A 56,641-nucleotide genomic window follows, 5' to 3' on the forward strand; every position below is an offset into this window, starting at 1 on the left:
AGCCTGGTGACAGCTCGCTCGGCTTGACCATCGACTTTGTACTAAGTAGTGCACCACGAGGCCAGAGGCTTGATGTGTTGTCCAAATTTCCGACGCTGATGGGTAAGGTCAACGGCGGTGTGGACCAACTCTTCATCCCGCATCTGCCCGTTGTAAAAGACACCCAGGAAGGAGATGGAACGGCCGCATCGCTTTACGCGGTGGATGTGCCGAAACATGGCAGCGCCAGGCATTTGTATCGCTATACCGTACCGGCATCGCCAAGCAACACCCGGTATTTCGTCCAGGTACCCTTCCAGAGCAACGAACCCGTTGAGCCTGACGCCACTTCACTTTGTTTCGAGCCTCACCAACTTCCGTCGGACAGATTGGGTATAGATAGGAGCAAGCAAGCTCTCTCTTGGGTTGAGCTGGCAGGCACATGCGCAACCTCATCTGAGCCCATCACACACAAGGCTGCACGCTTGTTCGAGGCACTTCGGGCCATGCATAGGAAAGCCTCACCTGAGACCGACGGAGGCGTCTACGTTCCTTTTAAGCCGCAGTTGTTCAAGGCTGTCGATGGTGACCGAGAGATCTTGTATTTGGTGGCCGAGCCCGTCGACCGGGAGCTTCTGGGCGTAAACGCGTGGTTTCACAACCACGATGATCGAGTCAAATCTGTGATCGTTCCGAAAGATCAGGCGGACCTCTGGCGCGTGGGCTGGGCCGTTGCTGATGTTCTGGGAGTAGCAGCCGACATGGGAGGGGAAACTGGACACCGCGATGAGGAGTTAATAGATGAAGCGGTCGATCCTGAGGAGCAAGACGAAGTCAGGTCGGCTAGCCAACGAAACCAATTAGAGCAGTACATTCTGCGCCAGCAGCTACGCAAGCTGCAGGGTGCCTACGTTTCCGAGGGGCGGATCGGTACCGAACCAACAGATAAGGCTGCGCTACCTGGTACGGTGAAGCGCGCCTTGAAGATGTTGCGCGGCTTTCCGGCTGACTCTACGCTTGACCAGCAGGTCAAGCATTTGCTTTTGGTCGAGGCGGAAACTCGCGCCATGGCGTTGCGCTTACGAATGCGCTCCAACGACAACTTGCGTCTGGAGCTTCATCACGTATTCCCGGCGGTGCTAGACCGATTGCCATTATGGGCGTTGCAAGGGCTGGAACTTCAACACTCTTCAACTGACATTGCAGGACTGAGGCCAGAGCTTGGTTTGATGCTGGCGCTATACCGGGCAATGAATCAGGCTTTGTTACCCGAAGTGCGGGATGCAGCGGACGAGACGAAAGCGCCACCGCTACGTATTGCATTGTCCTTGGCCACTACTGGCATCGGACTGCGCGGTAGTGTGGCCGCGCTGTGGGGTCTGACTGCGCAACGGGGCCCGCGTCGCATGTCCGAGCAGTTAAATCTTCCTGATACTTGGACCATGCCCAACATGGCGCGCCTGGATCCGCAGTTCGATTACAGCGCCATACGCAAGTGGCTATTTGAAGCGAGTTGGCCCGACCTGTGCCGTGCGAGCCCTTGGCATTGGATGCTTGCCCTGATTGGCTTGCTCGATACCAGCTTTCCGCAGGCGTTCGACTTGCCGGAACTGAAAGAGGTGTATTCAACATTGAGCGCCTGGCAAAGTGAAGCTGGTGAGCCGGAAGCAGACGATCAATCCGACACCACATGGCCCTTTGATGCGTTGCCGAGGTTCACGCTTAAGAACTGTGATGCACTGGCCACGGCTCTACCTGCTGCCTTGCGCAAATTAGATCAGAACTTGGGTCTGCGGCTGATTCAGCAACAGGCTCAGACATTTGGGCGCAGCCTGCATAGCGACGAGTTCACCGATGCTCGCAACGCCAGTTGGCAAATCGCCAAACCACAGTTCACAGGTCTGGGACGGGAGCGTGTAGAGCGGCGGCTTGTGGGTACACGGAGACTGTCGGTTTGGACGGAGACGCGCCGCAACAGTGACGACGAACTGTTAGCAGTGCATACGCTAGACCACAAACTTGGGCAGTGGTTGCCTTCTGGGTTGGCGGATAGAGCGCAAGATCACGAAGCCGCGCGGACGCCGGCATCCGAACCAGAAGCCGCTCGCCACGAGTCGGCCACCGTAGCAGGTAGCTCGCCAGTTGATCAAGCTGTGGAGCCGAGTTCCGACGATAGAGTCGAACGGCCAGCGATTGCTGAAGGTGTGAGTGATCCAAACACGAACGTCATGTATCAAGGCCTGGCTGGCAAGCTGGGCGCCCTACAATCCACATCCCGCAAGATGCGCACCCAGGTAGTCACTAGCGATCACGATGAGGAGCGCGCCAGCAGCCACTTTCGTGTTGCCCTCTTTCAATGGAGAGCAGACGATACTTACTCCCATCCCATTAGTGAAGTAGGGTTGAAAAGCTTCCCAATCAGTAACGCCTCCCTGGAGACGTTGCGCGGGAAGCTCGACAAGACTGGTGACCTGTATTCGATAGATGGGGCTGCAAAAAGGAGCTCGGAATTCAAATGGAATACGGGTGTCAGTGTCCTTTCGTGGCCTGAGCACCGACGACGGGCCTTGCTTAGTGAAGCGCTGAAGGCTTGCCGTGAATTGAAGGTGGAGTTATTGGTATTGCCTGAGGTGTCAGTTCGGCACGAGACGATTGAATGGTTGAAAGAGGAGCTTCGCCAACACTGCCCTGGATTGGCAGTGTTGGCAGGTACGTACCGTCACTTTGGCGTGAGCTCCGACGAGGTAGGCCATTTACAGGAAAAATTGACGCTGCTGTGGCAACCTGACCGGGCCCTCGCCGAGAACTTCGGGCTTGAGCGCGACACGGCAACCCTGGAATTCCAGCGAGGCAAAAAATATCGGGCCGTGGCTGCTCACGAGTTTTTCCGACCAGATCTAGGCAAGCTGGCGCCGCTATACGGTGAAGAGAAGGTGCTCAAGAAGTTGCAGGATCTGCGTGCTCTATCGCGCAAAGGTGAGTGGTCCAGCACACAACTCGCAGCGATGGTAAGAGCATTGATACACGAGGCGCCGAAACTGCGCTACTGCATGGAGCTGATCTGCTCCGAGCTATTCCTACTGACTAGCCCAGCGAATCGGCTGCCGCTCCAGCGGGATTTGGCGAGTGTTTTAAAGAGCTTTAATTTGAATTCGGCTGAAGCCGAAAGTCTAGTGCGTGGGGACATCGACGCAATTGGCGAGTTCTTGACGGTCGCGCAGTCGAATCGCGAGCGTCGCTCAGTACTGCTGGTGCCCGCATTCACAAGTCGCAGTAATGACTACTGGCATGCTGGTCAGGCCAGCGTGCTGGCATCTGGAACCGCCACTGTCTTTTGCAATGCGGCAAACAAGCTAAGCGTCGGCGGAAGCTGCTTTATTGGTATCGACTCAGTGACTCCCTCATCTGATACGGCTGGCGTCGTGCATTTCCTGACGCCTTATCACGGTTGGTCGAAGGGCATACTGCAAAATAACGGTACAGGGGCATTATCCAAGGCTGACCAAGCCTTGGTGGTCGTGGACTTAGATCCAGTCCACGTTGTTAGCGGTAGACCTAGGCCACAGTTGTTGCCCCAGCCCATGTCTTTAGTGGCCTATTTGCCAGTCGTAGAAGTAGTGGACAAGACACCTAATGCGGACGGCATTGTTAACGCACTTGGGATTGAAATCAATGCCGAGGCGCGAGAAGCAGTCAAATTGCTTCTCCAATCCGATGCGTTTCCGCCTCATTGCAGCCCGCTGCATGATACGCATGCATTCTTCAAGGCATTTGAGGAACTTCTTAAGGCCAAGCAAAACAGCGAACTATCGACAACCACCGGAGGCGCTGCGCTAGATGCGTTTGCTGAGTTTTTCGGAGAGCCTGATGCGATACGACGCCGCATAATGACTTGGCTAAAGGATCGTCACCAGCAGCCAGCAGGAAAGGGGGGGGACCCGAGCTTGGAGCCGGCTTGGCTCGACTTCCTCGTTGTGGACCTGACATGCCGACGCGAGTTGGCTACTGTCCGAGTGCCTCCGTGGATGCAGAAAGTGTGAGAATGGAAATTATCCGAATAAACGAATTTGAATGCCAGACTGCAACTTCACCAGCCGCGATTGCGGACTTGCAGTCTGGGCTAACGCGGATGTAAGTGGCGGATTTTCAGTCTGATATCTACATTTAACCTGACCGAGTGGACCACTCCGGCAATAAAACGCCAAGCTGCAATTGCGTAGTGGATGATGCGTGGAAGCGCAGTCTGACACCTTTATTCCTGGATACTTACCTTGGATCGACGTTCATTTATGGAACTAGCTGAACAAAAATTAAAAGCGCTTCAGGATTATCCTGCGCTGAAGAAATTGGCAGGTGTGCTGTGGCGTCAGGATGCCTCGTATCGAGGGGCCGCAGTAATGGTCGGGGCAGGTTTTAGCCGGTGCGCTGCACATAGTGGTGACAGCACACGCCTAATGCCGCTCTGGATGGATTTCTCGCGAAAGCTCGCAGCCGAACTGGATCCTAGTGACCCGAATTTAGCTTATCTCGACCCCCTGCGCTTGGCGGAATTGTATAAAGCGCAATTCGGACAGCAAACACTCAATGACTTGATCAGAGCGGAGATCGATGACTCTGCTTGGTCGCCTGGTGACTTGCACATCGAGCTGCTGCAGCTTCCTTGGTCCGATGTTCTGACGACTAATTGGGATACCCTTCTTGAACGAGCCAGTGAACGTGTTCATGCCCCGATTTACAATACAGTGGCTAAGCAAAGCGACTTGGCAGCCGTCGCCCCTCCCCGAATCACCAAGCTTCATGGTACGGTGAATATCACCGAAGAACTGATATTCACTCAAGAAGACTACCGGCGCTACCCCGAAACCCACGCCGCGTTTGTGAATTTTTCTCGTCAGGTGTTCATCGAGAATGAGCTATGCCTGCTCGGCTTCTCTGGTGAAGATCCTAATTTCTTGCAGTGGACCGGTTGGGTTCGTGATCATTTGCAGAGTCAATCGCGCCGGGTGTACTTGGTGGGCGCACTGAACCTTTCAGCTGCTAAGAGAAAATATCTCGAATCCATTAACGTCGCGCCCATCGACCTATGGGATGCGGTCAAACATCTGGACGACGCTGGTTTGCGACACTTCCAAGCCACTGAACTATTCATCAAAACGCTGAATAATCTCAAGCCGGCGCACCCCTCAGAATGGCGCCCCCGATCGATTGAAGGACTTGATCTCGCAACGGCTGCATCGGTGATGGAGTCCGACCGAAAAAGTTACCCGCACTGGATGGTCTGCCCGCATGGATTGCGTTTTTGTCTTCAGTCTCAATATAGAGTCGCGAGCATAAACCCCAGTACTCTGGACACCTGCGCGACTGAGCTCCGGGAGAAAATTCTCTACGAACTCTCCTGGCGCTATGGGATAACCTTTGACGCGCTGCCGGATGTGCTGTTACAGCAATTGCTAAAGGTCATCCATGAACCCGCGACACTGACGCTAAGGCAGCAGCTAGAGATCTCCTTGGTGCTGCTTAACACCGCTCGCTGGTCTATTAGTGGATCACAAGAACGAAGACGATTCGAAGATGAGATTATCGCGCATATTGAAGAACGTATCCCGTTCTGGCCGGAAGTTGCCGCAGAGGTTGCATACTTCAAAGTTAATCGCGCCAGGCTCGATCTGAATTTTGCAGAAATGGAGATTTTCGCCTCTCACCTGCCAGAGCAGTCACCGGAATGGAAACTCAAAAAGTCGGGCGTGCTGGCTGAATTGGGCGAGAGGGAGAGCGCGGTAAAATTAATCCAAGATAGCCACGTTTTACTCATCGACCAGTTTAGAAAAAACCCAAATTCAGTACAAATACTATCAAGACTTGCATGGGCAGACCTGTTGGTAAGGGTTGTCGACAGCAACAATCCTGCCAAGTCAAATTCCCTGCCCAAGAATATCTTATCTAGATGGAAGTGTGATCCTTGGGACGAGATTGAACACCTGAAGGAGAAGGTGAGAACGCGACTGGACGAAAATGATAATAAAACTTCAGTTGAGCCATCTTTTCAGGTGGGCAAGTATAAAGATAACTCAAAGGCTATTCGTTTAAGCAATGACGTTCATGTGCTTCTAGTTGCTGACGGACTGATGCGTTCGACTGGGGTGCTGCCGACGTATGAGGGTGTTAACCTATTCTCGGCCCAATTCGAAAAAATCGCCTTCCTGGACGAGCTGACACAGCACGATAGCATGAGGCATTCGCTGCGCTTTGCCACTGTTGACACCTCGCCGAACCTGAATCGTATGCTTTCACGTGTCAATGTGGCGGCAGCGCCGGCGGAGACGGTTGATGACATGAAACAGCTGTGCCGTGATGCAATCAAGCATTTCATGAATAGATTTTATTCAAGCAAGGTAAGCTCGCTTTTCGCTATTTCAAAGCTAAGGGTCATGTTAGAGGCCTATGCTAGGCTGGTTGTAAGATCCACAGCAGAAGAAGCCAAAGAGGCTTTTCGCTTTGCAATTGGATTGGCAAAAAATGAAATTGTTAACCATCTTTGGGTGGGCAGATCGTATGGGAATTTGCTGAATTATTCCTTACATACTATTCCTACCAGCCAACATGGCGAATTGCTGGAGGAGATTCTGAGGTTTCCGCTAACAAGTGAGAGAAACAACCCTGAGTGGCCTAGCCTGATTGTGAATTATCCTGGACCTCGAAAAGACAATCCAAGAATAACATTGAGAATCTTCGAGATGATTGATTCCATCGCAAAGCATTCGATTTCCCCCCGCCCATTGATAACCCGCCCGACAGAGGGAATTCCGGCAGAAATTTTGGAGCAACTCAACAAATCGACTTCAATACCGAATATTAGTACCCCAACGATTGCCCGCCTCCTGCCGCTTGTCAAGGAGGGGTTCACTACCGAGGAAGAGAATGTCCTCTTGGCTAATGCTATTTATGGCCCCGATGCCCCAACTGACAAGTTACCAAGGTCCACCCTCTACCCTCACGTATTTAGCCTTCTTCCCTCACCTAATCGAGTAAAAACGGATCAACTTGTCACGGAGTCTTTGTACAAGACGCCATTGTCTCTAGAGGTTAACGAGCTTAGTAAGCTACTATGGGCGTCGCAAACCTCTGCAAGTGACAATAGATTGGCGCCAACTCCGGACCAGGCGCTCGCGTGCTTCAACGACTTGGTTGCCTGGAGGATGCCGAGCGATGACGGTTCAGCTCTAGTTAAGGTGTTTTCGGATCCATATGAGCTTGGATCGCTAATTGCGGAGGTTCTCGCCAAAAGCATACTTCCTTGGCTGAGAAAAGAGCAGGTAACTCATGATCTGGTGCTGCGGTTCAAACAGTTCGTGTCACAGGACAGTTTCCCGGCAACCCCGTTGGCGCTCTGCTATCTTGCTCAACATCTGCCAGAGTTTAATCATGAGCTGGCCAGAGTAATCAGGCAAGGCCTTCGAGATAAGGACGTGAGAAAGGTAGGATTCGCTGCACGTGCGGTAGCCAAAGCTAAAGAATTGGGTATCGATGAAATAGGTGAGAAATTCATACCTCGACTGATTTCTCTAATTGAGACGGGTCGGCTGACGGTGATTACCCCGTTGATAGATGTGGTTCGTGAACTACTCAGCAGGTCCTGGCTAACTGCCGAGGATGTTGCGACAGTGGCAGAATGCCTTCCCGATCTTTTCAAGAGCACTTCCTACGTGGCTGAATACTCGCCGGCGAAAGAGGCGGTATTCATTTCGGCAATTAGGTCCGGTTGCGCTAAATTGGCGAGAGCAATCGTAATGCACCGGCTCAACGAGCAGTATCCAGATCTGGAATCTCTCTTGGCGAGCGCAAAAAACGATCCGCTACCAGAGGTGAGACTGTTTGATGAGACATAATGTCAGTGCTCAGGATCAGCTTCGTCAACTGTGAGTCGATGTTACGCCGGAGCCTCCGATGCCAGTAGGAGTGAGGCACATTCAAAGAGAATTTAAACTACGAACTTGCGCCGCGCGGCGGCAGCTTTGGGTCGCAAGCCGACTAATGGACAGTATTATCTGCGCTTGCCGACATGACTGCGCTATTGCGCCGAAGTCCCCGCCCTGGAGAATAAGGGATCTAACGGCGGCTCATCCATTGAGCTTGCCGCTAGATCGGCGATCTGATCGCACAGGCTCTCCACTCCGCCCATCAAATTCGACACCACCCAACCATCCATCGGCCTCGCCCCCGTAGCCCCCGGCTCATTCGCACTATTCCCTACAATCCTCGCAATAGCCCAAATCCCCAAGCAGGCCCGCTCGATCTTCCGCAAATCATCAACCCGCACAACCCCAAACTCCGGATCATCCGGCAAGGCCCAACGGTCATAGGTAAAAGGGTGGTCGCTCATATCGACGCTCCGGTGTAATTGACGCGATGAAAGAAAGGAGGCCGCCATTGCAGCGGCCACTTGTTCTGTCTTTCCGGCTGTCAACCCGGGCGATCCTTTGGACCACGGGGCGAGTATGCCCCGATAGGCGACGGACGCGATGCGGTTCCGTGCCAAATTGATCACGCTTTCTCCAAGGCAAGCGCAATCGCAGACTACTGATCAGGGAAGGACCAGCGGCCCGCCACCAGCTAAATTTATCTCCGGCTCATGCAAAAGCAGCCAAGCAAATACCTACTCAGCGACGGCCGCCCCAGCAACCGGCACAAAAAACCGATCCTTCAACTCCTGCAACCCAATCCTCTCCAACATCTCCGTCAGCCTCTCCGCAGGCTTCCGGGTCGGCAGATTCTTATACTGCGCCACGATCAATTCATTCTTCATCGAATGCTCCCACCCGACCAGCTCCGTCACACTAACCTGATACCCATGCGCCTCAAGCTGCAAGCACCGCAGCACATTCGTAATCTGGCTTCCAAACTCCCGCGTATGCAGCGGATGCCGCCAAATCTCCGCCAGTGGATCAGCCAGCGCCTTGCCCTTATTCTTCCTTAGCACCGAAGCCACTTCCGCCTGGCAGCAAGGCACAACGACGATGTACTTAGCCTTCTTCTCCAACGCAAAGTGAATCGCGTCATCGGTCGCGGTATTACAAGCGTGCAACGCAGTGACCACATCAATCGTCGCCGGCAACTTATCCGACGTAATCGATTCCGCCACCGACAGATTCAAGAACGACATCCCGCCAAACCCCAGCCGCTTCGCCAGTTCCTCTGACGACTTCACGAGTTCTTCACGAGTCTCAATCCCAAAAATATGGGACCCATTCCCGACGGCATCCTTCTGTTCCTTGAAGAACAGGTCATACAGGATGAACCCCAGATACGACTTCCCAGCCCCGTGATCGGCAAGCGTGACCGCGCCGCGTTCTTGTTGGACGTCTTTCAGCAGCGGCTCGATGAACTGAAACAGGTGATAGACCTGCTTCAATTTACGGCGGCTGTCCTGGTTCATCTTGCCGTCGCGGGTCAGGATGTGCAGGGCTTTGAGGAGTTCGACGGACTGGCCGGGGCGGATGTCGTGGGTTTTTTCTGACATGGGGGAAAGGCAAAGCGCCCCGCGCGGGGCGGGGCGCGTAGTGGCGCGGAAAGCGTCAGTTTAACGAAAACTGGCGCGCCCACAGGGCGGCGGAAAAGTGGGTCTTAGCCTACGGTGGCAAAAACCGGTTCGCCCAGGTTCAGCATCAAACGATTTGCCCAGGCGAAGATGGCGTCCGAGTGCAGCAGGTCCAGCACTTCGCCTTCGCTCAAGCCCGCATCCTTTAATGCCTGGATGCTGTTGGCGTTGACGTCGGCCTGGGCTTCGGTGATCTGGATCGAGAACTGGGCAATCGCCAGTTCACGCGCCGTGGTGCCGGCGGTGTAGGGGTCTTCGAACACTTGCGCGATCACTTCATTACGCTTGGCCAGTTGTTCGAAGCGCTGCGCGTGGACGGAGGCGCAGTACACGCAGCCGTTCACACGCGAGACGACCGTGGAGCCCAGCTCGCGTTCGGCGCGCGACAGGCCGCCTGGGGCGTACATGATGGCGTTGAAGGCGGTGGAGCGCTGGCGCAGGATTTCCGGTTGGTGGACCAGGAACAGGTAGTAGTCCGAGACCTTGGCCTTGGGGTGGCTTTCTTCCAGGACGGCGACTTGTTCCGGGGTGGCGGTGTCCACGTTGACGACGTCGAGCCATGCCTTCCACTCCAGCACTTCGTTGGTGAAGCCGTGGGCCTTGATGACGGCGCCGGGTTCGGTGGCGGCGGTGTTGGGTTCGAAGGGCGCGGGCGGGACGGTGGCGGCGCGGGGGGCTTGGCCTTCCAGGTCTTTCATCGCGGCCAGGCCCGCGACCAGACGGGTCTGGTACGACAGGAAGGCGATTAGTTGCGACAGGGTGACGACCGCGGGCGTGGAGACGCCTGCTGCGGGCAGCGTCTTCAGCGCGGCTTCGTCGCCTTCGACGGGGTTTTCGATCAGCTTGCGCGTGAATTCCAACACGGCAGCCAGGCGCGGGGTGGAGGCGTCTGACGGCTTGCCGGATTCTGCGACGGCGATGTCGGCGGGGGCTGCGTCCGTTTCCGCCAAGCGGGCGCGGTAGTGCGAGGCCAGCAGCGGCGACAGGCTGATGCGGGTGGCGTACAGCGCGACCAGCAGGCGTTCGGCTAGCGACAAGCCGGGCAGTGCCGGGTCGAACAGGGCGTCGTAGCTGCCTTGCGTGGCGGCGGCGACTTTTTCGCGTTGGTGGCGAACCTCAAAAGTTTTGCTGCCGGGCGTCAGGCCGACGAGCTTGTCGACCAGATCATTGACGGCGTCATAGACGATGGGTTGTTGTGCCATGGGGATGTTCTCCTTGGTGTCTGATCAGCCGGCGTTGCCGGAAGTGCTTGCCGAATGTGCAGGAGCTGACTGCGAGCTTGCGGAATCCGAACGAGTCGAATCCGCGCTAGCCGAATTAACCGCAGCCGCGCGCGCCTTCACCGCCGCGTCCAAAAACTTCTTCACGCCTTCCCACGATTCCTGGTCGGCGCGTGCGTTGTCTTTCGGATTCCCGCCGCTGGTGCTGATCTTGCCCGACACGGGGTGGGCGTAGACGAGCTGGGTGGTGGGCACGTACGGGAACAGGATCGAGTGGCCGCCGTTTTCGTAGTCGAGCCATTCGACGGGGTAGGGGTGTTTCACGTCGACCAGCTTGTCCTGCACCATCTTTGAATACAGGCTGGACGGCCAGGAACCGTCGTCGGTGCCGGACAGCAGCATGACCGGGCCTTCGATGTCCTCCACGCGAATGCGGGCGCGGGCGACGGCGTCGGGGTCTTGCAGCGCGGTCAGGATGGCTTTCTCGTGACGATGCGGCGATGGGCCTTCATCAAATGGCGCCCAGGTGGCGGTGCGGTTGTTTTCCCAGACGTGGGGGATGGGCTTGCCGCCCAGCAGCCAGGTCGGGCCTTCGCGGCCGATCTTGGGGTCGCAGGCGTTCTGGCCGCTGTGGACGACGGCGCCGGGTACGTAGGCGACGACGGCGGACACTTCCTTGGGGAAGGTTGCGCCCAGCAGCAGCACCAGTTCACCGCCGCGCGATTGGCCGCTGATGGCGACGAAGTCGTGCTTGGGTTGAACCTTTTTGCGCAGCCAGCGCAGGCCGGTCTGGAAGTATTCCAGCGGGGTGTTCGAGATGTAGTCGGACAGGCCGGGTGCCTTGAAGTACGCCAGCGCAAAGGCGGCGTAGCCGCGCGATGCATACAGCGCCGCGCGCGGTTCGTTGATGCCGCCGCCCGAGCCGTTCAGGATCATGACGGCGGGGTGCGAACCGGGCTTGCTGCCTGCCGGCAGGTACAGCGTGCCGACCAGACCTTCTTCGCGGACCTCGTGGCGCGTGACGCCGTCCAGCGCCAAGCGTTGCGTGAACGTGGCTTGCGCCTGCATGTCGGCTTCAGCACCGGCCACGCGGGCGACCACGTCGGTGACCAAAGCATCGGTCACCGGATGGTTGAAGTGTTCGCGGCTGGGCGAGTCCACCGGGGCTTGCGACCAGATCAAGCCCATGGGCGACAAACCGGTGTAGTCGCCCGAGATAGGCGCGTCGCGGGTCAGGTCGACAGCGCCGTCTTCGCCCGCCGTGTAGGCGGCCTGGGCTTGCCACAGCACGCCGTTGCGGCGGGTGCGCGCGGTGATTTCCACCGTTTGGCCGGGTGCAACGTTTTCCACCCGGATCTGGCGCGGCACGTCGATCAAGGCGTCCGCGGGGGTGATGGTCAGGGTCGGCGCCATGGCTTACTTACCGGCCGCGGCGGCGGGTTCTTTGGTGACCATCATGGCGGCCGTGCGGTCGCTGGTCATCGGCGTCACCTTCAAGCCCTTCTTGGTGGCCCAGATGTTCTTGTAGTGGAACAGCGGGAAGATGCCGACGTCGTCGGACACCAGCTTGACCGAGTCGCGCAGGATGGCTTCACGCTTGGCCACATCGAATTCCGACGTGGACTGTTCCAGCGCGGCGTCCACCTTGGGGTTGGAGTAGTGGCCCCAGTTGGAGGCACCCAGGCCCTTCTTGGGGTCGACCGACGCCAGGATGTTGACCAGCGCGTAGCTGCCTTCACCCGTGCCGTTGCCCCACGCCAGCATGCTGACGGCGAATTCGTTCTTGTTGGCGCGGCCCGAGTACACGGCCCATGGCACCACTTCCACTTGGGTCTTCACGCCGACGCGGGTCCAGAACTGCGCCACGGCTTGGGCCGTTTCCGGGCCTTGCGGGTAGCGGTCGTTGGGCACGTGCATGGTCAGCTTGAAGCCGTCGGGAAAGCCCGCTTCGGCCAGCAGCTTCTTGGCTTGTGCGACATCGTTGGGGATGTCTTTTACGTCGGGGTTGTAGCCGAAGGTGCCCTTGGGCATCCACTGGTTGGCTTCGGTGGCTGCGCCTTGCAGGATGCGGTCCGAAATGGCCTTGCGGTTGATGGCCAGGTTCAGCGCCTGACGCACGCGCAGGTCCAGCAGCGGGTTCTTGTCCAGCGGCTTGCCGTTGTTGTCGGTGATGTATTGGTTGGGCGCGGGGTTGAAGCTGGGTTGCAGCAGCATGACACGCAGGCCGTCGTACGGGTACACCGAGATGTTGGCGGCCTTTTGCAGCTTGGCCAGGTCCGACACCGACACCTTGTCGATCACGTCCACGTCGCCCGCCAACAGGGCGGCGGTGCGCGACGCGGCATTGTTGATGTAGCGGTAGTTGACCTTGTCCCACGTGGCCTTGTCGCCCCAGTAGCCGTCGTTGCGTTCCATGATGACGCGGTCGCCCGGCGTGTAGGACACGAACTTGTACGGGCCGGTGCCGACCATGGCCTTGCCCGAGTTGTAGTCTTCGGTGGTCGACTTTTCACCGACGTGCTTGCTGACGACGTGGACAGATGCCAGGTTCAGCGGCAGGTCGGGGTTGGGTGCCTTGGTCTTGACGATGAGCGTCAACGGGTCCTTGGCGGTCATCGTGTCGATGGTGCGCAGGTAGCCGGCGTACGTTGCCACGCTGCCCGGCACGGCGCGCGCGCGGGTGTAGGAATAGATCAGGTCGTCGGCGGTGAAGGGCGTGCCGTCTTGCCACTTGACGCCTTCACGCAGCTTGAATTCCCAGGTGGTGGGGTCCAGCGGCTTCCAGCTAACGGCCAGGCCGGGTTGAAGCTTGTTCCACTTGTTCTCGATCAGCAGGTCCCAGAAGTGCAGGGCCACCGAGCGGTCGCCGGCGTGGTTGTTCAGCTGCGGGTCCAGGGACGACAGCGGGTCGGCGAAGCCGATCGACAGGTTGTCGGCGGACGCGGCGGCGGAGGCGCCGAGGATGGCGGCGGTCAGGGTCGAAAGAATCAAGCGTTTCATGTTCGGGGTCCTTGGTAGGGGGGGAACGAGTTAAGTGTTCCGAAGGCTGCGTTGTCATTCAGGCCACTGAAGGAATTCAAGGCATTCAGGACAACGCGGCCAATTAGGTTCAGGCCATGTCGTTCAAATGACAGGCGCTTAAATGGTTGATGGCGATTCCCTTCAACGTGGGAACTTCGGTCTTGCAGCGCGGCATCGCATGCGGACATCGCGGATGAAAATGGCAGCCGCCGGGCGGGTTCAGCGGGCTGGGAATCTCGCCCTTGATCGCGGTAAAGATCTTGTGGCGCGACTTCAGGCTGGGAATTTCCGCCAACAGCGCTTGCGTGTACGGGTGGTTGGGGCGCTGGAACACTTCGTCCACGGTGGCCGTTTCCACGACGCGGCCCAGGTACATGATGACGACGCGGTCAGACAGGTGTTCCACCACGCCCAGGTCATGGCTGATGAACAGATACGTCAGGTTCAGTTCTTCGCGCAGGTCCATGAACAGGTTCAGGATTTGCGCTTGAATGGACACGTCCAGCGCGGCCACGGCTTCGTCGCACACCAGCATGGACGGCTGCACGGCTAGCGCGCGGGCAATGCCGATGCGCTGGCGCTGGCCGCCGCTGAATTGGTGCGGATAGCGTTGGCGCAGGGCGGGGTCGAGCCCCGCGCGTTCGAGCTGGGCGCTGACGTAGTCGTCAAAGCCCGCGTTGTCGACCAGGCCGTGGATGCGGGCCGCTTCGCCCACGATCTCGTCCACGCGCAGGCGCGGGTTAAGGCTGGCGTAGGGGTCCTGGAAAATCATCTGCACGGTCAGGCGCGCGGCGTGGGCGGCGGCCGAGTTCATGTCGGACGGGCGCACGCCGTTGATGCGGACTTCACCGCCGGAAGGCGTCAACAAGCCTGCGGCGATGCGGCCCAGCGTGGATTTGCCGCAGCCGGATTCACCAACCAGGCCGACGACTTCGCCGGGGTTCACGATCAGGTCCACGTTGTCGACGGCGCGGGTCACGGCGGGGGGTTTGGACAAGCCCATGCGCTGCATGGCGCGGCCGGCTGCGCCGACCTTTCTTTCGCCAAAGCGCTTGCTGACTTGAGAAAGGTCAATCAGCGGCGTGGGGGCGGCGGATACAGTCATGCCGTCACCTCGTTGTGGATCTGGATAGTCGGATGGAAGCAGCGCACGTCGTGTTCGGGCAGGGCTTGAGTGATGCCGGGTTGCTGGCCACAGGCGGCGGTGGCACGCGAGCAACGCGCGGAAAACGCACAGCCGGCGGGCAGGTGCAGCAGGTTGGGCGTCATGCCGGGAATCTGGCGCAGGCGCTGGCCCCGCAGGTTATTGCTGGGCAGGCTGTCGATCAGGCCCACCGTGTAGGGGTGCTGCGGGCGGTCAAGCACGTCGTCGACCTTGCCGTGTTCAACGATGCGGCCGGCGTACATCACGGCCACGTCATCGGCCAGGCCGGCCACCACGGACAGATCATGCGTAATCCAGATCAGGCTGGTGCCGTGCTGCTGCGCGAGCTTTTGCACTTCAGACAGAATCTGCGCCTGGATGGTGACGTCCAGCGCCGTGGTGGGTTCGTCGGCAATGATCAGGTCGGGGCGGTGCAGCATGGCGATGGCAATGGCCACGCGCTGGCGCATGCCGCCGGACAGTTGGTGCGGGTAGGCCAGCAAGCGTTCTTCGGGGCTGGGAATGCCCATCATGCCCAGCGTGTCACGGGCCAGCGTGCGGGCTTCGCGCTTGCTCATCTTGTTATGCGCGCGCACGGTTTCGATCATCTGCACATCCACCCGCAAGACGGGGTTCAGCGTCATCATTGGATCTTGGAAGATCATGGCGATGCGGTTGCCTTGCAGGCGGCGCAGTTCACGCGGGGCCAGCTTGGTCAGGTCGCGGCCCTGGAACAGGATTTCGCCGCCGACGATGCGGCCGGGGGCGTCGACCAGACCCATGATGGAAAAGCCCGTCACGGATTTGCCCGAGCCGGATTCTCCGACCAGGCCCAGGATCTTGCCGCGCTCCAGCGTGAACGACACGTCGTCCACGGCGGGCAGCACGCCCGCGCGGGTATGAAAGTGCGTGCGCAGGTTGCGCACTTCAAGCGTGGCCGGCGCGCCGGTAGCGGTGCGGTCGGTCATTTGTGAGTCCTTGGGTTCAGCACGTCGCGCAGGCGGTCGCCCACCAGGTTGATGGCGACGATGGTGATCAGCAGCGCGATGCCGGGGTAGAAGCTGATCCAGTATTCACCGGACAGCATGTATTGAAAGCCGTTGGAAATTAGCAGACCCAGCGACGGTTCGGTCACGGGCACGCCCAGGCCCAGAAAGCTCAACGTGGCCTCCAGCGTGATGGCGCGCGCGATCTGCAAGGTGCCAATCACGATCAGCGGCGGCAGGCAGTTGGGCAGAATGTGCTTCAACATGATCCGCCAGTTGGGAATGTCCAGGCAGCGGGCGGCTTCGACGTATTCGCGGCGGCGTTCCACCAGGGCCTGGCCGCGCGCGGTGCGAGCGTAATAGGCCCATTCCAGAATCACCAGCGTCAGCACCACGTTGCCCACGCCCTTGCCCAGAAAGGCCAGGATCATCATGGCAACCAGGATCGACGGGAACGACAGAATCAGGTCGACCAAACGCATGATGAAGGCGTCGACCTTGCCGCCCGCGTAGGCGGCAAGCAAGCCCAGCAGCGTGCCGACGATGCCGGCGATAACGGCCGAGCCCACGCCCACCATCAAGCTGATGCGCAGGCCGTACAGAATGCCGGACAGCAAGTCGCGGCCCTGGCCGTCGGTGCCTAGCCAATAGTGGAAGGTGTCCAGGCCGTTCATGGACCCCGGCGGCATGCGGGAATCCAGCACGTCGATTTGCAGCAGGTCATACGGGTTCTGTGGCGAGATCCACGGCGCGAAGATGGCGGCCAGAATCAGCAGGGTGGCCACGGCCAAGCCGAACACCGCCGTCTTGGACGACAGGAATTCGGTCAGGTTGCGGCGCCAGGGCGATTCGCGGCGCAGGGCCGGAACCTTCTCGGGGGTTGCAGTGGTGCTCATGCCGAGCCCTCCAGCCGTACCCGGGGGTCCAGCACTTTATAAAGAATGTCGACGATCAGGTTCAGGGTGACGAACAGGCACACGACCACAATCAGGTAGGCCACGATGACGGGGCGGTCCAGCGCGTTCAGGCTGTCCAGGATCAGCTTGCCGGCGCCCGGCCACGAGAAAATGCTTTCCGTGATCACGGCGAACGCAATCGTCGAACCCAGCTCCAGCCCCAGCACGGTCACCAGCGGGATCATCGTGTTGCGCAGCACGTGCACACAGACCACGCGAAACGGCGACAAGCCTTTGGCGCGGGCGAACTTCACGAAGTCCAGCGGCATCACGTCGCGCACGCCGGCGCGGGTCAGGCGGATGACGAGCGAAATCTTGAACAGCGACAGGTTCAGCGCGGGCAAGATCAAATGGCGCCAGCCGTCGGCGGTTAGCCACGACCACTGAAAGCCCAGGAATTCCACCGTCTGCCCCCGGCCGCTGGCGGGCAGCCAGCCCAGCGACACGCTGAACGTCATGATCAGCATCAGCGCGACCCAGAACGTGGGCAGCGAGAAGCCGACGATGCTGCCGGCCATGATCATTTTGGAAAAGCGGCTATCGGGGTACAGGCCGGCAATCAAGCCCAGCGGCAGGCCGATGATGACGGCCAGGCCCAGGGCGCTGATCGCCAGTTCCAGCGTGGCGGGCAGGCGCTGGATGACGAGTTCAATTGCGGGAATGTTGTAGACGAAGCTGTTGCCCAGGTTGCCGTGCAGCGCGCCGTTCAGGAACGCCAGGTATTGCTGCCACAGCGGCTTGTCCAGGCCCAGTTCCGCGATGATGCGGGCGCGGTCGACCTGGTCTACGTCCTGGCCGATGAGGATGTCCACGGGGTTGCCGATGGCGTGCAGGCCCACGAAGACGATCAGGGTCATCAGAAATACAACCACCGCGGCTTGTGCAATGCGGCGTATCAACCAACCAGTCATTGCGCGGTCTCCGCTTGCGAGGCCGGGGTGGCGATTGCCGCAGGCGGCGGGGCGGGCGTCCATTCATCACCGAACACTTCCGGTTCCGCAAACGCTTCCATATTCGCGTAGTACGTTTCGACGTCTTCGCGGTAGAACAGGCCGGCGATGCCTTGCGCCAGGCGCTTGGCGCCTTCGCTGATGGCCGGGATGTCGCCCGAGATCGTGCCTTGCGTCAGCGCGGCGGGGTAGGAAAAGCAGTGCACGCGGTCCAGGCCCGGGCAGGCGCCGGGCACTTTTTCTTGTAGTTCAAAGACGGCGCCCAGGTCGGGCGAGTCATGCAGTTCCTGGTCTTCTTCACCGGCGGGCGGGGTGAACCGGTCGCCCCAGTTGCGCACGTGAGGCGCCAGCGGCGCGAATTCCGGGCGCACGGTCCAGTCGATACGAAAGCCCGTCGAGAAGATCAGAAAGTCCAGCACGAACACGCCCTTGGGCGTGGTGACGTGGATGTCATCGCCCACCATCGCCAGATCTTGCACGCCACAGCCCAGGTTGAAGCGGGCGTTCGGGAAGCGCGACACGCGCAAGGTGCTGCCGCGCGGGGGCGGCACTTGCGCGGCGTTGATGTAGTGGCGGATCTTCCACTTCCATTCGTCGGGCAGGGTCAGGTGGCCGTGAGTCAGGCCGGGGTTGCCTGCGCCTTTGCCTTTGTTCACGCGCGGGATGTCGTTGCGGCGGATCAGCAGGTCGACGCTGGCGGCGCCGGCTTCTAGCGCCGTGCCTGCGCTGTCCATGGCGGACGCGCCCGCGCCCACGACGCCGACGCGCTTGCCGGCCAGCGTGGCGTAGTCCATCACGTCGGACGAATGGGCCCAGCGGTCGCGCGGCAGTTTCTTGGCAAAGTCAGGCACATAGGCGCCGCCCAGGCCGTCGCGGCCGGTGGCCAGCACCACGCGGCGGGCCAGCACGGTGCTGCGTCCGGCGGGCGATTCGATGTCCAGTTGCACCAGGCGGTCGGCGCGCGGTTGCACGGACAGCACGCGATGGTTGTTGCGCACGTCCAGGTTCAGGACGCGGCGATACCAGCGCAGGTAGTCCATCCATTGCAGGCGCGGAATCTTGTCCAGCGCGTCCCATTCGGCCGTGCCGAACTGCGCTTCGAACCAGGCGCGGAACGTCAGCGCGGGCAAGCCCAGCGCGGGGCCGGTCAGCTGCTTGGGACTACGCAGCGTTTCCATGCGGGCGGTGGTGGCCCACGGGCCTTCGTAGCCTTCGGGCGCCTGGTCGAAGATGGGCGCGGTGATGCCCAGGTGCGTCAACGATGCGGCCGCGGCCAGGCCGGCCATGCCGCCGCCGATGACGACAACGTCCAGTACCTGTTGTCCATCAACCAGACGGGGCGCAACCCAGTTCTTGGCGGGAATTTCCAGCCAGGACAGGTCTTGCCGCAGACGCGCTTCCAGCGCATCCAAGCCTTGCGGCGGGGTGGCAACGGGCAAATTCATAGTGTGGGGGAGTCCAAAACAGGGGCGTCATCACCGTAGACAGAATGCAGCAGCGCGGCATGCTCGCTGGCGTCGTGCAGCACAAAGCCGGGCAGCAGCGCGGCGGCGGCTTCGGCCAGCGCGTCGGCCATGGCCTGGCAGGCGGGCGTCAACGGTTGAGGTTGCGGTTGCGGCTGCGGGGTGATGACCCCAAAGAAGAAAGGGATGTCCAGGTCGATAGGCCGGATCGCCACGCCCGGCATCGGGACGCCGTAAGCGGTAATCGGTTCCATCACCGACACACCCAAGCCGGCGCGCACGGCGGCCAGGGCGTTGACGGACGAATTGGTTTCGATGGTGCCGGGCGCATTGCCGTCGGGGGCCAACGCGGCGTCCAGGCGGCGACGCAGGCGGTAGGGGTTGGCCATGGTGATCAGGCGGCGTCCGGCCAGAAGCGCCACCGGCACCACGTCGTGCGCGGCCAGCGGGTCGTCGTCCTGCAAGGCCACGACGCAGGGCGCTTGGGCAATCCAATGCACCGTCAGGCCGCGATGCTCCAGCGGCAAGCTGGTGGCGCCCAGTTGCGCGGCGCCGGTCAGCACTGCGTGCACGACCCGTTCGGGCGAGGCGCTGCGCACTTGCACGCGCGCGGCGCCGGTTTGGGATTCGATGCGCTTGAGCGCGTCCGGCACCAGGCCAGCAGCCAGCGCGGACGTTGCCGCTAGCAGCAGCGGCTTGGCCTGGCCGCGCGCAATTTCTTCGGCGCGGCTGCGAATCTGCTGCAAACCGGCCAGAGCACGTTCCACGTCGTCATACAGCAGAAAGCCTTGCTCGGTGGGCGTGACGCGCGGCCCGCTACGGTTGAACAGGGCATAACCGATTTCCGCTTCAAGCTCTTGCAACAGGCGGCTGATGGCCGGCTGCGAACGCCCAAGCAGGCGCCCGGCAGCGGTGACGCTACCTGTAGACATGACGGCCGCGAAGGCCTCGAGTTGGCGAAGTTCCATCTGGGGTGCTTTATGCTCAGCGCGAATTCTGACCCGGCAAGTATGCGCGCTGCAAATAGTTAAAAGGCATAAGTAAATTCCCTATGTGGGCATTTCCTTATGCAGTTTCATAACTTCTCGTTATTTCAAGGACTTAGGGACAGATCCCCGTCGCCCCGATCGGCGTTCGAAGGTCTATCAAGTTGAAACATCCATAGGCCATCCACTTGGATGGTTTTATGCTTTGTTCCATGCCTCCACGTCCCCCACGCCTCGCTTCCGCTCCCAAGCCTTCAGACGAAAAGATCACGATCAACCTGGGTTATGTCGACCTGGGCCAGATTGATCTTCTGGTTCAAGAGGGCTTCTACGCCAACCGGACCGACCTGATCCGCACCGCCATCCGCAACCAGCTTGCCGCCCATGGCGATGCCGTGCGGCAGGCGGTCAGCCGGAAAACACTGGTGTTGGGAATTCAGCACTACACGGTCGACGATCTGCTCGCGGTTCAAGCGGCCGGTGAAATGCTGCAAATCCGGATCCTGGGGCTGGCGACCATTGCGCCGGACGTGACGCCCGAATTGGCGTTGGCCACGATTGAATCCGTGACGGTATTGGGGGCTTTGCACGCCAGCCCCGCCGTCAAGGCTGCCCTGAGTCAGCGCATCCGCTGACACGTTATTGCCGCTTCAAAGGTCACTCCATGCACCCAGAATTTCAGCAACTGATGAGCCAAGCCACGCGGCTTACCCGTTCCGGCAACCTGGCCGCGGCCACTGCCGCCATTCAAGCCGCTTTGCTGGGCGTGCAGCCCACGGCGGCATCCGCCGCGCCGCGCTATGACGAGGCCGATGTGATTGACGTCGAGGCGCGTGAGGTTCCCGCGTCGTCGCCAAGCGCATCATCCCCAGCCGCCGCGCCGTCCCCGGCACGGGACGATGGCGCCGCTCCGACATCCCAACCCACCCATCGCGCGCCCGGCGAGCCCTCCGCCACGAAGGGTGATTTCTTCACGGCGGGTTCGTTTCGCAATACCGCCGGCCAGCGCGCCTACAAGTTGTATGTGCCGCCGGGCGTGAACGGGCAAGCGAGGCCGCTGGTGGTGATGCTGCACGGCTGCACGCAGGACGCCGACGACTTCGCGGCCGGCACCGCCATGAACGAAGCCGCGCGAAAGCAGGGTTTCTATGTGCTGTATCCGGTGCAGCCGCGCGAAACCAATCCGCAGAAGTGCTGGAACTGGTTCAAGCACAACCATCAGCAGGCCGGCAAAGGCGAGCCGTCGATATTGGCGGACATGACGCGCCACGTCATCGCCGAATACGGCATCGATACGCGGCGCGTCTATGTGGCGGGGCTGTCGGCGGGCGGCGCGATGGCCGCGATTCTGGCAGACACCTATCCGCAGTTGTATGCGGCGGCGGGCGTGCATTCGGGCCTGGCAGCGGGCGCGGCCAAGGACCTGCCGTCCGCCTTGTCGGCCATGAAGGGTATTGGGGTCCGGCCGGGCGCGGCGTCCAGCACGCCGGTGCCGACCATTGTTTTTCATGGGGACCGCGATTCCACCGTGCACCCGGCCAATGCCGGCGCGGTCGTCGCCGCCAGCGCCGGGGCGGATGCGCGCGTGCAAAGCCAGCGCGTGGCGGGGGCGAACCAAGGGCGTGACAGCACGAAGCGCGTGTACACAAACGCGCAGGGCAAGGTTGTTGCGGAGTATTGGGAAGTGCACGGCGCCGGCCATGCCTGGGCTGGCGGGTCGCCCAAGGGGTCGTACACGGACCTGAGCGGGCCGGATGCCACGCAAGAAATGCTGCGGTTCTTCTTTGAGCATCCCTTGGCGGTAAAGCAGTAAGCAACTAGGCAATCACCAAGCGGGGCGGGGCTGCCCGCTTTCGCTATCCGGTCGCGGCCTTCCATCAGAAAAGGCCGCGACCGTGCAAGCGTGGGTCGGGTCGGCGCGATTAAGCCAGCGCAATCAACCCGAGCAATTAACCCGCTTAATCAAACCAACGTCACCTTCCCCGTCGCCAGGTCATACACGCCGCCCGCCACCATCAACTTCTTTTCCTGGACCATGCCTTGCAACACCGGCTGCGCCGTCTGCAAGCGCTGGACGGCCTGGCGGACGTTTTCAGCGATTGACGCGGTCAGCAGGTTCTTGGGGTCGCCCTTGCTGGCGCGATCCACGGCGGGCTTGATGGCGTTGACCAGTTGTGGAAGATGGCCGGGCAGTTCGGCGTTTTCTTTCAGGACCTTTATCGCGGCGTCCACCGCGCCGCAGTTGTTGTGGCCCAGCACCAGAATCAACGGCGCGTTCAAAACCTTCGCGGCGAATTCGAAACTGGCCAGACCATCGTCATTGACGAAGTTTCCCGCGACCCGAACGATGAAGACATCGCCCGGGTTCTGGTCGAAGGCCAACTCCGGCGCTACCCGGGAATCAGAGCAACTGAGTATCGCGGCGATCGGCTTTTGCGTTTTGACGCGAGCCGCCCGGCCCGCTGAAAAGTCCCGCATGTTGGGTTTGTTTGCCGCATACCGGGTATTGCCGGCCAGCAGTCGTTTCAAGGCTTCTTCGCCGCCAATATCGTTGGACGGGACTTCGGCATTGGCCGTTTCCGCCCAGCCGGTCGCGCCAAAAGCGGCAAGACCTGCCGCGCCCAATAGCAGGCGACGGCGTGGGGTGGAATCCGGGGAAGGGGTAACGCAAGCAGCGCAATCGCACATATGGTTCTCCCAAAGGACGAGATGTCCAGAGAATTCGTGCGCATTGATTGTGCGGCGATAACAGTGTTTTGACACGGTAACTCGTGTGGACTTGACAATTATTTGCGCTAGCGGGCGCTTGACCTTGCCAGCGTGGGCATCTTTAGCCTTGGGGTACTGGTTTGAATCTTCCAAGACCAACACATAAGGTGGCCCGAAATGCCAAAAATCACCGTTCTTCCCCATCCCGATCTTGCACCCGCCGGCGCCGTGCTGGACGTGTCCGTGGGAACGTCCCTCTGTGATGCGTTGCTGGATCACGGCATTGATATTGAACACGCGTGCGAAAAAAGCCGCGCCTGCACGACCTGCCATTGCATCGTGCGCAGCGGTTTTGATGCACTTAACGACGTGGAAGAGGGCGAAGAAGACCTGCTGGACCGCGCGTGGGGCGTCGAACCGCAGTCGCGCTTGAGCTGTCAGGCCATCGTCGGCGAACAGGACCTGACGGTCGACATCCCCAAGTACACGGTCAACCATGCCAAGGAAAATCACTGAAGTGAAAGGGCCACGCTGCGCTGCCCGTCGTGACTACGGGCGCTTGTGTGCCACGGCCACCGCGACGGCGCCGTCTGGCAAACGGTACTTGCCATCGCCCAGCCAAGTCACTTGCTCGCCTGATTCCAGCGTGCAGACATAGCGATGTTCTGGCGGCGCGTCGGCACTTCGAGTAATAACCAGGCGACGTTCAATGCGTACGGTCGACCGGTCCGGCAGTTTGACAATTACGTCAGACAGTCGTGAGCCTGAGGCCATGACAAAGCCCTCCCTCAGATCGCCAATCCGTATCGGGCCGGATGTTGTTATGCCGACGGACGGCGGTTTCTCCCTTGGCGCTTTATTGATAGCACTGGATGCGGTCAGGGGAATATCGCCCTTGTGGGCGATTGCCGCCTGCTATCACTTATTCATGACATGCGCGCACACCGTAGCAATGAAGGGCTTGTTTGCGAACCCTTACGTTGCGGTTACAACTGCGCGGATAGGATTCTTATATTCGAATATTGGAGTCCATCATGAATAACGAAAAGCCGACCCCTGAACCGAACAAGCGCCGCTGGCCGTTTGGCTATGCCGACGAAGAATTGCGTCGCTAACGGAGTCAGGCATGGATTGCTCAGTCGAAGGAAAGGTCGCTTTCACGGATGGACATTCGTACCACTTCCCGACGGTGGACGCCGCGCTGGCCTTTGCCGAGTGCGTGAAAAGCTCGCAACAGCCCGGCCAATGTGCGGCAGCCAATGGCTGTACGCAGACGGTGAAGCTGGAGGATGTGGCGGCGGCCGAAGAGAAGGAACGGCAGGAAGAGCGCTGATAGCGGTTGACGCTCAGGCGCGGCTTGCAGTTGACCACGCCGGGGCGCTTCGTTTCACGTCACGCGTCTGCGCTTGTCGGACGCACGCTGCCGGGTTTGCCGTAGAACCAGTAGGCGCAGAGAAAGCCGCTGAGCATCCCGGGCAGGCCACCCACGAAGAACGGGAAGAGGACGTCGCGCACTTCGGCATCGCGGCCGGAGAACGGCAGGAAAGAGCCCATTCCAAACACCAGGCCGACCAGCGCAATCTTGCCCAGCGCCGCCCAGGTGGATCGCACGGGCCTCAGCGCGCCGGCCACGACGCCGCACAGCAGCGCGGGGATTACGCCAAATAAATAAAACCAGGGCAGGCCGAAAACCATGATCATCAGGTTTCTAGGGGTCTGTGAAATGGCGCTGAGCACCAGCGTGACCGCGATGCCGCCAATGGCGGGCGCAATAAACGCAAACATCAAGCCGCCCGCGACGAGATCGCTGCGGATGCGGTGGCCGGTGTCGTCGGGGCTGCGCCGGGTCACCCGATAAACGATGGATGCCACGGTGGCCAATAGCAGAACGGCGGCGGTGATGATCAATTTCATGGCGCAATTCTGGCATAAACCGTGGCCCGCACCTGCTTGCCCCGATCCCGGTAGACTGCTTCTTTTCGCGCCTTGTTTATTACGGGGCAGCAATAGAGCGGCGCTGGCCCACGCGGGTGGCCACGCGTCCATGACCAAGGGGGCTGGAACGCTGTGAAAATAAAAAAACTGATTGAAGAACGCCGTCTGGGCGAACGCGTCGCGGTCAGCGAGCGCGAGGACCCAAGTCACGCCGATAACTTGGCCGCGCTGGACCAACTGGACGGCGCGCAATTCAGTTCCATCGCCTTCGTGACGGAAGACGAAACCGTCATGGCGATCGGGGGCGGCGATGGCGCGTTCGTCGTGTCGATCACACTGGATGACGACGCGCGCATCTATACGCTGATCGACCCGTCGCGCTCGGAAGACCACGATCAGGAAGTGGTGGTGGGGGGCCAGGCGGGCAGCTACCAGCAGTACCAATGCGTGGACCGGGACATGGCGAAGGCGGCTCTGCTGCATTTCCAACAGGAAGGCGCGCCGTCACCCGACTTGCAGTGGGTCAGCGAATAAGGGCGAGTCCAAGCGCTGTGCCCTATCGCTTTGGCCCAAGCGCCGCGACGCCGGCGCTTTCGTGCCATCGCCTTAAACCACCCGCGTCAGCACTTTCTCATCCCGAAACCAGCCGTCCAGATTCGCCACCATCAAATCGGCCATGGCGCGGCGGGTTTCGTGCGTGCCGCTGGCGATGTGCGGCAGCAGCACCACGTTGTCCATCGTGTGCAGTGCGGCCGGGGTCTCGGGTTCGTGCTCGAACACGTCCAGCCCGGCGCCCGCGATGCGCTTGTTTTCCAAGGCGCTGACCAGCGCGGCTTCGTCAACCACCGTGCCCCGCGCAATGTTGATCAGCCAGCCCTGCGGACCCAGCGCGTCCAGCACCCGCGCGTTCACCATGTGCTGCGTGGCGCCGCCGCCCGGCACGGCCAGCACCAGGAAGTCGCACTGGGCGGCCAGCGTTTCAATGTCTGCCACGTAGCGATATTCCGCCGGGGCATCGGCGCGCGGCTTGCGGTTGGTGTACAGGATTTCCATGTCAAAGGCGGCGGCGCGGCGGGCGATCTGCAAGCCGATATTGCCCAGGCCCACGATGCCGCAGCGCTTGCCGCTCATGCGGGTGCCCAGCGGAAAGCCTTCGTTGGGCCAGCGGCCGGCGCGCACGAAGCGGTCGGCTTGGGCGATGCGACGTGGCGCGGCCAACATCAAGGCGAGCGCCGTGTCGGCGACGCAGGCGTCCAGCACGCCCGGTGTGTTGGTGACGACCACGCCGCGCGCCTTCGCGGCAGTCAGGTCGATGGTGTCGTAGCCCACGCCAAAACTGAAGATACCTTCCAGCGCCGGCAGGGCGTTGATCAGCTCGGCCGTGGCGCCAAAGCGCCCGCTGGTAGCGATGCCGCGAATGTTCGCTCCGTGTTCGCGCAGCAGCGCGTCGGCATCAGCCGCTTCCCACAAGCGATGCACGTGATAGCGCGATTCAAGGTCCGCAATCAGGTCCGGCAGCAAGGGGCCGACCATCAACAGGTGCGGGGCGGAGGAGGGCAGGGAATCGGTCATGGGTGCGGCTTATTGGGATGGTTCGTCGAAATGGCCCGGAGGAAGCCGGGCCGGGTGCCTATCAATTGGTTTGTATGTTGCGGGTCTTGATGATCTGCCCGTAGCGCGCGCGTTCGCTGGCGGCTAGCGCTTGCAACTGCTGCGGGGTCGAGCCGTGGGCCACGGCGCCTTGCGATTCCAGCTTGGTCTTGATGGCCGGGTCGTTGGCAACGTCGCGGATGGCTTGCGATAGTTTTTCGATCACGGCGGGCGGCGTGCCGGCCGGCGCCAGCACGGCGGTCCACGAGCCGGATTGCGCGTTCTTCACGCCGGCTTCATCAATCGTGGGCACATCGGGCATGGCGGGCGAGCGGCTGTCGCCCGTGACCGCCAGCGCGCGCAGCTTGCCCGCAGTGACGTAGGGCATGGTTTCCAGCACGGACGCAAACAGCATGTCGACGCGGCCGGCCATCAGGTCGGTCATGGCGGGGCCGCCGCCCTTATACGGCACGTGCATCAGGTCGACGCCGGTTGCCTGCTGGAAGATCTCGCCCGACAAATGCGGCGCGCCGCCCGTGCCGGAACTGGCAAAGGTGTGCTTGCCCGGCTCGGCTTTGGCCAGCGTCACCAGGTCCGCCACGTTCTTGGCGGGCAGGGTGGTGGGTACGACCAGCACGAAGGGCAGATCCGAAAACAGCGACACGGGCGCGAACGCGGTGGCCGGGTCGGAATGCAGCTTGTAGATCCACGGGTTGATCGCCAGCATGCCGGAATTGGCGAATAGCAGCGTGTAGCCGTCGGCCGGCGAGCGCGCCACCAGGTCCGCGGCGATCTGCCCGCCCGCGCCCGGGCGGTTGTCCACCACCACCGACGCCGCCAGTTTCTCGGTGAGCGCCACGGCCAAGAGGCGCGCCGAGATGTCGGTGCCGCCGCCCGGCGAAAACGGCACGATCAGGTTGATGGGGCGCTCGGGGTACCCGGCGGCCTGCGTGCTGAACGGCAACGCGGCGGTGGCGGCCAGGGCCAGCGCCGCGGCGATGAGCCGGACGCGGGGGCGGGCGATGGGGGTTGTCTCCATGTCTCTTCTCTTTTTTGGGGTGAATTTGCGTTGGCAAGCGGCTTGCGCCGCGAAAAATCAACGTGCTGCGGTGATGCTCCTTTGGGACTTGGTGGGCCTGCGCGCGGCCATTTTTTCGGAGTATAGAAACGGCTTTCGATGGATAGCCGTTCGAGCTATAAATAGCATTGATCAATTCAAGGATTGAATCGATGGAATTCCGTCAGTTGGAGTGTTTCATTGCGGTGGCCGAAGAGCTGCACTTCGGCCGCGCCGCCGAACGGCTATGCATGACGCAGCCGCCGCTGTCGCGCCAGATTCAATTGCTGGAACAGGATCTGGGCGTGACGCTGTTCGAGCGCAACAGCCGCCAGGTGCTGCTTAGCGCGGCAGGCCGGCGCTTTCTGCGCGATGCGCGCCATCTGCTGGAGTTTTCGGCGCGCGCGGCCGCCACGGCGCGGCGCACGTCCGGGGGCGACGCCGGGCACATCACCCTGGGCTTTACGGCGGTGGCGTCGTACCGCTTGATGCCGTCGATGATCATGCGGGCGCGCAAGCTGCTGGCAGGCGTTGAAATCCAACTGCGCGAAACGGTCAGCACCGATCTGGACCGGCTGCTGTTGGCGCGCGAGCTGGACGTCATCCTGGCGCGCAGCGTGCCGCAGCAAGCCGGCATTGAGTCCCGCCTGATCGAACGCGAGCCCCTTGTGTTGGCGCTGCCCGCCGGCTCGCCGCTATGCGAACACGACACCGTGCCGCTGCGCCTGTTGCAGGGCCAGCCGTTCGTGCTGTATTCGCCGCGTGAAGGCAAGTACTTCTATGACCGTATCGTGGGGGCGTTCGGGCTGGCGGATGTGCAGCCCGACTACGTGCAGCGCGCGGGGCAAACCCATACGCTGCTGGCGCTGATACGCGCGGGGCTGGGCGTGGGTATCGTGCCGGACTCCGCGCGGGAACTGCGCTTTGAAGGGGTGGAATTCCGGCCGATCGGTCAACGCAATCTGTACGCCGACATGTACCTGGCCTGGCACGCCCAGCACGACAATCCGGCGCTGGACGCGTTCTTGCAACGGGTGGTGGATGTGGATGGGGCACCCGCGCGCCGCCAGGGCACATCCGTTCCGTAGACCTACAACTGCATCTTCCGCTTGCCCAGCAGCGTCAGCGCCAGGCTGCGGCCCGTGCGCATGAAAGGGTATAGCGCCGTCGACAGGCAGCGGTTGCGAAACACGGCGGCGTTCAGGCTGTTGAACAGGTCGTTGCCGGTGCTGAGCATCGCCAGCCGGTTGATGCAGTCGGCGCCCCAGTAATCCTGGCCATCCAGATGCAGCAGCATGCCTTGGTTCAGGTCATAGCCCTGCGCCTTGTAGGCGACGGCCAGGTCGGGGTGGTCGCGCATATTGAGCAGCTCGATCCGGCCCACTGCTTTTTGCAATTGCAGCATCCGCACGTAGTTCGAGCAGAAGGGGCAGTCTCCGTCGTAGAGCAGGAAGTTCTTGGGCGTGGACATGATGGTCCTTGGTTGACATGCACGAGTCCATTAAAGCGCAACGGCGGCGGGATGTCGTGCGTGAAGGTGCGGGTAGCAAGGTACGTGCCCAGGCCTCTGCCCGCATCGACAGGTTGAATTCTGGATGGTGGCGCAGGCGAGGCTCAGACGGGCGGGCGGCGCAGCGGCGCGTCGCGGTCCTGCTGGCGCCAGTTGGCACGCAACGCGGCGATGCGGCGCAGCGCCAATTGCGACATCTTCCACCAGCCAAACGGGCGCGGGTCGGCCAGCATGCTCATGGCGCGGGCGTAGTCCAGCGTCAGCCCGGGCGTCCACGCCATCGTGAGCGCGCGCTTGCGGATCTGCGAGGCTACCCATAATTCCGGGGTCAGCAGTAGACGCAGCAACACCCCCCAACCGGCCTGGCTGCCGTGCAAGCGGCCCACCACGCCGTCCAACGCGGCATCCAGCGCACGCGCGACCGAGCTGGAGCAATTGCGGTGGGTCAGGTTGTAGGTGCTGTCCTGCCGATAGTCTTGCCAGAAGTCGGCCAGTTTCTGCGCGTCGTAGTTACGAAAACGCACGCGCACGGTCGATGGGCACCACGCCTTGGATTCCGTGGGGTAGTCGGGTTGATAGACGCCAGGGATGTCGTTTTCGGCGGTGGCGCGCAGCAGGTTGCCGAATTCATCGGGCGACCGGTCGATTTCGTCGCGGGGGTACAGGCTGATGTAGATGCCTTCCGGCGATTCCAGCGCGGCGTGTCCCGTCGAGATCACGCCGTTGATGTCGACGGCGGCGATGTAGCGGTCCACCAAGGGAAGGTTGCGCGTTTGGGCCTTGGCCGAGCCGGACGGGGTCCACACATGCACCGTCAGCGCGGGCTCGGAGTCGTCGGGCGGGCCGTCCCATACGGTCGGGCCGGGGGGGCGGGGCGCCAATGCAGTGCTTGCATTGGGAGCGGGTGCGGACGTGGGTTCCGAGGGCATGAAGTCCGGCGACGCGTTGGACGCAAACGCCGGGTTTGACGCCAGGTGCTTGACCCGACGCGCCAACCACAGCAGCTTCACGCCCGCGATGCCCAGGAACAGCCCCAGGCAATACGGCACGGTGCCGACGTAGTTGGTGGGGTAGGGCTGGAAAAAGAAAATGGCCAGCAGAATTTCAGTGATGCCACCGGCAAAGGCGTAGCGCCAACGCTCGTAGCGCACCACGTACGCCGCCAGGCATTGCAACACGCCGTCGGTCAGGAACAAGGCGCCGAAGATCATCGACAAGGCAAAGTGCCCGTGATGGTGGCCGGCCAGGATCAAGCTGCCGGCCAGCAGCACGAACAGCCCCTTCACATAGCGCAGCACACGCTGCCCGCCCACGCCGGTCGTCGCGATCATCAGCGTGGCCAGCCCTTCAATGATGAAGAGAATGGCGAAGGCGTTCAGCGGGAAGTACAGCGCGTTGTCCAGCGCATCGATGAAAACGACGATGCCCGCAACCAGAAAAAACAACCCGGCCGCGAACAGACCTTTCCATCGCTTGCGCAGATAGGGAACTCCCAACAGAAGCAGTACAAGTTGTGGCATGCCTGTGTTCCAGTTCAAGAACGGGGAAACTGAATCGTACAGAAACTTGGTGGCGCTTTAACGTGGGCTTGTCTTTAAAACGGTCGTTGGTGAAGGCTTAGGTGATCCTTGATTGGCGATGTGTCTAGGATTGCGGCGCCGTCGCTGGGTTCGTGTCCCAGCCCAGGCGCACTGCGTAGTCGCGTACATCTTCAGGCCACGCGGCGATGCATTGCGCAAAGCGCTCGCGGTCACTCGCGTATAGCGCCCGGGTCGCTTCTTCAAAGCCTGGCAGGTTGCCCGTCATGGCGGACATGAAGCGGTACGCGGCTTCCTGGCGCTGGCGTGTCTGATCTTGCGCTTCGTTGTCGCGGCGCGCTTGCTCCACCAGTTTGCGCAGCGCGACCGATGCGCCGCCCGGCTGCGCGGCCAGCCAATCCCAATGCCGAGGCAGCAGCGTCACTTCGCGCGGCACCACGCCAAGCTTGGGACGGCCACGTCCGCGCGGCTGCGCGTCTGCGGGGTCGCTTGCATCGGCTTCTGCTTCTACTGGGGGCGCGTGGCGCGCGATGATGGCGGCATCGTCGCCGCGCAGGTCCAGGTCGGTCTGCTGGCCGGTGGTGTCGTTGAACACCAGGGGTTGGCTGCTGCTCGTGGACATGGCGCGTTTCACCGCCAACGCCACCTCGGCAAGCGGTCCGGCGGCAAGAATGCGGTGGCCGTCAAAGGCGGTGTAGTGCGGGGTAGAGGGGGGAGTCATGATGTCGGGTTCCGATTCGTCTGATCTCAAATCAATCACGAAGCGGATTATGATCCGGGTAAAAATAGTCTGTCAATAACATCCGGGTAAAAATGATTGTGGGATTCCCCTGGCAGGGCTATAACCCGGCACTGATTCCGGCGCTCCGTGTGCCGGCCCGGCTGCGCCGCGCCCTGTAAAAAACCCTGCATAAACCTAGGGTAGACACCTAGAAAAAATCAGCGGGCGGCGTATAATCTTGCTTTGCGCCCGGAGTTACCCATGCGTCTCGTTCAAAAAGCGCTCACCTTCGACGATGTGTTGTTGGTGCCTGCGTATTCCGAGGTGTTGCCGCGCGACACCTCCCTGGCCACCCGCCTGACCCGCAATATCAGCCTGAATATTCCGCTTGTGTCCGCCGCCATGGACACCGTCACCGAAGCTCGCCTGGCAATCGCCATGGCTCAAGAAGGTGGCATCGGGATCATTCACAAGAATTTGTCCGCTGATGCCCAAGCCCGTGAAGTGGCTCGCGTGAAGCGCCACGAATTCGGCATCGTGATCGATCCGGTCACCGTCACCCCCCAAATGAAAGTGCGCGACGCCATTGCGTTGCAGCGCCAGCATGGCATTTCGGGTCTGCCGGTGGTTGAAGGCCGCAAGCTGGTCGGCATCGTGACCAACCGCGATCTGCGTTTTGAAGAAAACCTGGATCAACCCCTGCGCAACATCATGACGCCGCAGGAACGCCTGGTCACCATGAAGGAAGGCGCCACGCTGGACGAAGCGCAATCCCTGATGCACAAGCACCGCCTTGAGCGTGTGCTGATCGTGAACGACGGCTTTGAGCTGCGTGGCCTGGCCACCGTCAAAGACATCGTCAAGAACACCGAACACCCGATGGCCAGCAAAGACGGCCAAGGCCAGTTGCGCGTTGGCGCAGCGGTTGGCGTGGGCGCGGGCACTGAAGAACGCGTGGAAAAGCTGGTTGCCGCCGGCGTTGACGTCCTGATCGTCGACACCGCGCACGGCCACTCCAAGGGCGTGCTGGAAGGCGTGCGCTGGGTCAAGCAGAACTACCCCAAGGTTGAAGTCATCGGCGGCAACATCGCCACCGCCGCCGCCGCGCGCGCGCTGGTCGAACACGGTGCCGACGGCGTCAAGGTCGGTATCGGCCCCGGCTCCATCTGCACCACGCGTATCGTCGCCGGTGTGGGCGTGCCGCAAATCCATGCCATTTCCGAAGTTGCCAAGGCGCTGGAAGGCACGGGCGTTCCGCTGATCGCCGACGGCGGCATCCGCTACTCGGGCGACGTCGCCAAGGCGCTGGCCGCCGGCGCGTTCTCGTGCATGATGGGCGGCATGTTCGCCGGCACGGAAGAAGCCCCGGGCGAAGTCGTGTTGTTCCAAGGCCGTTCGTACAAGTCGTACCGCGGCATGGGCAGCCTGGGCGCCATGACGGACGGCTCGGCCGACCGCTACTTCCAGGACCCGTCCAACAACGCCGACAAGCTGGTCCCCGAAGGCATCGAAGGCCGCGTTCCCTACAAGGGCAGCGTGCTGGCCATCATTTACCAATTGGTGGGTGGCATTCGCGCCTCGATGGGCTACTGCGGCGCCGCCACCATTGACGACATGCGCACCAAGGCCGAATTCGTGGAGATCACCTCCGCCGGCGTGCGCGAGTCCCACGTACACGACGTGCAGATCACCAAGGAAGCGCCCAACTACCGCGCCGACTGATCCGTACAGTCAACTACAATGTCATGCATCACGCACCGGCAGAATCGCATTAACAATCGCGGTTCTGCCGGTGCGGTTTTATTTAATCGGTAGAGCTCAATGCACCAGCGCATCCTCATTCTTGACTACGGTTCGCAAGTCACCCAACTGATCGCCCGCCGCGTCCGCGAAGCCGGCGTCTATTCCGAAGTGCACCCCGGCGACGTCGACGACGCCTTCGTGCGCGAGCAGATGGCGCAAGGCTTGAAGGGCATCATCCTGTCCGGCAGCCACGCCTCGGCCTACGAAGAAGGCTCGATGCGCGTGCCGCACGCCGTGTTTGAACTGGGCGTGCCGGTGTTGGGCATCTGCTACGGCATGCAATCCATGGCGCAGCAACTGGGCGGCGTGGTCAGTTTTTCCGACCACCGCGAATTCGGCTACGCCGAAGTGCGCGCCCACGGCCACACCAAGCTGCTGGAAGGCCTGGACGACTTCACCACGCCCGAAGGTCACGGCATGCTGAAGGTCTGGATGAGCCACGGCGACAAGGTCACCGAACTGCCCCCGGGCTTCAAGCTGATGGCGTCCACGCCGTCGTGCCCCATCGCCGGCATGGCCGACGAAGACCGCCGTTTCTACGCCGTTCAATTCCACCCCGAAGTCACGCACACCGTCCAGGGCAAGGCCATGCTGGCACGCTTTGTGAACGAGATCTGTGAATGCCAGGGCGACTGGAACATGCCCGACTACGTCGCCGAAGCCGTCGCCCGCATCCGCGAGCAAGTCGGCACCGACGAAGTCATCCTGGGCCTGTCCGGCGGCGTCGATTCCTCGGTGGCTGCTGCCCTGATCCACAAGGCCATCGGCGACCAGCTCACCTGCGTGTTCGTCGACCACGGCCTGTTGCGCCTGGACGAAGGCAAGCAGGTCATGCAGACCTTCGCCGAAAACATGGGCGTGAAGATCATTCACGTCGACGCCACCGCCCAATTCATGGGCAAGCTGTCTGGCGTGGCTGACCCGGAAGCCAAGCGCAAGATCATCGGCCGCGAATTCGTCGAAGTGTTCCAGGAACAAGCCGGCAAGCAGCAAAGCGCCAAGTGGCTGGCCCAGGGCACGATCTACCCCGACGTCATCGAATCCGCCGGCGCCAAGACGGGCAAGGCCACGTCCATCAAGTCGCACCACAACGTGGGCGGCCTGCCGGACACGCTGAACCTGCAACTGCTGGAACCCCTGCGCGAACTGTTCAAGGACGAAGTCCGCGAACTGGGCGTTGCGTTGGGTTTGCCGCCGCAGATGGTGTACCGCCACCCGTTCCCCGGTCCGGGTCTGGGCGTTCGGATTCTGGGCGAAGTGAAGCATGAATATGCTGAACTGCTGCGCCGTGCCGATGCGATCTTCATTGAAGAATTGCGGAACACCAAGGATGAGGCTAGTGGCCTGACTTGGTATGAGCTGACGTCGCAAGCGTTTGCGGTGTTCCTGCCGGTGAAATCGGTGGGCGTGATGGGCGATGGGCGGACGTATGAGTACGTTGTGGCGCTGCGCGCGGTGCAGACGTTTGACTTCATGACCGCTGATTGGGCGCCGCTGCCGCACCCGCTGCTGGCTCGGGTTTCTTCGCGGATTATTAATGAAGTGCGCGGGATTAATCGCGTGGTTTATGACGTGTCGAGCAAACCGCCTGCGACGATTGAGTGGGAGTGATTTGAGGTCCTTCGGGGACTATCGCCAGTTAACGGCGAGGCATTCATACGTTCTTATCCCAAGCTACCGGCAAAACGCCGTGCGTAGTCTTCACGTTTGAATGCCTCGATCACGAAGTCGATGAAGACTCGCGTCTTGCCCGGGAGCAGGTCGCGACTCGGATAGTAGAGCGAGATTGCGCCCGCATCGGCCCACCAGCGCGGCAAAACGCGCACAAGCTTCCCCGACTCCAATCCTGCTAGAACATCAGGGACGGCCAGCATGGCGACACCCAAGCCTAGCTGCACCGCCTCCCTCAGCGCGGCAGGGTCGTTGACCACTAAAGTTTCGCGCATCAATGCGGCAACCTGATCGCCTTGCGCGTCGCGCATGTCCCAGGTACGGATGCGGCCCGACTTGAGTGAACGCATGACGATTCCATCCAGCTCAATCAGCCCGGATGGGTCAGCAGGTGCCTTGCGTCGGGCCAGATAGGCAGGAGATGCGACGGCGATGATGTGCGCTGGTGCCAATGTCCGGGCGATCATGCCGGGCGCGAGCTCGAAGCCACCACCTATAGCGGCGTCGTAGCCTTCGGCGATCAGGTCCACCGCGCGGTTCTCGAAATGCCACTCGGGCTTGATGCGAGGGTAGCGCTGCAAGAAGTCCGGCAGTAGCGGCAGAATGTGGCTCATCCCGACGGTTGGCGGCAGGCTGATCTTGAGCACACCCGCAGGCTGTCCGTCGTCTGCTGATACCGACGCAATGGCGTTTTGCAAAGACTCCAGATTGCCGCCGATCGCGCTCAGGAATGCCTCACCCGCCTCGGTCAGCGTCAGCTTGCGGGTTGAACGATGGAATAGCCGTACTTTTAGGTTGCGCTCCAGCATGGCCACGTTCCGGCTTACTGCTGCCGGAGTTAGCGCCAACCGCCGCGCCGCAGCCGAAAAACTTCCGCTTTCAGCACTGCGCACGAACGACTCCAAGTTGGCCAAGGTCTCCATTCGTGGATATTAAATGGGTGCTTGAAAATGATTCAAGTCATATGGCACTAATCAAGAGGAAATAAATGGGCGACAGTGCGGGTGACTCATTCACGACCACTAACGAAGCCGGAGATGCAGCATGCCAGCGGTACTCGTCCACGGCGTTCCCGACACCCATCGACTCTGGAACCGCCTTCTCTCACATATCAAAAGGCAGGACGTAATTGCACCCGACCTGCCGGGTTTTGGAAAACCTGTGCCCGATGGATTTACGGCGACAAAAGAGGAATATATCGATTGGCTGACTAGGGAACTGGAGGCGATTGGCACACCGGTCGATTTGGTTGGCCACGACTGGGGTTGCTTGCTGACCGCGCGGATCGCGTCGACTCGCCCCGATCTTGTCCGCACCTGGGTGGGGATCAGTGGCCCAGTCGATCCCGCATATCCCTGGCACGATCTGGCGAAGATCTGGCAAACCCCGGTGGAGGGCGAGCGCTGGATGGAAGATCTCGATCTGGAAGCGTTCGCCGATCAGCTCGTTCAAGCGCAGGTGCCCAGGGACGAGGCGCGAGAGATGGTTCGCTATATCGACGAAACCATGAAGTCGAGCATTCTTGCGCTATATCGATCAGCCGTCCATGTCGGTGCGGAATGGAAGCCAGAGCTGAGCAACATCACTGTACCGGCGCTGGTGATTTGGGGTTTGGATGACCCCTATCTGCCACACCGTTTTGCCGATGAACTGGCGAATGCTACCCGCGCTCAGGCGGCAGTCAAGCTTCGTAGCTCCCATTGGCCCATGTTGGAGCGGACCACGGACGTGGCGCGGGAATTAGAAGCGCATTGGGCTCAGGTTTAGATATCAATGGTCTAGGTGCATGCCGAAAATTATTCAGATGCAGTCCCTCGGCGGTCCGGCCGTCCTGCAGATCATCCACAGTGACCTGCGGGCGCTAGGTGCTGGGGAGGTTCAGATCACCCAAGACGCGATTGGTCTCAATTTCGTCGATACCATGATACGGAGGGGGCAGTATCCGATGACGATGCCAGCAGTCCCTGGTTTTGAAGCAGCGGGGATAGTCACTGCGATAGGACCCGACGTCAGTGGGCTCTCGGTCGGCGACCGTGTCGCCTACTTCTTCGCCGAGGGGGCATACGCTACCGAGAGGGTGATTTCAACGGCACCGTTGGTTCGCCTGCCTGGCGACATCACCAATGAGGTCGCAGCGACTTTCTTGGCCAAGGGCGGAACGGCCTGGATGGGTCTTCGTGGGCTCTACGATCTCAAACCGACTGATGTGGCGCTGGTGCTCGGCGCATCAGGAAGCGTGGGCTCAATTCTTTCCCGTTGGGCAAAATCGCTCGGCGCGACGGTCATTGGCATAGCTGGGTCTCCGAACAAGCTTTCCAAGGTAAGCGCTGGCAGCACTTACGCGTTTCATTCACAAGATCCCGACATCGCGGCGAACATCCGCGCGATCGCGCCGGACGGGGTGGATGTGGTTTACGATTTTGTAGGGCAGGCGATGTTTGATTTGGGCGCTGCAAGTGTCCGGGACGGCGGTGTCATAGCAGCTATCGGCTATGCGTCGGGCCAAGCATCGACAAACCGATCAGATATCGCTCGACGAGCCATCGCAGTTCGAAGTGGCGGTGCCCCTCAATATGTGCGTGGTCAGGCGGTCGGGATTGCGACCAACGAGCTATGGGCCGCAGTGCGTTCCGGCATTTTCGACGACCTTGAAACCGCTCGCTATCGGTTCGATGAGATTACGCGTGCACATGACGACATGGACAGTCGGCGCTTGACCGGGCTGCCGGTCCTGATCGCATAGACCAACCTTCATGCAGATATTAAATAATTGCTTGAAGATGATCCAAGCCATTTGGTACTAATCATTCAGCAATAAAAGCGCGAAAGTCACTCCACCGAATTCTCGGCATTTAAACGGAGTGACCTATGAATGACACAACTTCTACCCCATCGCTTCCGCTGCTAGGCAAGACGGCTTTCGTCACTGGCGGTTCGCGCTCCATCGGGGCGGCCATCACCAAGCAACTTGCTGCCGACGGTGCCCAAGTCGCCTTCACCTACCGGGGCTCGCCTGACTCAGCCAAGCAAACAATCGCCGACATCGAGTCAGCCGGTGGCCGCGCGATGGCCATCGTAGCCGACGCTGCGGACCCGGACGCCGTGCGCGCGGCCATCACCAAGACGGTCGAGACATTTGGTGGTCTGGACATTCTGGTAAACAACGCCGGAATCGCGTCGGCGAGCCCGATAGACCAGATTACGTTCGAGGACTATCAGTCGATGCTCGCGGTCAACGTCACGGGCGTGTTCGTTGCCACGCAGGAAGCCGTACGCCACATGAAGGAAGGTGGCCGAATCGTGCACATCGGTAGTTCGGCAACGAAGTATGCCGGTGTGCCCGGTCTCTCGGTGTACGGACTGACAAAGGGAGCCATCACTGGCTTTAACCGCAGCTTGGCATACGACCTGGGCTCGCGTGGCATCACTGTCAACACCGTGCACCCCGGGCCCGTAGACACGGACATGAATCCGGTCGATAGCGAGTGGGCCAAGTTGCTCATCCCCGGTATCGCGGTGGGCCGTTACGGCAAGCCGAATGAAATCGCCAGCGTCGTGGCGTTTCTCGCCAGCCCACAGGCCTCCTATGTCACGGGCGCCGACATCCTGGTCGACGGCGGCTTCACGTCTTAAGCGTCTCTGGAGTGGGCCCGCTGGCCCGCTCCGCACGACTGCAAAGCCGATCTTCATCATCAGACCCAATTTTTGTTCGGCCTAAAGCGGTCTAGACAAGCCGCGCTTGCTCCTCCCCGGCAAACTAGGGTTATCCGGGATTCTTTATGCTTAAACTTTTGTGAAGAATGAGCGGCAGATGCAGGGCACCGCCGTGATGAGGCATCAAGGCGGTTCACCGGGGTGCGGCACCTGACGCACCGTACGCAGGATCGCGCGGTGGCGGCCCAGAAGGAGAATCGGATGCTGTTGCGTAGACATTGCCTGGCCGTGATGATGCTGGCGCTGACTGGCTGGGCGACGGGCAGCCAGGCGCAAACGGCGCCTCAGGCCTGGCCCACCAAGCCGGTGCGCCTGGTCGTGGGGTTGGCCCCTGGCGGGCTGGTCGACGTGCTGACGCGCACGGTGCAGCCGCATTTGGCCGAGGCCTTGAAGCAGACCGTTATCGTGGAGAATCGGGGCGGCGCGGGCGGCAACGTTGCGGGCGCCGAAGTCGCGCGCAATGGCGGAGACAACCATACCTTCTTGCTCAATCCATCGACGACCGAATCGGTCAACCCGCTGATGTTCACCAGCATGCCGTTCGATCCGCAGCGTGACCTGCGGCCGGTCGCCTTGTTGGCCAACAGCCAGTTGTTCTTGTTCGTCCGGTCCTCGCTGGGCGTCGATACGCTTGAAGCGTTCGTCGAATACGCGCGCCAGCAGCCCAATCCGCTCAACTACGGTTCGGCCGGCAACGGCACGACGCCGCATCTGGCTGGCGAGCTGCTCAAGCAGGCTACCGGCATGCAGGCCACCCATGCGCCTTATCGCGGCGTGGCGCCGGCGATTCAAGACCTGGCCGCGGGTCAGATCGACTTTGCGTTTGGACCGGCCACGGTCTTTCCCATGGTGCAAGCGGGCAAGCTGAAGGTGCTGGCGGTGGCGAGCCGACAACGGGCTGCCGTGGCGCCCGACATACGAACCTTTTCTGAGGCTGGCATTGACGGCGTTTTCGCGGACAGCCTGTTCGGCGTGTATGCCGCCGCCGGCACCCGCGATGATGTGGTCAATCGCATGAACGGCGAAATCAACAAGGTGTTGGCACGGCCGGAGATCAAGGCGCGGTTCCTCGACGCCGGCGCCGAGGCGCTACCGCTGAGCGTGGCCGACTACACCGCGCGCGTGCAGGACGAGAAGAAATTGTTCGCCCCATTGATCAAGTCGTTGGGGCTGAAGGAACAGTAGAGAAATAAGGAGTCAGACTGCAATTTCGCCGATGCCAGCGCAAAAATGCAGTCTGACTCCATGGTGTATCAGCCCAACAGTTCCTTGCGAACGATTTCCGCGCCTTCGCTCAAAGCTAGCAGCTTGCCCTTCGCAATAGCCCGCGACAACGGCGCCATGCCGCAGTTCGTGCACGGGTACAGCTTGTCGGCATCCACAAACTTCAGCGCCTTTCTCAGCGTGTTGGCCACTTCTTCCGGCGTTTCCACCTTATCGCTTGCCACGTCAATGGCGCCGACCATTACCTTCTTGCCGCGAACCAGTTCGAGCAGATCGATCGGCACGTGCGAGTTGTGGCATTCCAGCGAGATGATGTCGATATTGGACTTCTGCAGCTTGGGGAACGATTCCTCGTACTGACGCCACTCCGAGCCCAGCGTCTTCTTCCAGTCGGTATTGGCCTTGATGCCGTAGCCGTAGCAGATGTGCACGGCGGTTTCGCACTTCAGGCCTTCGATGGCGCGTTCCAGGGTGGCGATGCCCCAGTCGTTGACCTCGTCGAAGAACACGTTGAACGCCGGTTCATCGAATTGGATGATGTCCACGCCTGCGGCTTCCAATTCGCGGGCTTCCTGGTTGAGGATCTTGGCGAATTCCCATGCCAGCTTTTCGCGGCTCTTGTAGTGGGCGTCGTACAGGGTGTCGATCATCGTCATGGGGCCTGGCAGCGCCCACTTGATGGGTTGCTTGGTTTGCTGACGCAGGAATTTGGCGTCTTCAACGAACACCGGCTTTTGACGGCTGACGGCGCCCACGACGGTCGGCACGCTCGCGTCATAGCGATCACGGATGCGAACGGTCTCGCGCTTTTCGAAATCGACGCCGTCGAGATGTTCGATGAACGTCGTGACAAAGTGCTGTCGGGTTTGCTCGCCGTCGCTGACGATATCAATGCCCGCATGCTGTTGTTCTTGCAGCGCCAGGCGCAAGGCGTCTTGTTTGCCCTCGATCAGCTCGTCGTCTTGCAGTTTCCAAGGCGACCAGAGTTTCTCAGGCTGTGCAAGCCACGAAGGCTTGGGCAGGCTGCCGGCGGTGGAGGTGGGCAGTAGTTTTTTCATGATCAGTTGTTCTCGTCTGTTTTTTGAATGATTAGTGGGCGTAGTTGGCGGCCCAGCTTTCCAGCACGTGCTTGTAGGGCTTGATGAAGTGCTCTTCCGTGAACTTTCCCTGCTTCACGGCGAGTTGGCTGCGCTCATCGCGGTCATAGACAATCTGCGTCAGCGAGTAATCCTGATTCTTCAGGCTCGGTTGATAGACCTTCCCCGCGGCGGAATTGGCGTTGTAGATCTCGGGACGGTAGATTTTCTGGAACGTTTCCATCGTGCTGATGATGCTGATCAGCTCAAGGTTCGTGTAGTGGCCCAGCAGGTCGCCCTGAAAGTAAAAGGCCAATGGTGCGGCGCTGCCCGGGGGCATGAAGTAACGGACCTGCAAGCCCATTTTTTCGAAGTACTGGTCCGTCGGCGAGAATTCGTTCTGCTGATATTCAATGCCCAGGATGGGGTGCTGATTTTCAGTGCGCAGGTACGTCTTGCTGCTTGAGGCGCTGATGCAGATGACCGGCGGCTTGCTGAAATGCTCTTTGTAAGCGCTGGAACTGACAAAGTGCTTGAACAGCTTGCCGTGCAAATCGCCGAAACCGTCAGGCGAGCTAAAGCTGGATTTGTTCTTGTTGTGCTCTTGCAAAAGCACGCTGAAGTCGTAGTCGCGCACGTACGAAGAGAAGTTGTTCCCGACGATCCCTTCGATGCGTTCGTTGTTGTGGCGGTCAACAATATTGGTCTTCAAGATTTCAATCAGCGGAAACGCATCACTGCCGCCGTTGGCGGCGATGTTCATTTCAACGGAGATGATGTCGAGTTCGACCGTGTAGCGATCCCCCCTGGGGTTGTCCCAATGCGCCAGGCTATTGAAGCGCCGGTCGATCATCTTCAGCGTGTTGCGAAGGTTCTGCTGGCGACTCGTGCCCCGCGCCAGATTGGCGAAGTTGGTCGTGATGCGCGTGTTGTCGGAGGGCTGGTAATTTTCATCAAAAGGAATGCTCTTGATGTTGAATGTGAAGGCGTTGCTCATGGTGTTGGCGTGTGCTGATTTTGGCGAAAGAATTACAGAGTCCGGCTGCTGCTTGGCGGCGGACGCTATCGCCGCTGCGGGCGGCGCTTGAATTGGCTTTGCGTCAGGCTGCCACCGCTTCTTGTGCGGCGGCGGTGCGTGGATGGCGCATCAATTCGATCAAGGGCAATGCGCGCTGTACCGCCAGTCGGGCCCGTTCGATCAGGGCCATGTCCTGCACGCGGTAGTCGACAAAATCCTTGTCGGTGGCGTAGACGCCCAGCGGCAAGGTGCGTGCCTGGAAGAAGCTGAACAGCGGCCGCAACTGGTGATCGATGATCAGGGCATGGCGTTCGCTGCCGCCGGTGGCCGCCAACAAGACGGGCTTGTCGATCAGGGCGTCCTGATGAATGAAGTCGAAGAAGTGCTTGAACAGCCCCGTGTACGAGCCTCGATAGACCGGGGTTGTCACCACCAGGATGTCCGCTTGTTCGACCGCGCCAAGTTCGCGCTCTACCGTGTCGGGCAATTGCGAGCGCCAGACGGCGCCGGCAAGTTGCGGGGCCAGCTCACCCAGTTCAACCAGGTGTTGTTCGCACGGTATATCGTCGGCGATCAGATCCAGCAGGTGTTCTGCCAGGGCCGCTGACTTGGAGGGGCGTTGCAGTCCGCCGGAAACTGCGACTAGACGGAGTGGACGTGTCATCTTTGCTTCACATGAATGGATCTACCCGGCGCCGCATCTGTTTGTGCAGTTGCAGCATCAAGCTGGAACCGCATGCTAGAGGAGGGTAACGATGAAGTAAAATGGTTTTATTTCACTAATCCATGAGCAGGAATCATCTGAATGCTTGAGCGCATCCACCTCAGCATCGTCCAGCAGGTCGAAAAGCAAGGGTCGTTGACGGCCGCCGCGGGCGTGTTGAACCTGACCCAGTCGGCCCTGAGCCACAGCATGAAGAAGCTGGAGGTGCAGCTGGGCACCGACGTCTGGCTGCGCGAAGGTCGAAGCCTGCGCTTGACGCAGGCCGGCCAATACCTGTTGGCGGTGGCGAACCGCGTGCTGCCGCAACTGGACCTGGCCGAAGAGCGCCTGGGCCAATTCGCGCAGGGCGAACGCGGCGCGCTGCGCATCGGCATGGAATGCCACCCTTGCTATCAGTGGTTGCTGAAGGTGGTTTCACCGTATCTGGCGGCCTGGCCTGACGTGGATGTGGACGTCAAGCAGAAGTTCCAGTTCGGCGGGATCGGCGCGCTGTTCGGCTACGAGATCGACCTGCTGGTGACGCCCGACCCGCTGTTCAAGCCGGGCCTGAAGTTCGAGCCCGTGTTTGACTACGAGCAGGTGCTGGTCGTGCCCAAGGGCCACCGCCTGGCAACGGCTGCGTACGTGAAGCCGCAGCAGCTGACGCAGGAAGTGCTGATCAGCTACCCCGTGGACATCGAGCGGCTGGACATCTACAACCAGTTCCTGCTGCCGGCCGGCGTTACGCCCAAGCGCCATAAAGCCATCGAAACCACCGACATCATGGTGCAGATGGTGGCTAGCGGACGCGGTGTGGCAGCTCTGCCGCGCTGGCTGGTCGAGGAATACGCGGCCCGGATGGATGTGGTGCCGGTGCGGCTGGGCGTACGCGGCATCGCCAAGCAGATCTTTCTTGGCGCGCGCGAGGCGGACAGCGCCATTGACTACGTGCGGGCCTTCATCGAACTGGCCCGCCATCCGGCCACCGACCCGCCGACCGCCGTGGCGCAAGAAGCCAATGAATGAACTTCACCGGGGTAGGCAAACCGCTTGCCAAGCGGTTTGGCGTGCCAAGTAGTGATGTCCTGGATTTTCTCTCATACGACTATGGCAGCCAGCAACTGAAGGTTTTCCTCGCCATTTAAGTTATAGAAGATATGTTATGGTGGCGTAATTCTTATAACTATGACGGAGCTCAGCCATGGGCGTCGTACAAGACCATCCTGGGGTCTCCACCCTTGTGGGTACCCCGAAGCAAGCACAGGACTACCTCCGAAAATCCCACGCCGATCAGGTGGTGGTGCTTGCATTCGAACATGTCGATAACGCCTCGCTTTCGACTGTTGCCCAGAACATGTCCAGCGTCGCGGAATCGATGCTTGAGCTTTTCCTTAAGCGGCAGGATCGGGAGCTTGTCGAGCGCTTGGTTGATGCCCTGGTGCCCCGCAAGCCCGCGTCGCCCCAGCTTCTCAAGGAAGCGATGATGCTGGCTCGGGCTCGCATGGCTGTTCTTGAAAGTGGAGACTGGCTCACAGCAGCCGAAGTGGCCCAGTTGGCAGGCCTGAGCACCGTCAACCCTAGCGCGCAGCCAAACAAGTGGAAGAAGCAGGGGCAGATATTTGCCATTCATCACAACGGCGTTGACTATTTCCCAGCCTATGGTCTGGATCGGGAGGCCAGCTTCCGTCCGTTGAAAGCGCTGGCCAGGATCATTAAGGAATTTGACGGGCACAAGGATGCTTGGGGCATGGCCTATTGGTTCCTGTCCGCCAATAGCTTCCTGTCAGGTAAGCGGCCGCAGGACTTGCTGGCTGCTTTGCCGGATCAGGTGATCGATGCCGCTCGCGATGAGGTGCAGGAGGTCGCACATGGCTAACCGCCGTAGCCGTTCTGCCGATTCGGTGTTGATGTCGGTGGAAGGTCACCTCGACAGCACCACGCCGACACCTCCTGAAGTCCTTCACGCGACCATAAAAACGCTAGAGGCTGGAACTATCCTGCACCGCGTTCACCAGGGGAAATACCGGGCGGACCAGTTCAACCCTGGCACTCAGGGGAACGCGCGCTTCAGTCCTATTCGGGATGCCCAAGGCGCACCGATTCCGACGCTCTACGGTGGTGCGACCATGGACTGCGCCATGATGGAGACGGTATTCCACGATGTTCCGCACGCGCCAGGTTTCAAAACTCTGGATAAGCGCAAACTGGAGGGTCAGGTTCACTCATGTGTCGAAGTCACCCAGGACCTGCAGCTCGTCGATTTGGCTAGCGTACCGTTGCGCAAACTGGGCGTGACCCGTAGGCAGCTTATCGATACGGAAAAAGATCAGTACCCGGCCACCCGCCAATGGGGGGCAAGGCTTCACGCGAAGCATCCACGGGTGCAGGGCTTATCTTGGATTTCTCGACAAGATGACTCCGCTCGGGCGGTGGTTCTGTTTGGGGATCGAATCGCCGACGGAACACTGCGCCCGGATAGTGAGTCGCGCAGCTTGATGGACGATGTCGGGGCGTACGACGCGTTGTTGGATCTTGCGGGGCGGTTGGGCGTGCTTATTGTTCCAGGCAATAGCTGAAAGAACTGGGTAGGTGCAGGCCTCCGCACAATCCGCGGCGGTTCAATCCTCCCTGCCGCCTTCAATCAACATCGACCTTAGTCGCTGGCGCTGCTTTTCCAGCGCCGCTATCTGCTTCTTCAGTATCGCCAGCCGCTTACGCTTCGCGACCGTCATATCCGCACATGCCTTCGCCCCTTCGATCAGCAACATGCAATCCGGAAAGCTGCGGATTTTATCCAAACTGAAGCCGGTGGCGATCAATCGCTGTATCTGCTTGACCTGCGTGACGGCCACTGCCTCGCAACACAGCGTTAGCCGTTCATCGGCACGGCACCAATATCAACGCTGGTTTGTTTTATAGCGACCGATATATAATTCCCCAGACATTGCACGGCACCTGCAACGCAAGTGCCTTCGTCAACCAGCTTGCCCCGGGGGAGGCCACCGCATGACGCAACTTGCCGACCCCATCCAGGATGCCGCCATCGGACCCGCTGCCACGTCTCACCCCCAGCAATCCTCTCGCAAAACCCTCCAAGGTCTCTGCTGGGCCGCCCTTAGCGTGCTGATCTTCGCCGGCTGGTTTGTGGTGACGCGCTTTAGCGTGACGCGCGAACTGCGCTTGTGGGATGTCACCGCGCTGCGATTCGGTATTGGCGCCCTCATTCTCTTTCCCGTATTGCGGCGGGGTTCCAGGCGCATGTCTGCCAAGCAATGGAGTGAAGGACTGCTGTATGCCTGCCTGTGGGGCATGCCCTTCGTGCTGGCGGTGGCTTTGGGTTTACAGCTAACGTCCGCCGGGCGGGCAGCGGCAGTGGCGCCGACATTGATGCCGGTTTTCGTTGGCCTGTTTGCGTGGGTCTTCCTGAAAGAAAAACCAGGCAGGGCGCGGTCGCTCGGCTATCTGGCCATCGTTATCGGTCTGATCTGCATGATCGCGGGCGGAGCCTCTGCGCACGGTGTTGCGAACCCGGTGGGCATCTTGGCGCTGATCACTGCCGCCGCGATGTGGGCCGTTTATACGTTGCTGTTTCGGCGCAGCGCGTTGACGCCGGTGCAGGCCGCGGCGTTGATTTGCTTCTGGTCGGCCGTGCTGTTCCTGCCGGTCTACCTGTTTGCCGGGCTCAGCCGCCTTGCCTTGGCGTCGCCTGGCGAAATCGGTTTGCAGGCGTTCTATCAGGGCGTCTTGATGAGCGGCGTGGCCATCGTGTCCTTCAACAGATCCGTTGCGCTGCTGGGGCCGTCGGCCGCCACGGCCATCATCGCCTTGATCCCGGCGGTTGCCGCGCTGACCGCCATTCCCGTCCTGGGTGAGCTGCCGTCGTGGGAAGAGGGCGTTGCCCTTCTTGCCGTGGTCGGCGGCGTGCTTCTGGCCGCCCGTCCCAAGCGCAAAGCCGCAGTCCCATCGACCACCACCGTAGCGAGGAACCCGCCATGATCCGTTTTTACTTTCATCCGACGCCCAACCCCGCAAAGATCGCGCTTTTCCTGGAAGAGACCGGGCTGGAGTACGAAGCCGTGCCGGTGGACACCAGCAAAGGCCAGCAGCACACGCCAGACTTTCGGGCCATCAATCCGAACGGCAAGGTGCCGGCCATCGTTGATACCGACGGCCCTGGCGGCAAGGAAGCGCGCGTGTTCGACTCGACGGCCATCCTGATCTATCTGGCCGACAAGACCGGCAAACTGACAGGCACGCCGGAGGATCGGCCGGAGTTGCTGTCATGGCTGTTGTTCATTGCATCGGGCCTGGGCCCGTTCTCTGGCCAGGCGGTGCACTTTCAGTTCGCCGCGCCGGATGGCCTGGACTATGCCGTCAACCGTTACCGCCGCGAGGCCGAGCGGCACTACCAGGTGCTGGACGAGCACATGAAGGGGCGCGAGTTCATCGTCGGCAACAGCTTCACCATCGCGGATATTTCGGCTTGGGGCTGGCTTGATCGGGCCTCCCGCGTCTTTAAGGGCGCCGAAGACCCGCTGGCGCCGTTCCCGGAACTGAAGCGCTGGTTCGCCAGTGTGGATGCGCGCCCAGCCGTTGCGCGCGCCCGGGCGCTTAGCAAAAGCCACCAGTGGAAAACGGTCAACGACGACGAGACCAAGCGGGCGTTGTTCCCGTCGAACTTTCCCCCCGCGTCGTCACAAGGAGCCTGAGATGGATCTGAAGAACAAACGGGTTCTGATCACAGGCGGATCAAGCGGCATCGGCCTTGCGCTGGCCCATGCGTTGACGGCGCGCGGCGCCAGGGTGGTCATTACGGGGCGGCGGCAAAGCGTGCTGGATGATGCGCTGCGCGGTCTGGATTCAGCCACGGGGGTTTGCGCCGACGTAGGAACAACCGAAGGACGCATCGCCACGCTCGACAAGGCCGTTGCGGCCTTGGGCGGGCTCGACATCCTGATCAACAACGCGGGCGGCGTGCGCGCTGGCCGTTTGGAAAATACGGCAGAGGCCGACATCGAGCAGATGGTGACCGTGGACCTGCTTGCGCCGATCTTGCTGACCCGCGCCGCGATCCCGGCCTTGCGGGCCAGCGGTGATGCCATTGTGGTGAACGTGACCTCTGGCATTGCGCTGGTGGGCGCGCCGTTCTACACGACCTACGCAGCGGTGAAAGCGGGCTTGGCGCATTTCGGCGAGTCCCTTCGGCGCGAGCTTAAAGGCGAAGGCATCCATGTGTTGACGGCCTATCCGGGCGGGACCGACACGCCCATGATGCAATCCAACCGCGCCGGCCCGGAACTGGGGTTTTCGCGGGAGCCTGCTTCCGCGGTGGCCGAGGCCATCGTCCAGGGAATCGAGACGGACGCTTTCGAGGTCATCCGAGGCGGCGAGACACGCGCGCAGATGATCGCACTGAACCGGCAGGATCCCGCCGCCGTTGATGCACGGTTTCTGACGCTCAAGCCCGCGCTGGAAGACGCGGTCAAGGACCACAGCGCACTATGATGGCGTCGCCTTTCCCTGTTCGCTGTGCGAAGCAGCCGCTAAGGAGACCCCATGGCGCGCCCAAGAGAGTTTGACGAAGCGGCGGCGCTTGATGCCGCCATCGAATGCTTCTGGTCGCGCGGCTTTGAGGCGACGTCGGTTCGCGACCTGACCGCTGCGATGGGGATCGTAGGCCCCAGCCTGTACAACACGTTTGGCGACAAGCGCACTCTGTACCAGCGGGCGCTTGCGCATTACGTCGAGCGTGGCTTTTGCGAACGGGTCAGGCGCTTTGAGTCGCAATTGACGCCTCGCGAGGCTATCGGCGCGTTCTTTGACGAGATCATCGAGCTATCGCTGGCGGACGAACAGCGCAAGGGTTGCATGATCGTGAATTCGGCGCTGGAGCTGTCTCCGCACGATGCCGAGTTCCAGCAGGCGCTAGCGCTTGTGCTGCGGGATATGGAAGCCTTCTTCCTGCGCTGCGTGCAGGCGGGTCAAGCGGCCGGCACCATCAACGCCACGCAGTCGGCAGAGGATCTTGCGCGCATGCTGCTCGGCTTGCTGATGGGCCTGCGCGTGCTGGCGCGTTCGCGACCGGAACCGGAGTTGTTGCGCGGTTTGGTTCGGCCCGCGCTGGCCTTGCTTGACGACGCCAGCCCGGCCCGTTGATCAAACGGAAGAACGACGTAAATTCGCTCAACCGTGCCAGTGTGAGCAACGGATCACGCTGCAGAAGTTGCCGCGATGGAAGTGCGGCTCTTTGTCAGAGGTCAGGTCGCGGTCGAACGTCTGGGTCCGAAAAATAGCGTTCTGTTAAGGCTGCGCGCGTTGTGCTTCAGTCGCGGCATCCGACAGCAGCGCATCCGCGATATCCAACATCGCTCGCAGACGATCCATGTGCCGCAGGTCGTGGTGGTAGCCCACCCATATATCCCTGCTTGGCGGCTGGTCCGGCACTTCGATGCGCTGCAATCCCGGCACGGCATCGCCAAGCGGTCTGGGCAGCACGGCGATACCCATGCCGCGTGCGCACATTTGCGCTTGAACGGCCCGGCTTGTGCTGGTGAAAACGCGGGGTGACTGCGGAAACCTATCCAGCAGCCACGCGACATCCGGAAAGTGGGACTGTGCCGTATTCATCAGAATCAGTCCCACTGAAGACGGATCGTGCTGCATGGTGGTTGCGGTGTCCGCCGAACCATAAAGGCCGTAGGAAACCGTCATCAGGCGGCGTTGAACAATGTCTGGTTCGGTAAAGGGCACGATGCGAAAAGCCACGTCGGCTTCGCGGCGTGACAGATCGAGCAGCCGGTAGCTGGCAATCACCTCGGGCACGACGGCCGGATGGCGGCGGGTCAGCTCGGCCAGGACAGGCGCCAGCACATAGCCCGCAAACCACTCGGCCGACGATATTCGCAAGATTCCCTCAAGCCGCTGGTGGTTGCCCGCCAGCCGTCTTTCCATAGACAGCGCGGAATTCTCCATGGATTCCGCCAACGCCATCACGGCGTCCCCCGCGTCCGTCAGCACCAGTCCGTCTCTCGTTCTGCGAAACAGTGCTTGTTCGGCTTCGTCTTCAAGCGCCTTGATCCGGCGGCCCACGGTGGGATGGCTCACGCCCAAGCGCCGCGCGGCTTCGCCAAAGGATTGGCCGCGGGCCACCGCCAGAAAGATCCGGACGTCGCTCCATTCCATGCTGTGATTTCCGTTCAAAACTGAACGGCAAATATACAGAAATGGCAGTTCGCAAACAATTCTATTCCGATCACCATGACGGCTTCGCCGAGCTGGACCATCCCGGCCCAGCCGATTCTGGAATCGCAAGTCATGAGCAAGTTGAAAGACAAAGTCGCCTTGATAACGGGCGCATCGAAGGGCATTGGCGCGGGCATCGCGCGTCGGCTCGCGGCGGATGGCGCGAAGGTCATCGTCAATTACGCTTCAAGCCGAAGCGGTGCCGACAAGGTGGTGGCCGACATCGAAGCCGCTGGCGGGACGGCGGTGGCGGTGGCTGCGGATGTCACCAAGCAGGCGGACGTCGAGGCGCTGGTCGGGTCGGCCATCGAGCACTTCGGGCGGCTGGACATCGTGGTGAACAACGCGGGCATCTACCAGTTCGCCAAGATCGAAGACACCACCGAAGCCCTGTACCGACAGCAGTTCGATATCAACGTGCTGGGTACGCTGCTGGTTGCCGGCGCCGCCGCGCGGCATCTGGGCCAGGGCGGCAGCATCATCAACATCAGTTCCAACGTGACGAGCGTGCAGCCCGCCGAGAGCGCCATCTACACCGGCACCAAGGGAGCCATTGACGCCATTACCGGCGTGCTCGCGCGCGAACTCGGGCCCCGAGGCATCCGCGTCAACGCGGTCAACCCCGGCCTGATAGAAACCGAAGGTACTCATACCGCCGGGGTGATGGGTTCGGACTTCGAGGCGTGGAACGTAGGCCAGACGCCGCTGGGCCGCGTCGGAAAGGTTGAGGATATTGCGTCGATCGTCGCGTTCCTGGCGTCCGATGAGGCGGGGTGGGTGACAGGCGAGGTGATTCTGGGGTCGGGAGGGATGCGCTGATAGGAGGGAGGCGTAGGGTCTTGATAGCGATGCACGCTGTTCTTGGTGCATTCTCCGGCGATGTGTGACAGTATTCCGTTATCATTTTTTTGGGTTTTCCACTAAAAATAAACGTTTTTTGTGGCCCGTGACGGATTTTCATCACATGCGGATCGGTTTGAAAGCCCTGGAGGCCAGGTTTGGCATTACGTCGGCGCAGCCGCTGCGTGTGACCTCGCTCGTTGGTACTGTCCGTGCGACGCGAGAGTCGCCCCAGGGAATCGAAAACCAATATCCCGCTGTATACCGGCCTGCCGACACCTTTGCCGGGCACTTTGAGTTCGGGCTGAAGTACGAGGAGATCCATCTCGAATTCTTCGCCCGGCTCTTCACGGCCAGCGGACCCCAGCCGCTAGAGGAATGGTGCCGAGCCGAGCCGTTCGGACAGTATGCGCGCCGGGCTGGCTTTTTCTACGAATGGCTCACCGGTCAGCAACTTGATGTCCCGGATCTGGCCGGCGGAGCCTACGTTGATGCCATCTCCGATGATGCCTACGTCACGCGCACCAAAGCCGCTCGCGATCGTCGTTGGCGGATCAACAACAACCTGCCGGGTACGCCAGTTTTTTGCCCCATCATTCGTCGCTCTCAGGTCCTGACTCAAGCGTTGCAGTTCAACCCGCTTGAGGCGCTCACGGAATTGGATAGGCAGTTTGGCGAAGACGTGCTGAGACGCGCTGTCGTCTGGCTCAAGCTCAAGGAATCGCGGGCGAGTTTCCAGATTGAGCACGAGGCCGACCAAACAGATCGGGTGAAGCGGTTTGCCCACGTCATGGGCGAACACTGCGGCAAGCTGGACGAGCCACTAGGTATCGACAGCTTGATCGTGCTGCAAAAGGACATTCTCGGCGCTGCGGCATTGCGGCTGGGTGTGCGCCAATCGCCGGTCTTCGTCGGCCAGGCCACCATGCGCGAGGACATCGTCCACTATATCGGCCCGCATTTCTCGGTGCTGGATGAGATGCTGACAGGGCTGCAAGCCTTCGAGCAGATGACCCGCGGACGCGAGTCGCTGGCGCGCGCGGCGGCCATCGCATTTGGGTTCGTCTACCTCCACCCGATGAGCGACGGGAACGGCCGTATTCACCGCTTCCTGATCAACGACACACTCTTGCGCGATGAGGCCATTCCGGCGGGGGTGATCCTGCCTGTTTCGGCGACCATCACCAGCGTGCGCGAGTTCGGCCATGGTTATGACCGCGTGCTGGACGTGTTCTCGAGCCCATTCATGCGGCGGTACGACTCTGCCTATCATTTCGGCAAGATGGTCGAATACGAAGACGGCGTCAGGTCAAACTTTGTGTTCGATGCTTACGACGACGCCAAATCGGCTTGGCGCTACCCGGACCTTACCGAGCACGCGATCTACACCGCTCAGCTTGTGGCTCACACCATCCACCACGAAATGGCGGACGAGGCGCGTGTGCTGGTGCGGTTCGAGCTTGCACAGCAGCGCATCAAGGACGTACTGGAAATGCCGGACGCGGACGCTGTGCGCATAATCCGGTCGGTCAAGGAATACGGGTGGCGCATCTCGGGAAAACTCGTGAAGGAGTATCCGATACTCGACGACAAGATACGCGCCTTGCGCGTTATCGAGGCCGTGCAGTCCGCGTTCGAGGATCGGGACCCGTCACCCATCGTCGAATGACCCGCGATTAAACATCGCAGATCAGGATGGCATGAACGATGCCGGCCTGGCCAACCACTCAAAGCTCATCGTATTTCTTGCTGCTACCCCGGGCGCGGTCGGCGGGGTACTTCTGTGCGTTCAGCGGAATCTTCGCCTGCGCGGCTTTCACGGGGTCGATACCGAGCACGTTGCTGAGTTGGATGAGGTAAAGGAGCACATCCGCGATCTCGCTGCCCACCGCTTCGAGTTTCTCTGGGGAAAGCGCGCGGCTTTGTTCTTCCGTCAGCCACTGGAAGTGTTCGAGCAGTTCGCCCGCTTCCACGATCAGCGCGGACGCCAGGTTCTTGGGCGAGTGGAACTGCTCCCAATTGCGGGCCTGGGCAAATTCGCGTTGTTGCTGGCTAAGGTCTTGAAGGGTATCGGTCATGGTGTCGACAGGGGTGAGGTGGGCAACTGGATGCGGTATTTATCGGCCATTTTCGCGCATCTCCGTAGCTCTGAATTCAGCGCACAGTCGCGCCTTGGCAGTCGGCGCGCCTCCCCTTACTCCTCCCCTTACAAATCAAGCACAATCCTGCTTCCCTTGGCGCTGGACACGCAGATCAACATCGTCTTCTGCGCGGCCTTTTCCGCGTTGCTGAGATATTGGTCGGCGTGTTCGGCTTCGCCTTCCAGAATGCGGGTCTCGCAGGTGCCACATACGCCTTCGCGGCACAGGCATTCCACCGGCACGGTGCTGTCGCGTTCGATGGCGTTCAGGATGGACTCGCCGGCGGCCACCTCCACTGTCTTGCCGGACTTCGCCAGCACCACGGTGAAAGCGCCGCCCATTGGCTTGGGCGCGGTGAACTGTTCGACGTGCACGCGCGCCGACTCAACACCGACGGCTTGCGCGGCACCGCGCACGGCATCGATCAGTGGACCGGGACCGCAGACGTAGGCGTGCGCGCCGGGTTCCATGCCGCCCAGCAGGCCCGTCAGGTCCAGCCGCTGGCCCTTGCTGTCGACATGGAAGTGGACGTGATCCCCACAAAGCCGGGCCAGCTCATCCCGAAAGGCGCCGTGTTCGTCAGCGCGGAAGGCGTAGTGCAGTTCATACGAAGCGCCACGCTGGTGCAGGTCATGCAACTGCGAGATGAATGGGGTGATGCCGATGCCGCCCGCGATCAGAACGTGGTGACGGGCGGTCTTGTCCAGGGCGAACAAGTTGTTCGGGTAGGTGATGCTGAGTGTGTCGCCTTCGGCCACCTTGTCATGCAGGAAGGCAGACCCACCCTTGGACGGCGTTTCGCGACGCACGCCAATCTGGTAGCTACCCAGCGCGTGGGGCGAGCTCATCAGCGAGTAGGCATTGTTGTACTGACGGCTACCGTCGCGCAGTTGCACGATGATGTGACTGCCCCCCGAGAAGGGTGGCAACGCGCCGCCGTCCAGGGCTTCCAGGGTGTAGCGCTTGATCAGCGGAGTCACGGGCTCGATGCGCGTAACCCGTACGAGCAGGGTCGGATGGGTGGCCATGTTCAGGCGGGGGCGCGGTGGAGCGCCGACGCGGGGGTGTCGGCAGACAAGGTGCCCTTGTATTCGGTCGCCAGCTTGCGGTGAAAATGTACGATGCCGTGTTCGCTGATGCCGCTGCGCTGGCGATCAACCATGATGCGGCCTTGGCCGCGATAGCCCCTGGACTTCAGCCCCTTCTGCACGCTTTCCACCAGGCGCAGGTCTTCGGGGCGGAACACGTCGCGGTACCACTCAACCAGCGTCTGCTGCTCGTCGGTGAGTTCCTTGTTCAGAAAGTAAATCTCGTAGTGCTGCAACGTGACGCCCGCGCTGGCGGGGAATTCATAGATTACGGTCATGAAGTCGGCGCCCGGCGGCACGTTGAACATGGTGCATGGCCACGCCCAGAATCCGGCAAAACTGGGGTCCTTTACCGAGGCATCCACCTTGAAGGATTTTTCCGACGACTTGGCCAGGCCGAATTGGAGCGTCCAGTTGCCGTGCATCGTGTGCTGGTATTTGTCTACCTGGACAGAGTCCGCGAAGCTGGGGTGCACGGGGCCGCAGTGGTAGCACTCCAGGTAGTTGTCGACGATGGACTTCCAGTTGGCGGGCGTTTCCGTGACAAAGCGCGCGGCCAGGTGCAGGTCGTCCACTACCGGGCAGGCGACGCGCAGGCGGGCAGCAAGGCCGGGGAGTTGATCTTCAACGGAGCCTGCGTTGGGGTTCATGTTGATAAAGACGAAGCCGGCGGCTTCTTCGACCCGGACGGGCACCAGGCTGGCCTTGTCGCGGTCGAAGTTGGGCACGTTGTCGCAGTTGCGGGCCAGGGCCAGCTCGCCATCCAGCTTGAAGGTCCAGGCGTGATACGGACAGGTGATGACATTCTTGGCGCGGCCGCTGCCTTGCATCAGTTGATGGCCCCGGTGCGGGCAGACGTTGTAGAACGCCCGCAGGATGCCGTCGCGGTCGCGCAGCACGATGATGCTTTCGCCGATGATCTCGCGCGTGACGTAGTCGTTGGGCGCGGCCAGTTCACTGCGGTGGGCCACGCAGATCCAGGCGTTGGCGAAGACCTTTTCCCTTTCGTAGTCGAACACGGCGTCCTTCGTGTAGTACGAGGCGGGCAAGGTCCAGGCGTTTTCTTCGTCGGCGCAGAAGTTGGCGGGCAGTGGGGTGGTGGGGTTCATGATGATCTCCAGGGAAAAAAAGCCGCTTGGGCGGGCGTTTCGATCAGGTGGGCGGGGGTGTCGCCGTAGTCCTGTATCAGCCAGCGGAACAGGCCAAACAGCTTGATGGCGAGGATGAACAGGAACGGGATGGCGGTCAGCACCACGGCTGTCTTCATCGTTTCCAGCGACGCCTTGGTGAACAACATCGCAAGCGGCACCAGCGTCAGCGCTATGCACCAGAAGACGCGGCTGGTGGGGGTGGGGTCTTCGCCTTCGGACAAGTTGCGGGTGGTGGTGGCCGCCACGGCGTAGGCGACGGCATCCACGTGGGCCGCCAGGAAGACGATCATGATTGCCAGGTACAGGGCCAGGAACAGCCAGCCGGCCGGCAGCGAGCTCAACAACATTTCCACCGCCGTTTCGCCACCGTGTTCTTTCAGGATGCGCGGCACGTCGATGGCGCCCGACAGGAACTGGTGCATGGAGTAGCTTTCCAGCGCCCCGAAGAAGAACCAGCATCCGGCGCTGCCGCCCAGCAAGAGCGCGTAGATCACTTCCTTGATCTTGCGGCCCTTGGACACGCGGGCCACAAACATCGCCACGCCCGGTGAATACGACACCCACCACAGCCAATAGAACACCGTCCAGCCTCGGTTGAAGGCGCCGTCGCCGGCCGGGTCGGTGAAGAGGCTCATGCGCACGTAGTTCTGCAGCATCAGGCCCAGGCCGTTGACGATGTTGTTGCCGGAAAACTGGGTTGGCCCCACAACAAGCACCACGGCGGCCAGCAGCAATGCGCCCCAACAGACCAGATGGCTCAAGCGCTTCATGCCGCTGGCGATGCCGATATAGGCGCTGGCCGAGAACAGCGCCGACACGCCGACGATCACGATCACTTGCATGCTGAAGGTGTCGGGCGTGCCCAGCAGGCTGGACAGCCCGCGCGTAAAGGTGGATGCCGTCAGGGCGATGGACACCGTCAGCGCGCCGAACATGGTCAGCAGGAAGATCAGATCCACCGCGCGGCCGACCGGACCCGTGGCCCGAAACCCCGTGATGGCCTGGATGATGGACGCCAGGTTCAAGCCCGTGTTCTTGCGCACATGAAAGTGATAGGCCATGGCAAGCGAGGGCAGGGCGTACACCGCCCAGGCGCTCAGGCCCCAGTGGAAGAAGGAATAGCTGATGCTGTATTCCAGCGCCTCGCGCGAGCCGGCGGGCACGTTAAGGCCCGGCGACTGGTAGTAATAGGCCCATTCCATCACGCCCCAGTACAGCGTTGACGACCCCATGCCGGCGCAGATGAACATGAAGATCCACGACAGCGTGGAATATTCAGGCTTGCCTTCGCCCAAGCGCACGTTGCCGTACTTGCTGAACGCCAGCCCGATGCAGGCGATGACACAGCCGAAGACGAATATCTGGATAAGGGATCCGAACGAGCGCGTGGTCCAGTCAAACAGCACGGTGGCGGTGGCGGCCGCTTCGGCGGGCCACAGAACCATGGCGATGACGGTAAGCAGCACGGCGGTAAGCGTGCAAAGGGTCAGGAACCCGTCGCGGCGTGGCGCGGATGTTTTCACGTTGTCTCCTCCGATGCGTCGTTGCGCACGGGTTCTTGTCGTATGTAAACCGAGGGTTTACATGAACTATTAATTAACAAGTAAACG

At 61.0% G+C, this 56,641-nt stretch carries 50 protein-coding genes and 1 pseudogene (1 of these 51 cut by a window edge); 24 read left to right on the forward strand and 27 right to left on the reverse strand.

Going from position 1 to position 56,641, the window contains the following annotated elements; all coding sequences use genetic code 11:
- Window positions 1-4,019, forward strand: partial view of a CHC2 zinc finger domain-containing protein gene (locus M2361_RS04965; RefSeq protein WP_259246573.1) — the 3' portion only. 3,517 nt of this gene lie to the left of the window's left edge; only the last 4,019 of its 7,536 coding nucleotides appear in the window; the start codon falls outside the window, past its left edge; it ends in the stop codon at window positions 4,017-4,019.
- 249 nt (window positions 4,020-4,268) lie between these two features.
- Entirely contained in the window at window positions 4,269-7,865 is a 3,597-nt protein-coding gene (locus tag M2361_RS04970; protein WP_259246575.1) for an SIR2 family protein, read from the forward strand.
- Window positions 7,866-8,632: 767 nt separating this feature from the next.
- Here the strand turns inward: M2361_RS04970 and M2361_RS04975 are convergent.
- From M2361_RS04975 to M2361_RS05020, 10 genes are all read right to left on the reverse strand, one after another.
- The gene (locus tag M2361_RS04975; RefSeq protein WP_259246576.1) at window positions 8,633-9,496 is read right to left on the reverse strand and encodes an SAM-dependent methyltransferase; all 864 of its coding nucleotides are present in this window, start codon (window positions 9,494-9,496) and stop codon (window positions 8,633-8,635) included.
- Window positions 9,497-9,600: 104 nt separating this feature from the next.
- Window positions 9,601-10,776, reverse strand: coding sequence for a CMD domain protein (locus M2361_RS04980; protein WP_259246578.1), 1,176 nt, complete (start codon window positions 10,774-10,776; stop codon window positions 9,601-9,603).
- 24 nt (window positions 10,777-10,800) lie between these two features.
- Window positions 10,801-12,207 (reverse strand): acyl-CoA thioester hydrolase/BAAT C-terminal domain-containing protein, encoded by a 1,407-nt coding sequence (locus M2361_RS04985; RefSeq protein WP_259246579.1) that lies wholly within the window; start codon window positions 12,205-12,207, stop codon window positions 10,801-10,803.
- A 3-nt stretch (window positions 12,208-12,210) separates the two neighbouring features.
- Window positions 12,211-13,794, reverse strand: a complete 1,584-nt coding sequence (locus M2361_RS04990; protein ID WP_259246582.1) for an ABC transporter substrate-binding protein — start codon at window positions 13,792-13,794, stop codon at window positions 12,211-12,213.
- Window positions 13,795-13,903: 109 nt separating this feature from the next.
- Window positions 13,904-14,920, reverse strand: a complete 1,017-nt coding sequence (locus M2361_RS04995) for an ABC transporter ATP-binding protein (RefSeq protein ID WP_259246584.1) — start codon at window positions 14,918-14,920, stop codon at window positions 13,904-13,906.
- Entirely contained in the window at window positions 14,917-15,927 is a 1,011-nt protein-coding gene (locus tag M2361_RS05000; protein ID WP_050449685.1) for an ABC transporter ATP-binding protein, read from the reverse strand. Before M2361_RS05000 ends, M2361_RS04995 begins: the two co-directional genes overlap by 4 nt.
- Window positions 15,924-16,841: an ABC transporter permease gene (locus M2361_RS05005; protein WP_050449686.1), complete on the reverse strand. Its 918-nt coding sequence runs from the start codon at window positions 16,839-16,841 to the stop codon at window positions 15,924-15,926. Before M2361_RS05005 ends, M2361_RS05000 begins: the two co-directional genes overlap by 4 nt.
- A complete protein-coding gene (locus M2361_RS05010; RefSeq protein ID WP_050449687.1) occupies window positions 16,838-17,812 on the reverse strand; it encodes an ABC transporter permease in 975 nt (324 codons plus the stop codon). Before M2361_RS05010 ends, M2361_RS05005 begins: the two co-directional genes overlap by 4 nt.
- The gene (locus M2361_RS05015; RefSeq protein ID WP_259246596.1) at window positions 17,809-19,296 is read right to left on the reverse strand and encodes an NAD(P)/FAD-dependent oxidoreductase; all 1,488 of its coding nucleotides are present in this window, start codon (window positions 19,294-19,296) and stop codon (window positions 17,809-17,811) included. The genes M2361_RS05010 and M2361_RS05015 overlap by 4 nt, the downstream gene beginning before the upstream one ends.
- Window positions 19,293-20,282 carry a LysR family transcriptional regulator gene (locus tag M2361_RS05020; RefSeq protein WP_259246597.1) on the reverse strand — a complete coding sequence of 330 codons (990 nt, stop codon included), beginning with the start codon at window positions 20,280-20,282 and terminating at the stop codon, window positions 19,293-19,295. The genes M2361_RS05015 and M2361_RS05020 overlap by 4 nt, the downstream gene beginning before the upstream one ends.
- A gap of 230 nt (window positions 20,283-20,512) precedes the next feature.
- Here M2361_RS05020 and M2361_RS05025 point away from each other — a divergent pair, with 230 nt between their 5' ends.
- Window positions 20,513-20,935 carry a CopG family transcriptional regulator gene (locus tag M2361_RS05025; protein ID WP_100857784.1) on the forward strand — a complete coding sequence of 141 codons (423 nt, stop codon included), beginning with the start codon at window positions 20,513-20,515 and terminating at the stop codon, window positions 20,933-20,935.
- Between the two features lie 29 nt (window positions 20,936-20,964).
- Entirely contained in the window at window positions 20,965-22,113 is a 1,149-nt protein-coding gene (locus M2361_RS05030; RefSeq protein ID WP_259246601.1) for a PHB depolymerase family esterase, read from the forward strand.
- Between the two features lie 149 nt (window positions 22,114-22,262).
- On the opposite strand, the gene M2361_RS05035 is transcribed toward M2361_RS05030, so the two are convergent.
- Window positions 22,263-23,162, reverse strand: coding sequence for a carbonic anhydrase (locus M2361_RS05035; RefSeq protein WP_259246603.1), 900 nt, complete (start codon window positions 23,160-23,162; stop codon window positions 22,263-22,265).
- A 24-nt stretch (window positions 23,163-23,186) separates the two neighbouring features.
- Here M2361_RS05035 and fdx point away from each other — a divergent pair, with 24 nt between their 5' ends.
- Window positions 23,187-23,525: an ISC system 2Fe-2S type ferredoxin gene (gene fdx / locus M2361_RS05040; RefSeq protein ID WP_259246605.1), complete on the forward strand. Its 339-nt coding sequence runs from the start codon at window positions 23,187-23,189 to the stop codon at window positions 23,523-23,525.
- Window positions 23,526-24,135: 610 nt separating this feature from the next.
- Window positions 24,136-24,342, forward strand: a complete 207-nt coding sequence (locus tag M2361_RS05045; protein ID WP_259246609.1) for a hypothetical protein — start codon at window positions 24,136-24,138, stop codon at window positions 24,340-24,342.
- Between the two features lie 59 nt (window positions 24,343-24,401).
- On the opposite strand, the gene M2361_RS05050 is transcribed toward M2361_RS05045, so the two are convergent.
- On the reverse strand, window positions 24,402-24,923 hold the full coding sequence (locus M2361_RS05050; protein WP_259246611.1) for a hypothetical protein: 522 nt from the start codon (window positions 24,921-24,923) through the stop codon (window positions 24,402-24,404).
- A 153-nt stretch (window positions 24,924-25,076) separates the two neighbouring features.
- Here M2361_RS05050 and M2361_RS05055 point away from each other — a divergent pair, with 153 nt between their 5' ends.
- Window positions 25,077-25,478, forward strand: a complete 402-nt coding sequence (locus M2361_RS05055; RefSeq protein ID WP_050449698.1) for an Imm1 family immunity protein — start codon at window positions 25,077-25,079, stop codon at window positions 25,476-25,478.
- A 72-nt stretch (window positions 25,479-25,550) separates the two neighbouring features.
- On the opposite strand, the gene M2361_RS05060 is transcribed toward M2361_RS05055, so the two are convergent.
- Window positions 25,551-26,516: a 2-hydroxyacid dehydrogenase gene (locus M2361_RS05060; protein WP_259246612.1), complete on the reverse strand. Its 966-nt coding sequence runs from the start codon at window positions 26,514-26,516 to the stop codon at window positions 25,551-25,553.
- A 61-nt stretch (window positions 26,517-26,577) separates the two neighbouring features.
- Window positions 26,578-27,573 (reverse strand): tripartite tricarboxylate transporter substrate binding protein, encoded by a 996-nt coding sequence (locus M2361_RS05065; RefSeq protein WP_259246613.1) that lies wholly within the window; start codon window positions 27,571-27,573, stop codon window positions 26,578-26,580.
- A 191-nt stretch (window positions 27,574-27,764) separates the two neighbouring features.
- Here M2361_RS05065 and M2361_RS05070 point away from each other — a divergent pair, with 191 nt between their 5' ends.
- Window positions 27,765-28,679 (forward strand): LysR family transcriptional regulator, encoded by a 915-nt coding sequence (locus tag M2361_RS05070; RefSeq protein WP_259246614.1) that lies wholly within the window; start codon window positions 27,765-27,767, stop codon window positions 28,677-28,679.
- Window positions 28,680-28,681: 2 nt separating this feature from the next.
- Here M2361_RS05070 and M2361_RS05075 read toward each other — a convergent pair whose 3' ends face one another.
- The 3 genes from M2361_RS05075 to M2361_RS05085 all read right to left on the reverse strand — a co-directional run bounded on the left by M2361_RS05075 (window position 28,682) and on the right by M2361_RS05085 (window position 31,360).
- The gene (locus tag M2361_RS05075) at window positions 28,682-29,062 is read right to left on the reverse strand and encodes a DCC1-like thiol-disulfide oxidoreductase family protein (RefSeq protein ID WP_100856120.1); all 381 of its coding nucleotides are present in this window, start codon (window positions 29,060-29,062) and stop codon (window positions 28,682-28,684) included.
- Between the two features lie 143 nt (window positions 29,063-29,205).
- Window positions 29,206-30,621 (reverse strand): HdeD family acid-resistance protein, encoded by a 1,416-nt coding sequence (locus M2361_RS05080; RefSeq protein WP_259246616.1) that lies wholly within the window; start codon window positions 30,619-30,621, stop codon window positions 29,206-29,208.
- A gap of 124 nt (window positions 30,622-30,745) precedes the next feature.
- The gene (locus M2361_RS05085) at window positions 30,746-31,360 is read right to left on the reverse strand and encodes a DUF2239 family protein (RefSeq protein WP_259246617.1); all 615 of its coding nucleotides are present in this window, start codon (window positions 31,358-31,360) and stop codon (window positions 30,746-30,748) included.
- Between the two features lie 261 nt (window positions 31,361-31,621).
- Between M2361_RS05085 and guaB the strand changes: the two genes are divergently transcribed.
- Both guaB and guaA read left to right on the forward strand, forming a co-directional pair.
- Entirely contained in the window at window positions 31,622-33,082 is a 1,461-nt protein-coding gene (gene guaB, locus M2361_RS05090; RefSeq protein WP_100856117.1) for an IMP dehydrogenase, read from the forward strand.
- Window positions 33,083-33,181: 99 nt separating this feature from the next.
- Window positions 33,182-34,774, forward strand: coding sequence for a glutamine-hydrolyzing GMP synthase (guaA, locus tag M2361_RS05095; protein ID WP_050449706.1), 1,593 nt, complete (start codon window positions 33,182-33,184; stop codon window positions 34,772-34,774).
- A 53-nt stretch (window positions 34,775-34,827) separates the two neighbouring features.
- Here guaA and M2361_RS05100 read toward each other — a convergent pair whose 3' ends face one another.
- Window positions 34,828-35,757: a LysR family transcriptional regulator gene (locus M2361_RS05100; RefSeq protein WP_259246620.1), complete on the reverse strand. Its 930-nt coding sequence runs from the start codon at window positions 35,755-35,757 to the stop codon at window positions 34,828-34,830.
- A gap of 121 nt (window positions 35,758-35,878) precedes the next feature.
- Between M2361_RS05100 and M2361_RS05105 the strand changes: the two genes are divergently transcribed.
- The 4 genes from M2361_RS05105 (at window position 35,879) to M2361_RS05120 (ending at window position 39,733) form a co-directional block, all read left to right on the forward strand.
- Window positions 35,879-36,601, forward strand: coding sequence for an alpha/beta fold hydrolase (locus M2361_RS05105; RefSeq protein WP_259246622.1), 723 nt, complete (start codon window positions 35,879-35,881; stop codon window positions 36,599-36,601).
- A 19-nt stretch (window positions 36,602-36,620) separates the two neighbouring features.
- Window positions 36,621-37,577 (forward strand): zinc-binding dehydrogenase, encoded by a 957-nt coding sequence (locus M2361_RS05110; RefSeq protein ID WP_259246624.1) that lies wholly within the window; start codon window positions 36,621-36,623, stop codon window positions 37,575-37,577.
- A gap of 125 nt (window positions 37,578-37,702) precedes the next feature.
- A complete protein-coding gene (locus tag M2361_RS05115) occupies window positions 37,703-38,467 on the forward strand; it encodes a 3-oxoacyl-ACP reductase family protein (RefSeq protein ID WP_259246625.1) in 765 nt (254 codons plus the stop codon).
- Window positions 38,468-38,749: 282 nt separating this feature from the next.
- Entirely contained in the window at window positions 38,750-39,733 is a 984-nt protein-coding gene (locus tag M2361_RS05120; RefSeq protein WP_259246627.1) for a tripartite tricarboxylate transporter substrate binding protein, read from the forward strand.
- A gap of 68 nt (window positions 39,734-39,801) precedes the next feature.
- Here M2361_RS05120 and M2361_RS05125 read toward each other — a convergent pair whose 3' ends face one another.
- The 3 genes from M2361_RS05125 to msuE all read right to left on the reverse strand — a co-directional run bounded on the left by M2361_RS05125 (window position 39,802) and on the right by msuE (window position 42,530).
- Window positions 39,802-40,830: a methionine synthase gene (locus tag M2361_RS05125; protein WP_100856114.1), complete on the reverse strand. Its 1,029-nt coding sequence runs from the start codon at window positions 40,828-40,830 to the stop codon at window positions 39,802-39,804.
- Between the two features lie 31 nt (window positions 40,831-40,861).
- Window positions 40,862-41,845: a DUF1852 domain-containing protein gene (locus M2361_RS05130; protein ID WP_259246638.1), complete on the reverse strand. Its 984-nt coding sequence runs from the start codon at window positions 41,843-41,845 to the stop codon at window positions 40,862-40,864.
- Window positions 41,846-41,948: 103 nt separating this feature from the next.
- Complete coding sequence (gene msuE / locus M2361_RS05135; protein WP_259246639.1) at window positions 41,949-42,530, reverse strand: FMN reductase; 582 nt, start codon at window positions 42,528-42,530, stop codon at window positions 41,949-41,951.
- A 141-nt stretch (window positions 42,531-42,671) separates the two neighbouring features.
- On the opposite strand from msuE, the gene M2361_RS05140 reads away from it, so the two are divergent.
- The 4 genes from M2361_RS05140 to M2361_RS05155 are packed head-to-tail and all read left to right on the forward strand — an operon-like array spanning window position 42,672 to window position 45,145.
- Complete coding sequence (locus tag M2361_RS05140) at window positions 42,672-43,595, forward strand: LysR family transcriptional regulator (RefSeq protein ID WP_259246641.1); 924 nt, start codon at window positions 42,672-42,674, stop codon at window positions 43,593-43,595.
- Entirely contained in the window at window positions 43,592-43,714 is a 123-nt protein-coding gene (locus M2361_RS05145) for a hypothetical protein (RefSeq protein ID WP_259246642.1), read from the forward strand. The genes M2361_RS05140 and M2361_RS05145 overlap by 4 nt, the downstream gene beginning before the upstream one ends.
- Window positions 43,715-43,770: 56 nt before the next feature.
- Window positions 43,771-44,445, forward strand: coding sequence for a hypothetical protein (locus M2361_RS05150; protein ID WP_259246644.1), 675 nt, complete (start codon window positions 43,771-43,773; stop codon window positions 44,443-44,445).
- Window positions 44,438-45,145 carry an RES family NAD+ phosphorylase gene (locus M2361_RS05155; RefSeq protein ID WP_259246653.1) on the forward strand — a complete coding sequence of 236 codons (708 nt, stop codon included), beginning with the start codon at window positions 44,438-44,440 and terminating at the stop codon, window positions 45,143-45,145. Before M2361_RS05150 ends, M2361_RS05155 begins: the two co-directional genes overlap by 8 nt.
- Before the next feature lie 42 nt (window positions 45,146-45,187).
- On the opposite strand, the pseudogene M2361_RS05160 reads toward M2361_RS05155, so the two are convergent.
- Window positions 45,188-45,418: pseudogene (locus M2361_RS05160) on the reverse strand (MerR family DNA-binding protein); the annotation flags it as partial.
- Window positions 45,419-45,575: 157 nt separating this feature from the next.
- Here M2361_RS05160 and M2361_RS05165 point away from each other — a divergent pair.
- The 4 genes from M2361_RS05165 to M2361_RS05180 are packed head-to-tail and all read left to right on the forward strand — an operon-like array spanning window position 45,576 to window position 48,725.
- Window positions 45,576-46,565, forward strand: coding sequence for a DMT family transporter (locus M2361_RS05165; RefSeq protein WP_259246655.1), 990 nt, complete (start codon window positions 45,576-45,578; stop codon window positions 46,563-46,565).
- Window positions 46,562-47,278: a glutathione S-transferase family protein gene (locus tag M2361_RS05170; protein ID WP_259246658.1), complete on the forward strand. Its 717-nt coding sequence runs from the start codon at window positions 46,562-46,564 to the stop codon at window positions 47,276-47,278. Before M2361_RS05165 ends, M2361_RS05170 begins: the two co-directional genes overlap by 4 nt.
- A gap of 1 nt (window position 47,279) precedes the next feature.
- Entirely contained in the window at window positions 47,280-48,074 is a 795-nt protein-coding gene (locus tag M2361_RS05175) for an SDR family oxidoreductase (protein WP_259246661.1), read from the forward strand.
- Between the two features lie 51 nt (window positions 48,075-48,125).
- Complete coding sequence (locus M2361_RS05180) at window positions 48,126-48,725, forward strand: TetR/AcrR family transcriptional regulator (RefSeq protein WP_259246662.1); 600 nt, start codon at window positions 48,126-48,128, stop codon at window positions 48,723-48,725.
- Between the two features lie 144 nt (window positions 48,726-48,869).
- Here the strand turns inward: M2361_RS05180 and M2361_RS05185 are convergent, their stop codons facing one another.
- Entirely contained in the window at window positions 48,870-49,751 is an 882-nt protein-coding gene (locus tag M2361_RS05185) for a LysR family transcriptional regulator (protein WP_259246664.1), read from the reverse strand.
- A gap of 132 nt (window positions 49,752-49,883) precedes the next feature.
- Here M2361_RS05185 and M2361_RS05190 point away from each other — a divergent pair, with 132 nt between their 5' ends.
- Together M2361_RS05190 and M2361_RS05195 are read left to right on the forward strand one after the other, a co-directional pair.
- Window positions 49,884-50,630: an SDR family NAD(P)-dependent oxidoreductase gene (locus M2361_RS05190; RefSeq protein ID WP_259246665.1), complete on the forward strand. Its 747-nt coding sequence runs from the start codon at window positions 49,884-49,886 to the stop codon at window positions 50,628-50,630.
- Between the two features lie 145 nt (window positions 50,631-50,775).
- Entirely contained in the window at window positions 50,776-52,320 is a 1,545-nt protein-coding gene (locus tag M2361_RS05195) for a Fic family protein (protein WP_259246669.1), read from the forward strand.
- A gap of 58 nt (window positions 52,321-52,378) precedes the next feature.
- Here M2361_RS05195 and M2361_RS05200 read toward each other — a convergent pair whose 3' ends face one another.
- From M2361_RS05200 to M2361_RS05215, 4 genes are all read right to left on the reverse strand, one after another.
- Complete coding sequence (locus M2361_RS05200) at window positions 52,379-52,729, reverse strand: nucleotide pyrophosphohydrolase (RefSeq protein ID WP_259246670.1); 351 nt, start codon at window positions 52,727-52,729, stop codon at window positions 52,379-52,381.
- Window positions 52,730-52,857: 128 nt separating this feature from the next.
- Entirely contained in the window at window positions 52,858-53,820 is a 963-nt protein-coding gene (locus M2361_RS05205) for a PDR/VanB family oxidoreductase (RefSeq protein ID WP_259246672.1), read from the reverse strand.
- A gap of 2 nt (window positions 53,821-53,822) precedes the next feature.
- A complete protein-coding gene (locus M2361_RS05210) occupies window positions 53,823-54,989 on the reverse strand; it encodes an aromatic ring-hydroxylating dioxygenase subunit alpha (RefSeq protein ID WP_259246673.1) in 1,167 nt (388 codons plus the stop codon).
- Window positions 54,986-56,554 carry a BCCT family transporter gene (locus M2361_RS05215; RefSeq protein ID WP_259246675.1) on the reverse strand — a complete coding sequence of 523 codons (1,569 nt, stop codon included), beginning with the start codon at window positions 56,552-56,554 and terminating at the stop codon, window positions 54,986-54,988. The genes M2361_RS05210 and M2361_RS05215 overlap by 4 nt, the downstream gene beginning before the upstream one ends.
- Between the last annotated feature and the right edge of the window lie 87 nt (window positions 56,555-56,641).

Origin of the sequence: Achromobacter sp. JUb104 (genome assembly GCF_024806975.1) — a bacterium.
Lineage (GTDB): Bacteria > Pseudomonadota > Gammaproteobacteria > Burkholderiales > Burkholderiaceae_B > Achromobacter > Achromobacter spanius.

Excerpts from the sequence above, each read along its gene's own strand:
- M2361_RS05175 (WP_259246661.1), top strand. The coding sequence starts at position 47,280 with ATGGATCTGAAGAACAAACGGGTTCTGATCACAGGCGGATCAAGCGGC.
- M2361_RS05005 (WP_050449686.1), bottom strand. The coding sequence starts at position 16,841 with ATGAGCACCACTGCAACCCCCGAGAAGGTTCCGGCCCTGCGCCGCGAA.
- M2361_RS05140 (WP_259246641.1), top strand. The coding sequence starts at position 42,672 with ATGCTTGAGCGCATCCACCTCAGCATCGTCCAGCAGGTCGAAAAGCAA.
- M2361_RS05025 (WP_100857784.1), top strand. The coding sequence starts at position 20,513 with ATGCCTCCACGTCCCCCACGCCTCGCTTCCGCTCCCAAGCCTTCAGAC.
- M2361_RS05200 (WP_259246670.1), bottom strand. The coding sequence starts at position 52,729 with ATGACCGATACCCTTCAAGACCTTAGCCAGCAACAACGCGAATTTGCC.
- M2361_RS05010 (WP_050449687.1), bottom strand. The coding sequence starts at position 17,812 with ATGACTGGTTGGTTGATACGCCGCATTGCACAAGCCGCGGTGGTTGTA.
- M2361_RS05150 (WP_259246644.1), top strand. The coding sequence starts at position 43,771 with ATGGGCGTCGTACAAGACCATCCTGGGGTCTCCACCCTTGTGGGTACC.
- M2361_RS04985 (WP_259246579.1), bottom strand. The coding sequence starts at position 12,207 with ATGGCGCCGACCCTGACCATCACCCCCGCGGACGCCTTGATCGACGTG.
- M2361_RS05185 (WP_259246664.1), bottom strand. The coding sequence starts at position 49,751 with ATGGAATGGAGCGACGTCCGGATCTTTCTGGCGGTGGCCCGCGGCCAA.
- M2361_RS05045 (WP_259246609.1), top strand. The coding sequence starts at position 24,136 with ATGGATTGCTCAGTCGAAGGAAAGGTCGCTTTCACGGATGGACATTCG.
- M2361_RS05145 (WP_259246642.1), top strand. The coding sequence starts at position 43,592 with ATGAACTTCACCGGGGTAGGCAAACCGCTTGCCAAGCGGTTTGGCGTG.
- M2361_RS05125 (WP_100856114.1), bottom strand. The coding sequence starts at position 40,830 with ATGAAAAAACTACTGCCCACCTCCACCGCCGGCAGCCTGCCCAAGCCT.
- M2361_RS05065 (WP_259246613.1), bottom strand. The coding sequence starts at position 27,573 with ATGGAGACAACCCCCATCGCCCGCCCCCGCGTCCGGCTCATCGCCGCG.
- M2361_RS05030 (WP_259246601.1), top strand. The coding sequence starts at position 20,965 with ATGCACCCAGAATTTCAGCAACTGATGAGCCAAGCCACGCGGCTTACC.
- M2361_RS05180 (WP_259246662.1), top strand. The coding sequence starts at position 48,126 with ATGGCGCGCCCAAGAGAGTTTGACGAAGCGGCGGCGCTTGATGCCGCC.
- M2361_RS05060 (WP_259246612.1), bottom strand. The coding sequence starts at position 26,516 with ATGACCGATTCCCTGCCCTCCTCCGCCCCGCACCTGTTGATGGTCGGC.
- M2361_RS05165 (WP_259246655.1), top strand. The coding sequence starts at position 45,576 with ATGACGCAACTTGCCGACCCCATCCAGGATGCCGCCATCGGACCCGCT.
- M2361_RS05080 (WP_259246616.1), bottom strand. The coding sequence starts at position 30,621 with ATGCCACAACTTGTACTGCTTCTGTTGGGAGTTCCCTATCTGCGCAAG.
- M2361_RS04970 (WP_259246575.1), top strand. The coding sequence starts at position 4,269 with ATGGAACTAGCTGAACAAAAATTAAAAGCGCTTCAGGATTATCCTGCG.
- M2361_RS05020 (WP_259246597.1), bottom strand. The coding sequence starts at position 20,282 with ATGGAACTTCGCCAACTCGAGGCCTTCGCGGCCGTCATGTCTACAGGT.
- M2361_RS05205 (WP_259246672.1), bottom strand. The coding sequence starts at position 53,820 with ATGGCCACCCATCCGACCCTGCTCGTACGGGTTACGCGCATCGAGCCC.
- guaB (WP_100856117.1), top strand. The coding sequence starts at position 31,622 with ATGCGTCTCGTTCAAAAAGCGCTCACCTTCGACGATGTGTTGTTGGTG.
- M2361_RS05195 (WP_259246669.1), top strand. The coding sequence starts at position 50,776 with ATGCGGATCGGTTTGAAAGCCCTGGAGGCCAGGTTTGGCATTACGTCG.
- M2361_RS05075 (WP_100856120.1), bottom strand. The coding sequence starts at position 29,062 with ATGTCCACGCCCAAGAACTTCCTGCTCTACGACGGAGACTGCCCCTTC.
- M2361_RS05000 (WP_050449685.1), bottom strand. The coding sequence starts at position 15,927 with ATGACCGACCGCACCGCTACCGGCGCGCCGGCCACGCTTGAAGTGCGC.
- M2361_RS05155 (WP_259246653.1), top strand. The coding sequence starts at position 44,438 with ATGGCTAACCGCCGTAGCCGTTCTGCCGATTCGGTGTTGATGTCGGTG.
- M2361_RS05170 (WP_259246658.1), top strand. The coding sequence starts at position 46,562 with ATGATCCGTTTTTACTTTCATCCGACGCCCAACCCCGCAAAGATCGCG.
- M2361_RS04990 (WP_259246582.1), bottom strand. The coding sequence starts at position 13,794 with ATGAAACGCTTGATTCTTTCGACCCTGACCGCCGCCATCCTCGGCGCC.
- fdx (WP_259246605.1), top strand. The coding sequence starts at position 23,187 with ATGCCAAAAATCACCGTTCTTCCCCATCCCGATCTTGCACCCGCCGGC.
- M2361_RS04995 (WP_259246584.1), bottom strand. The coding sequence starts at position 14,920 with ATGACTGTATCCGCCGCCCCCACGCCGCTGATTGACCTTTCTCAAGTC.
- M2361_RS05110 (WP_259246624.1), top strand. The coding sequence starts at position 36,621 with ATGCCGAAAATTATTCAGATGCAGTCCCTCGGCGGTCCGGCCGTCCTG.
- M2361_RS05100 (WP_259246620.1), bottom strand. The coding sequence starts at position 35,757 with ATGGAGACCTTGGCCAACTTGGAGTCGTTCGTGCGCAGTGCTGAAAGC.
- M2361_RS05115 (WP_259246625.1), top strand. The coding sequence starts at position 37,703 with ATGAATGACACAACTTCTACCCCATCGCTTCCGCTGCTAGGCAAGACG.
- M2361_RS04975 (WP_259246576.1), bottom strand. The coding sequence starts at position 9,496 with ATGTCAGAAAAAACCCACGACATCCGCCCCGGCCAGTCCGTCGAACTC.
- M2361_RS04980 (WP_259246578.1), bottom strand. The coding sequence starts at position 10,776 with ATGGCACAACAACCCATCGTCTATGACGCCGTCAATGATCTGGTCGAC.
- M2361_RS05015 (WP_259246596.1), bottom strand. The coding sequence starts at position 19,296 with ATGAATTTGCCCGTTGCCACCCCGCCGCAAGGCTTGGATGCGCTGGAA.
- M2361_RS05105 (WP_259246622.1), top strand. The coding sequence starts at position 35,879 with ATGCCAGCGGTACTCGTCCACGGCGTTCCCGACACCCATCGACTCTGG.
- M2361_RS05120 (WP_259246627.1), top strand. The coding sequence starts at position 38,750 with ATGCTGTTGCGTAGACATTGCCTGGCCGTGATGATGCTGGCGCTGACT.
- M2361_RS05070 (WP_259246614.1), top strand. The coding sequence starts at position 27,765 with ATGGAATTCCGTCAGTTGGAGTGTTTCATTGCGGTGGCCGAAGAGCTG.
- guaA (WP_050449706.1), top strand. The coding sequence starts at position 33,182 with ATGCACCAGCGCATCCTCATTCTTGACTACGGTTCGCAAGTCACCCAA.
- M2361_RS05050 (WP_259246611.1), bottom strand. The coding sequence starts at position 24,923 with ATGAAATTGATCATCACCGCCGCCGTTCTGCTATTGGCCACCGTGGCA.
- M2361_RS05190 (WP_259246665.1), top strand. The coding sequence starts at position 49,884 with ATGAGCAAGTTGAAAGACAAAGTCGCCTTGATAACGGGCGCATCGAAG.
- M2361_RS05210 (WP_259246673.1), bottom strand. The coding sequence starts at position 54,989 with ATGAACCCCACCACCCCACTGCCCGCCAACTTCTGCGCCGACGAAGAA.
- M2361_RS05085 (WP_259246617.1), bottom strand. The coding sequence starts at position 31,360 with ATGACTCCCCCCTCTACCCCGCACTACACCGCCTTTGACGGCCACCGC.
- msuE (WP_259246639.1), bottom strand. The coding sequence starts at position 42,530 with ATGACACGTCCACTCCGTCTAGTCGCAGTTTCCGGCGGACTGCAACGC.
- M2361_RS05130 (WP_259246638.1), bottom strand. The coding sequence starts at position 41,845 with ATGAGCAACGCCTTCACATTCAACATCAAGAGCATTCCTTTTGATGAA.